The sequence below is a fragment of the Methanomassiliicoccales archaeon genome (genome assembly GCA_035527755.1).
Classification (GTDB): Archaea; Thermoplasmatota; Thermoplasmata; order Methanomassiliicoccales; family UBA472; genus UBA472.
In genome coordinates this window covers 56819-102122 of the sequence record DATKZX010000006.1, presented here as the reverse complement: position 1 = coordinate 102122, position 45304 = coordinate 56819, and the positions used below count along the sequence as shown (strand labels likewise).

Below are 45304 nucleotides of genomic sequence, written 5' to 3'. Positions count from 1 at the left end.
CGGGGTGGACGAGGCGGCGAAGGCTGGCGTCACCGCGGTCATTCAGCCTGGTGGTTCCATCCGCGACCAGGAGGTCATCGACGCCGCCAACGAGCACGGCATGGCCATGGTATTCACCGGCGTGAGGATATTCAGGCACTAATGAGCCTTATCGAAACCAAGAAAGGGCGGAAAACCTTTATTTGCGCCAAGGTGGTGCAAATACGCATGTCGTTCGTCAGACCCCGCCTTTGCGCGGGTCTATTGGTCGTCATGATGGTATTATCAGCTGCCTCAATGCCTTTGCTCGCATGCTCGGCGAACGAGGATGATGCCGCCGGCTCTGACATTATACCAATGGAAAGTACCATATCCGCGATCAAGATCGACAGCGACGCCGATCTGGAATCGCAGGCCACAGCGAACTTGTGGCCTGGGAACGGAACGGATCTGGACCCCTACCTTATCAACGGGCTTACGTTGGTGGCCAACGATTCAGGACCGGGCTTGCAGGTACAGAACACTACCTTGCATCTTAGGCTTCAGAACATCGTGATGGAGGACGATTGTTTGGACGAGTACCATCCTCTCATCTCATTATACAATGCGTCTGGAATCGAGCTATGGAACGTGGTCGCGGAACGCGATCAGACCACCGCACTTCAGGTCAGCATAGTCAGGAACTCATCGGTCTCCACCTGCATCCTCGGCCCCGTGGAATTCGAGGATTCCAGCAATATCACTCTTATCAACAACACCATCGACGAATCCGATGGTTTCTCTCTTTCCGCATGTGAACAGATAATGATATCTGGGAATCAACTGGATTCCCTGGGACAATTTTACATCAACGGTTGCACCTATGTTACCTTGACCAACAATATCTTCCAGACAGTTGTTCAAGGGGTCGTGCTGATCAATTCAAGCAACATCACATTCTGGTCCAACACCTTCCTGAACTGCTCGATATGTGTCCCCGCCTTGGCCATGGGTGAAGACCTCTTCTTCAGAACCTTGACGGCCCCGATCAACAATTCAGTGAACGGGTTCCCTCTGCTGTTCGTTCGGGACATCGACCTTGGTGGCGGTACCGTCCCGGCGGGGACTGGACAGATTCTTCTCTACAACGTCACCAACGCCACGATCATCGGACAATACCTGAATGGGACCAGTAACGCCATTACTGCAAAATCCTGTGGGGACATCACGATCTCCTCAAACACCATCAGATGGTCCCTTTACGCGCTGGTCATCGCCGACAGCCATCAGGTGTCAGTGATCGATAACGATCTGCTGCATTGCTTTGAAGGGATCCAATCCTTCAACTCCGAGGGGCTGCTGATATCCGGCAACGATATGAACGGAAGCTACTACTTCGATTCCTACGATTACATAGGCACCGGTGAGCACGGCATTCTCTTATACTTGAGCTGGGGAGAAGTACTGGACAATACGATCGCGAGCTACTACTATGGTCTGAGGCTAATCCTGGCCGACGGTTCAGAGGTCATCGATAACCGCCTTTCCCATACCTATTTCGGCCTGAGGGCGGAGACCGTGATCGATCTAACTGTGGACAACAACACTTTCTTCAACGGTCGCGATTGCATATACATATCCGATTCATCGGAAGTCCTGATGATCAACAATACCATGTCCAATGCGGAATATGGATGTGTATTCTATTACACAGATAACTGCGAAGTCCTCAGCAATTACTTCTACGAAAATATCAAACACGGTCTATACATCTACACCGGTTCAGATGACAACCTGATCGCTGGCAATCTATTCTCCGATAACAACGGCGCCGGGACGGTCTTCTCTTCTAGCACCGTTCAAGCCCAAGATATCGGTTTAAGGAACAGATGGAACAGCACGACAGGCGGAAACGAATGGAGCGACTGGCCCGGACCGGACGTCAACGATGACGGTTTCGTTGATTCCCCGTACCCTATCGGTGGCAGCGCCAATGCCAGGGACTATCTGCCTCTGGCGTCTGCGGCGGTACGTGATGACGACAGCCCGCCATACCTGACCATCACCTCCCCGGCCAACGGAACCTGGAGTGATTCGATGAACCTGATCGTCACCTGGGGATCCGGGGACAATGAAACTTCGGTGGTCAAGCATTATATCGACTTGGATGGCGACGGTTGGCAGGACGTCGGTCTGGCCACGGGATCCGAGGTGGGGACGGTCGACGGCACGCACATCTTCAGCGTCATGGCGGTCGACCTGGCGGGCAATTCCGCGATCAGGAACGTCACCTTCATGGTCGACACCACCGCCCCGGTGCTCACGGTAGAGCCATTGGCACTCTATTATACCGATCCGGAGGTCAGACTGAACTGGTCGGCGTCCGACGCGGGCATAGGTTTGCAGCGGGTAGAAATGCAGGCGAACTTCGAGGAATGGATCGACGTGACAGGAAACGTCACCTATCTCCTCACCAACCTGACGGACGGCCAACACAACATCACCATCACCGCCTACGATTCCCTGGGCTGGAACACTTCGGTATCTTTCGACGTATACGTTGACCTGGAGTTCGATCATCTGGATATACTGACGCCGGTCGCGGGCGCCACCAACGCCCAGAACATCACCCTCACATGGGCGGCGAACGATTGGATCAACCCCGTGGACAAGGTGGAGCTCAGCGTCGATGGACAGGATTGGTTCGAGGTCACTGGAAACAGCTATGAAATAATTGGGTTGGGGGAAGGCGATCATAACCTTACACTGAGGGCCTGGGATGAAGCGGGTCACAACGCCACCAGTTCGGTGAACATAACCATCGACCGCACCTCACCGATAGTTGAGATCCTAACGCCCCTCCAGGATCAGTTCTTCAACGTTTCCGATGTCGATCTCACATGGCAGGTGCAGGACGTCACCGATGTGGTCTGCTCCTGGAGGGTCGATGGAGGTTCATGGAACGTCACAACGTCCAATAGCACCGCGGTGAGCAACCTATCCGACGGTCAGCATACTCTCTATCTGTCCTGCCGTGACCAGGCCGGAAATTACGCGAACGTCTCCGTGACCATCAAGGTCGACGCCACGGCGCCGGTGGTGGTCATCACCTCACCGATGCCGGGGGAGATCCTCAATGGCACGGAATTGACGGTGACATGGACCGTGACGGACGTCAGCCAGGTAACACGATCCTGGAGATTGGACTTTTGGCCTTGGCACACGATCATCGGGGATACGGTGACATTGTCAGCATTGGGCGAGGGGAATCACACGCTCTATCTCTCCTGCCGCGATGAGGCCGGCCACTACACCAATATCAGCGTGATGTTCGAGATCGATACGACCTCTCCTACGGCCTCATGCGTCTTTGAAGGAGACGTTTGGTCGAACTCCTGGAACGTGACCATCACCCTGAGCGAAGAGATCGATCCGGTCAATTACACTCTGCTTATCAACGGAGAGGATATGGGAACGGGCAGCGTCCTTCAAAATTCTCTGAAGATCGCCATGGACGCTCCGTTGCAGGGCACCTCTCTGTCGGTAAGCCTTACATGCGAAGATCTGGCGGGCAATGAGGCCCTGTTCAACTGGACCTTCACCTTCTACCCGTTCGGTCTTACGGTGAACGGGACCGCGAGGGATGCGCAAGGTGAGCCGGTCCAAGGGGTCACGGTACTGCTGGATGGAGCGGAGGTCGGAACGACCGATGCCCAAGGCTACTTCTCCTTCTATGCCTGGCCAGGGTCTCACCAGGTCAAGCTGATGAAGGAAGGGTTCAAGAACCTGACCCGGTCGGTGGACCTTCAGATGGAGGGGGACGGCCTGATGGACGACCTGACCCTGGCATTGAACGAAGTGCCAGAGGAACCGGTGACGGACAATGGTCTGGGGATCGAAGTGCTCATCGCCATAGGGTTAGGGGCGGCAGGGATCATCGGTGCGGTGCTGTTCCTGAGGTCTCGCAAGAAATAGGTCGAGGGAACCCTTTTTTATTTCCGCTGATGGTCCAGATCGCAGCCCTGGCGATCTCCGTTCTCCCTGCCGTTCAGGGAGCAACCGTCGAGCGGGCAGCTCTCGGTCTCCACCTGTATGGTGGTGTGCTCTATCTTGAACCGCATATCCAGCACCTTCTCTATATCTCTCAGGACCGGAGAGCACGAACTGACGTTCCGGTCCTTTACGAGCACGTGTCCGCTGAGCGAGTGCACTCCCGAGGACAATGTCCACACGTGCAGGTCGTGCACTCCGATTACCCCGTCCACGCCCAGCATGGCCTCCTCCACCTCCTTGATCTCTATGTGGGAAGGCACCGCCTCCAGCAATATGGATACCGATTGGCTGACCAGACGGTAGGCCCCGACCATGATTATGATGGCGATACCGATACTGATCAGTGGATCGGCCGCCTGCCAGGAGAAGAAGTATATCAATAGGGCGGCCAGGATGACCCCGACGGAGGAGAGCAGGTCGCCCATCATGTGCAGGAACGCCCCCCTTACGTTCAGATTTTCCTGTGAACCGTGATGCAGTAGCTTGATACCGATCAGGTTAGCTCCCAATCCCACCGTCGCCACCAGCAGCATGATCCCGGCGTCTATCTCCACCGGGTCGGAGAACCGGCCAATGGCCTCGTAGATGACCAGCAGCGAGATGCCTACCAGGGCCATGCCATTGATCAATGCCACCAGTATCTCCACTCTGAGGAAGCCGAAGGTATGTCGTTCGGTCGCTCCTCGCATGGCGACCATGGACGCCCCCAGGCTCAATCCCAGGGCCAGAACATCGGTGAACATGTGCCCGGCATCCCCCAGTAGGGCCAAGCTTCCGCTCATGACTCCTCCGACCACTTCCACGAAGGCGATGACCGCGGTTATGGCCAGGGCGATGCCCAAGGCCTTGGTGGAGGCCTGCCGATGAACGTGGTGATCATCCTCCATGCCAATGGAGACTTGTTCGAAGGACATTAGCCTTTTCCCTGTGGGGCTGGCAAAGAGCATTAAATAACGCCTGCGGGAATTCGCTGCGCATGAGTCCCCAGGTCAGTTTCCATCCCAAGGGCCGGACAATCGAGGTCCCGTCCGGCACCAATCTACTGGAAGCGGCCATACTGGCTGGCGTAGAGATCAACAGCGCCTGCGCCGGGCGGGGCGTTTGCGGTCGGTGCCGGGTGGTGATCGAGGGAGCGTATGAATCTTCTCCCGCACCCAGCATAGACCAGGAGGAGTGGGACATCGGCTATCGCCTGGCCTGTCAGACCATAGTGACCGGGGACTGCAATGTCCTGGTGCCGGAGGAGAGCCAGCTGCGGGGCATGAAGATCCAGGTAGGCAGCACGGTCAACGATCTGAAGGCCATCACCCCTCTGGTCCGGGACAAGTACTTGCAGCTGAGGAAGCCGTCCTTGCAGGACAACGATGGGGACCTGGAACGGCTGGTCAAGCAGCTGGGATTAGAACCAGGTCAGATCGGATGTCCGTTACAATTGCTGAGGGGTATGCCTGGGCTACTGCGAGAGGGGGAAGGGGCAGTGACCGCCTTCTTCACCGATGACCGTTTGGTTGACGTAAGACCTTGGAACACCACCTCCCGTAATTTCGGGGTTGTGGTGGACATCGGGACCACCACGGTGGCGTTGCAATTGCTGGACCAGAGCAACGGAACGGTACTGGCTCAGGTCTCAGATTACAACAAGCAGCTCATGTACGGCGAGGATGTGCTGGCCCGCATCATGTACGTCGAGGAGCACGGGCTGGAGAGGCTCAGGCAATTGATAATCGATACCATAAACCACATGCTGGTCCGGGTATGCGATCAGGACGACATATGTGTGGGCAAGGGTGGAAAGGTCTGTGCCGAGGAGATCACCGCCGTAGGGATCTCAGGCAACACCGTCATGATGCACATGTTCTTGGGACTGGACCCCAAGAACATTCGCTACGATCCCTATATCTCGGTCACAAACCTGCCCCCGGCCACCACCGCCGGGGAACTGGGACTGAAGGTGAATCCGTTGGCCGCCGTGTACACGGTACCAGGCCGGGCCAGTTTCGTCGGAGGGGACGTGGTGGCGGACATCGTGGCCAGCGGCCTGACCTCCCAGGACGGCGTCAGCCTGCTCATCGATGTGGGCACCAACGGGGAGGTCGTCCTTGGCGGTAAGGAATGGTTACTGGCATGTTCGGCCTCCGCCGGGCCGGCCTTCGAAGGCGGGGAGGTATGCCACGGTATGCGGGCTGGGGACGGGGCGATAGAGCGCGTCTCCCTAAAGGACGGAGTGGAGTTCCACACCATCGGCGAGGTCAGGCCGAAGGGCCTGTGCGGCTCCGGGCTCATCGACCTCCTGGCCCAGCTCTTCGTTACCAGGGTGGTCGACAAGAAGGGAAGGCTACAGGAGGACGGGAGAGTTCGATCTGGAGAGTCCGGTCCGGAATATGTCTTGGTCTATTCCAGGGACGCGGAGAAGGACGGCTATGACGTCCGGGCCACCGATCTTTCATGCTGTCCTAAGGAGAAAGTTGAGCGGAGACGGGACATAACGATCACCGAGGAGGATATAGCCAACATCATCCGCACCAAGGCGGCCATCTACGCCGCGGCCGAAGTGCTGTTGGACACGGCCGGTCTGACGTTCAACGATCTGGAGATGGTGTACATCGCCGGCGGTTTCGGCTATCACATCGATATAGACAACGCCATCGCCATCGGGCTGCTGCCGGACCTGCCTCGGGACAGGTTCACATTCCTGGGGAACGCCTCACTGGACGGAGCACGCCTTTGCCTTCTCTCCAAGGAGAAGAGGAAGGAGGCGTTGCAGGTGCACCGCTCCATGACCTACATCGAGCTATCGACCGATCAACGCTTCTTCGACCGCTTCTCTTCGGCATCGTTCCTGCCCCACACCGATCTGGACCGATTCCCGTCGTTGCGTTTGGATTAGAGCGTTTCGTCGAAACCGTTGCCCCTTACACGCACCCGGGGAATATGCCTGCGTGCCACCTTCCCCATATCGAACATCATCTCCTGCGGCGGGCCAGGATTGAATATACCTGCGAAGGAGACATCGTTCTGGTTGGACAGGAACTGCGTGATGAGCAGTTCATCGACGTGCCCCTTCAGGTCCTTGGCGATCCTCTCCACCATGTTCATGTCGTAGATGTCGGGGATGATGCGCAGGGTCGCCCTGACCTTCTCTCCCTTGAGTATGTCCAACGTCTTCTTGACGTTCTCCAACTGCTCCTTCGATCTTTCAAGGTTGTAGGTGGTCAACCGGCTGAAGCTCTGTGGGTCGTCCAGGGGGGTCTTGATCTCCAATATGTATCGGGAGACCATTCCCTTGGTGGAGGCGACGAAATCGGGGTCATGTCCCGTTGTCTTGAGCAATATATCCTTGCCCCGTTTGTGCAATATGTAGATGAGGTCCAATGCCTCCTTCTGATGCACGGATGGTTCCGCTCCGCCTATGAAGACGCTCCGTATGCCATTGTCCGAAAGGGCATGCACCACCTGATCGATGGTGTGATCCTTGAACCTCGCCGTGGTGTGGGAACAGTACTTGCACTGCATGGGGCAACCATAGAACTCCACAGACGCATTGGGCTTGGTCAGGTTGAGGGTGATGAGCCGCATACCGATATATTATTGGGACGGGTCATAAATGTATTCGACATCGTTGAAATAAAATCATGCAGATTATGGTGCATGAGCACCCGGAAGGTCCAGGAGGTCTTCGGCAGGAGGGCGTCCTTCTATGTCGATAGCGGCGTCCACGCGGACAGGGAGGTGCTGGCCATGGTCTGTGAGCTGTGCGGCGAACTACGCGGGAGAAAGGTACTGGACGTGGCCACGGGTACCGGGCATACCGCCATGGCCCTTTCCCCCCAGGCCTCGATGGTAGTGGGTCTGGACATGACCCGGGAAATGCTGGAACTGGCTGGAAAGATTTCGGAGGAAAGTGGTCTGAAGAACATGCACTGGTTGCAGGGCGACGTCAACCTTCTCCCCTTCCCCGACCAATGTTTCGACGTGGTCAGTTGCCGTCGCGCTCCTCACCACTTCTCCGATCTCGGGAAAGCGATGACAGAAATGACCAGGGTGCTGAAGGAGGGCGGGACCATGGTCATTGACGACCGCAGCGTGCCAGACGACGAGGAGATAGACCGCACCATGAACCTTCTGGACCGTTTGCACGATCCATCGCACGTCCGAGAGTACGGGGTCGGGGAATGGAAGCTCGCCGTTCAGAAAGCTGGACTGAACCTCCGGCAGGTCCGGGAGTATAGGCGGCATCTGCCCCTGACATCGCTCACCGGAAACGCCGAACCGGATGACGCCAGGGAGATAGAGAGGACCGTTGCCGCGCTCTCCTCCGATCTGCGGCGCCGAATGAGGATCGAGGAGACCGGCGATCAGATATCCATAGACCACTATTTTTTAACCGTTCGGGCCACCAAATAGTTTATTAGCGCCCAGGAATACTTTGGGGCATGGTCTGGAACTGCGCTGCCACGGGCATCGGGTCATTTCCCCATAAGGACCCAAAGGAGGCTATAGACCTGATGCTCTCCTGCATGAAGGAGGTGCCTTACTGGCCTCAGCTTCCCTCGTTGGGTTTCGGGGAGAACATGTACGCCCAGTTCTCCACCCGGCTTCCAGGGGTGAAGGTCGACGGTCACAAGAAGCGACTGACCGTGGACCTGAACGATTACGATCCGGAAATGTTCTACACCGCGGTGGTCTCCGACGATGTGGAACATTTCTTCCACTCCAAACAGAACTTTCGTGGACTGTACGCCTTGCTGGAGGCGGCCAAGGGAAAAAAGTTTAGAGCGGTGAAGGGACAGATCACCGGTCCGGTGAGCGTCGGGCTTCAGATATTGGACCTCAACGGTAAACCGGTGATATACGACGAGGCGTACGGGGAGATAATCCGCCGCAACCTGAACATGCAGGCCAAATGGCAGGTCAAGAAGCTGAGGGAGATGTCCGACAGTCCCATGCTGTTCTTGGACGAACCATCCCTGACCCTCATCGGCACGCCGTTCGCCTCCATCTCCCAAAGGCAGGTAGTGGAGTGGATAAACGAGGTGCTGGACGGGGTCGATGCGGTGAAAGGACTGCACTGCTGCGGCAACACCGATTGGCCTTTGGTGCTGTCCACCAACATCGACGTGCTGAGCTTCGACGCCTACAATTACGCCCACACCGTGTCGCTCTTCCCCAAGGAGGTAACTGTCTTCCTGGAGCGAGGGGGGAGCATTGCCTGGGGACTGATCCCGAACATGGAGGACCAGATCGCCAAGGAAACGGTGGGCACGTTATTGAAACGCTTCGAGGACTACATGGACATGCTCTTCCGCAAGGGCATGGACCTGGACCTGATATTGGAGCGTTCGCTCATAACCCCGCAGTGCGGGTTGGGAGGTCTGGACCTGCCGAACGCGGAAAGGGTTCTGGAGCTTCTCAACGGCACCGTAGAGGCGATCCGCCAACGCTATCGCCTTGGGAACATGACATGAGCTTCCTGGTGGCCGTGGCCGGTAAGGGCGGCGTGGGAAAGAGCACGATATCTGCTCTTCTGGTCCGCTCCCTTTCGGCGCAGGGGACCGTCCTGGCAGTGGATGCCGATCCCAACAGCAACCTGGGGCAGAAATTGGGGGTCGACGTGCAGGGCACGGTCGGAGAGGTGCGGGAAGGATTGCTTTCCAAGCAGGGGACGCTGCCCAAGGACATGAGCAAGCAGGAGTACCTGAAGCTGAAATTACGGGAGATACTCTCCGAGGGCGATTCCCTAGACCTGCTGACCATGGGACGGCCGGAAGGTCCGGGCTGCTATTGCTACGTCAATAATCTGCTCAGGGTCTTCGTGGACCAGTTGATGGATTCTTATTCATACGTCATCTTGGACAACGAGGCGGGAATGGAGCATCTGTCCCGCCGTACCGCCCGAAATATGGACCTGCTGCTGTTGGTGTCCGACGCCAGTCAGGTAGGCATATCGACCGCCAAGAGGCTCTCCGATCTCGCCGGGGAACTGGAGCTGAAGGTGGGGAGGAAGATGCTGCTCATCAACTCCGTTCGGCCGGGTCAAGAGGAACGGGTGATAAGCATGGCCTCGGAGACCGGTCTCCCTTTCCTGATGCTGCACGAGGACGAAACCGTTCGTGAGGCGGCGTTCAACGGCATGCCTCTCAAAGGGGACGAGCCACTGGCCCGGGAGATCCGATCGCTCATTCCGGAGATCTTCCCTTCCTGTAGGCGAAAAGAAGCGTAGCGATGACCGCGATCAATATGGCGCTCATCACCAGGGTGGAATATTGGTCCGTGGGGGGCGTCACCATCACGACCGGGCTCAACGGTCCTTCGCCGGCGGTGCCGTTAGCGCTGATGGCGTAGTAATAGGTCGTTCCGCGCAGCACCTCGGTGTCATAGCCAGCGGTGACGTTGGCATCAACGTCATCATAGAACGCCAGATCGTCAGGGTTCGTGCCGCGGTAGACGTTGTAATGGATCACATCCACCTCACCGGGCGGCTGCCAGGACAGAACGATCCTGGCGCCATCGCGCTCGGCGGCGAAGTCCATCGGGGCTCCGGGGACCTCGTCGGCGATGACCGTCGGTCCTAAAGAGGCAAGACAGATGGTCAGGAGCATGACCACGGCGAAGGTCCGTAACATGAGGGGACATTGCTAGGTCAAATCAAAATGCTTTCTAAAAAAAAGGAAAAGGAAAGGGGTTTAGGTGAACACTACGTCCTGCGGTTCGGGGACGTTGTAGTCGTCCAGGGCCACTTCGTAGCACTCGAACTCCATAATTCCCGACCACCCGGTCCCAGAGGCGAAGGAGTGGGCGCTGCCGCTGCCTCCAGGCGTTCCCAGGAACCCGGAGTAGGTGACCTCGTCCCAGATCTCCTGCCCGGTGGCCTCGATGTACAGGGCCAGGTACGAGATGGTGACCGTCCAGGATATCGGCTGGTAGTTATCATAGTCGGAGTCGTGGTCCGCGTAGTAATGAACGGCGATCTCGTAATCCCCATACAGATCGTTGCTCATGACCGTGTGGCTGGCATCGTACATGGACATGTCGTCCGTGGCATAGTAGTGCTCTGGACCATACCCATTTGTATTATCGACGTCCAGGTAAGGGGCGTTGGCGTCCGGTGCCTTGTTCGAGTAATAGATGTGTCTTCCGTACGGCTCCAGGACGTGAAGGTCCACGTCACTGCTGCCCTGTCCCCAGCTAAGGGTCACGGTCAACGCTCCGCGGGCGGCGGTGCTTTCGATGGTCTCCCGATAGTACCCGGCCCAATTGGTGAAGGTGTTGCCATCGGTCGCCAGGATCACCACGTCGTTATCGCCCTGTTTCAACGGCACCTCTATCTGGAAGACACCGTCCGTCACCGCGGTCTCGAACTTCTGATCGCCGACGAACACCAGGGTGGTGTTGACCGCCCGCTGACCACCGCTTATGGTCCCGGTTATCCAACACTTGGTCTCGCTGGTGTCCCGTATGCCATCATCATCGGTGTCGATCGGCGTGTATCCGTAGGTATCGCTGTCCTCGTCGGTCAGTTCTATCTCCGGAAATACCGAATTGCCATTGAAGTCCACCTGGGCGCTCTCATACAATCCAGTGTAGGCGTTCAAAGGACTGAACACCTTGGCGCTGGCATGATAGAACACGTTGAACTGCAGCGGGTTGGCCGCGTTCAATCCGGACTTGAAGATATCGGTGAATCCGGCACCATAGGTGAACGGCATCTGCTGCTGAGCGCTGTTCACGTTGCTGCCCGGGTTGTTCGGATCGTACATGTAGAAGCGTCCACCCTCGTACTTGTAGGCCAGGATGGCATGTCCACCAGCACCCCAGTTTCCGCTGGCGTAGCGGGTCTTCAATCCGACCAGCTGCGGCTCTCCGGAAACGAGCATACCGTGAATGATGCTAAGCCCTGTCTCCTTGGCTGATGTGTTGGTCCTCTCCTCGGCGGTCAACGAGCCCCATATCCCCTGCACTCCCATCTGCACCCTGGTGGCCAGCTCGATGGCGGTGCTGTCATCCCTCCACTCGCCTTGGTCTCCCTGGCGGTATTGGTCGTAAAGGCCGTCCCCGGTATTGTGATAGGTGTAGTACCATTTGGCGTAGGAGACCATGCCTAGGCATAGTCCACCGTTCTCCAGGTAGGAGCCGTAGTTCGGAATGAACCATCCATCGTTATTCGGTCTGAAGCCAGTGTCCACGGCGAAGCTGGAGTTCATGTCCTCGAATATGCTCATGGCCAATTCGACGGCCACGAACTTGGAGAAGGTGGCGGAATTGAAGGTGATGGTATTGGCGATCATGTCCTGCCACAGGAACCCGGTCGGTTCCAGCTTCTGGTTCTCCGCGTCATATTGATAGAAACGCACCCCTTCTTCATCGGTGACCAACGAGTCATCGTATGGCAGGGTGACAGTGAGCACCTTATCGAACATCCTGAAGACATCCCAATCGCTCGTTCCGTCCGTTTCAATGGATATCATCCGGCTGACGATCTTTCCGGTGTCAGGCAGTCCCTGGGCGGCATTGACCACGGCGGATCTGATGTCAAAGTCCACCGGAGATTCCAGTGCTCCCTGGGGCACCTCTATCCGTAGTCCGTTCACGGCGCTAGCCAGGTTGTTCACGGAGATCGATCCGCCGAGCGACCCGATGGTGCCAGTGGCGGCGGTCACCAAGCTGCCGATGTCGATGATCTTCGGTATGACCTCATGGGCCGGAAGATCATCACCGTTGGCGTCAGTGGGCCAGAACAGCACGGCCATGGAGGCGACCAGAAGTATCGCCACGACGGCGACCGCGGCCACCACCAACTTCATGTTGCGTTTCTTCTTGGGCGGTTGGTACGGCGGGTAGGGCTGATACTGCTGGTTCGGCCCTTGCTGGTACTGGTTCGGTTGATCCTGCTGATATTGGTTCGGAGGGTTTTGCTGGGGCCATTGCTGTGGTCCCGGCTGCGGTCCCTGATATTGCGGAGGGCCGCCTTGATTTGGGTCATATGGTCCTTGTTGCATCGATTCACCGTAGGTCCGAAATGGGCCCACATGATGGACGAAAATTATAATGGTTTCTAAAAAAACACTGGGTTCAGCTCATGGACCTCAGGAACTTGGGCAGGCCGGAGGATTCCTTGGGTCCGACGACGATCTGCAGTCCGGTGCTCTCGTTCAATTTGACGCTCATCCGGGCCACCATGCCCGGGATCACCAGCACGCCTCTGTTCGATCTACCGTTAGCGCCGCTGGCCTCGAGCGCGTTCCTCACACCGTCGGCGGTCAGCTTTCCCGCGGAATAGGCCGTGAGCACGGAGAGACCCTCCGTGTCCACCACCTGCAGCCATACAGGCACCTTGCTCTTCTCGATGTCCGAGAGCACGGTGAAATAGGTGAGCGAGAAATTGGTGGTGAAGAGGATCGGAGCATCAGCCCCGGGGTTGTTCACCGGGTACAGATCAGGCTTGACCTGTATGGGCACCTGAGGGTCTGTGTAGATGTTCTGTCTCAGTACCAGGAGCGGCAGTGCCTGTGATGATGGCATCTCTTCGAACGAGAGCAGGCTGCCGTACTTCATGACCGCTGTCAGGGCCATCAGCATGCCGTTCTTCCCAACGGGCATGCCCATGTAGATAGGGTACCCCAGTCCACGGAAGGTCTTGCGGATGGCGCTGCGCCGGATGATCGTGCACCGCTCCAGCATGTCCTTCATGTTCCCGGGCATCGGGTCAAGCACCAGGTCCTCCACGCCTTCTTTGCGAGCTATTTCTACCATGTCGGCCAGCTTCCCCAGGTCATCAGAGCAGAGGACCAGCGGGCATCCCGAGCTTTTGGACGTCACCACCATCTCCTTGATGTTGTCAGGGTCGGCACCGTGCAACAGGGGCCTCCGTTCCCTCATCCGGTTGGCGGCGGCGGACATTATGACCGGGTCGCGGCAGCGCAGCACCAGTGGCCAGTCTACCAACTCGGAGACACGGTCGAGGGTCTGTACGTACCTCACTCCGTCTCCGGATCGGCATTCTACCTCCACGATGTCGAACTTGAGCACCTGACCCACCCTCTCGAAGTGCAAGGAGCGGGCGTGATCGACCTTCTTCTCCAGCTCTTCGATGCTCAGGTCATCGCTTACCCGCAGCGCGAAGGCGGTAGGGTGGAAGAAACGCTTGTCGTGACGGTACAGTTCCGTCTCGTCCCCCATCTCCACTATGTTCCTTCCCGTGCCGATGCGCACTAACCGTATGGGCGGAGCGGATGAGCTGGCCAAGGCGTTCCGACCGGCCTCGCTCATGTGGGGGCAGTCATCGAGCTTGGCCTTGTTGTTGGCCAGCTGCATGGCGAAGGCCAGGCAGGTGGGGTACTTGCATTCCCCGCAGTTCTTCTTGGGCAGGTGTTTGAAAATCTCGATCGCCGTGGCCATCAGTCCTCACCCCCCAGGTCCGAAACGGCCGTCCGAGCGAGCTCCATGGCCTCGGGGTGACCGAGCACCAGGACGTCCGCGCCCGACAGCAGGGCGGCCAAGGCAGTGGTCGCCTCCCACCAGATCCCTCTCTCCAGGGTATCGCCGGCATGGGGAACGTCGTCCGTGGCCTCACGAGCTTTCCAGGCGGAGGTGCAGTCACAGATCATGGGCACCCGCAGCATGCTGTCGCCCGAGAGCGCCGATATCCTGATGCGTTCGTTGACCGAGTAGGAATATTCCAGTCCCATGCCCAGGGCGGCCATGAGCGGGTCGATCATGATGTCGCCCTTACCCACCCCGAAATCGGTGAGCAGAATCACGATCTGTTTGGCAAGGTTGATGTCCAGGTTGGAGAACCCGATCACCGCGTGGCCGTTGGCCATGGCCGCGGCGGCCACGGACTTATAGGCGCTCTCCTCCGCGTGTCCCAGAAGCAGACGCTCGCCCCTGGCCCTCTCGCCCACTTTCTCCAGCACCTTGGAGTCCTTCTCCTCGTGCCCGCTGCCGTAGACGATCAGCGGCAGGTCCACCGCCTTCAGGACCGCCATGACTGTGTCCGCCGCGCTCTCCGGGGACGCGTCCCCTTCCTCAGGGTTGGTGGATGTCAGACGAAGACATATCAGGTCGGCGCCGCGGGCCGCCCACGCTCTCGCCCAGCGCACCGGGTCCTCAGCGTCGTCACCGAAAGCGTCCCGTACCGGCTGAGGCACATCCTCCAGGGAGTCGGCCACCAGTCCAGCCATGGCGATCATCCGACGCTCGCCGTCCTCGAAGGACAGGAAGGGCATGCCTCGATTGCCACCCAGCTTCACCGGGCGACGGGAACCTCCCTTATCCTGGGGGTTCCCCAGTTCCAGCTCTCCTATGGAACCTGTCCATTTCTCCTTGGGCAACGGTACGTTCGCCATTTACATACACCTCAAAGCAACGAGGGCATTCTCAAGGCGGGGTGGTCCACCTTGATCATCCAGTTCATCAGTCCTTCCGCGTCGGTGACGGTCGTCTCGTCCGCCACCCTGTCCAGAAAGTCTGGCATTCCCAATTCCGTGGCCCTATTAATAAGCTCTTCCCTCATGCTGTTCTTCAAAGAGGAAGGCATCCAGGATATGCGCAGGAACCCACCGTCCCCGGTTATGAACTTCTTACTGATCAGGTAACGACGACCGATACCGATGAACCCCGGGGTCTGCCGGCCCCCGCCGATGGAACCGGCCAAGGTGGAGAACTTCATGCCCAATGGGGTCATGTCTGGGAACTCCCGGCTCACCACTATCACCGACTGCATGTCCGGGCTCATGGCCGCGATGCACTCGAAACATCCGCAGGAGGTCATGGGGTCCTCCATCATGCTGTAGGCGCAGAAACGGGATATCTTTCCGCGGGTCAAGGCCGTCACCGCCTCGTTCACTCCCTTCCAAGATCCTTTCTCCAGGTCCTCTGGCTCCCCCTTTGCTATGGGCTGGTTGGGTCCGGACGGAACGATCTCCTTGCCGGTCTTAGCGTCCAGCCAGTTGATGGCCCCGCAGAGCCCCAGACGCTCCGGCGTTATCACGCACACATGGTCCGGGGCGAACGACTGGCACATGAGGCAGGAATAGAAGGTGTCCACGCTGTCGTCGGTCAGTCCGGCCATGCGCTCCTCCCTCTCCTGATATACCCTCAGGGCCTCGGGCAGACGGCGCTCGATCTCCTTCTCATCGGTGATTATGATGATCTGTACTCTGGAGACGATGTTACCGAACTCCTCCTTCAATTTGGTGACCAAGATGCGTCCCAGATGCTCCAGGCGGAAACCCGCCCTACGTGCTTTCTTGCTAATTCTTAGCCAATTCATGTTGCGCTGCCCGGTGTGCCATACTCCCTCGGCGAAGTTCAGGTAGAGGTGTATCCGCCTTTCCATGACCGATTCGAAATCCTCCTGCATGCGTTTGCCGAAGACGTTCACCAGTATGGCCATGGGCGTCTGTGAGCCTTCGGCCATCTGATCCACCTCCGGTCCCAGGACGAGAACCTCTCCGTCGCGGACCTCGTCCTCCGATCTCCTGCGTAGAAGCTCAAAGGACGGAGTCCGTCCCCCACCCGCTTCCAGATAGGTGTCCGGTCGACGGACGGTCTCCCCTTCGAACGCCGGTCCGAAAGGCACGGGGATGTCCACCATGGTCACCGCCACGCGAATGTCTCGTGATTCCAGACCCCCCTGGAGCATATGTTGGGGTTCCTTGTGGAACAGAAGGTCCGGCACGCCCTCCACCTCCTGGTCGGTGATGATGGGTACCCCGTGCGTCAGCGCCGCCAGCGCCATGGCCGCCCGGCAGGAGTCCAGAGGTCCAAAGTGCAGCACGAACGCCTTAGGTCTCTTGGCCAAGTAGGCGGACAACCGTTCCGCGTCCCCCTTCTGCACCCCCCCGAACGAAAGCGCGGCCCGGGTCAGGAAATCCAATGAATGCACCAGCTGGGTGAAGTTACCCAGCGGATAGAGCATCATCTCCAGCCCCATCTGCACCTCGTTCTCCTGCAGTACCTGCACCACCTCGTCCGCGGCCATGATGAGCAATCCCCGCGCCTGCAGCTCTCTGACGGTGGTCACCAGCTGCCTGCGGTCATGTGGGATGCCCATGAGCACGGCCGCTCCGGGGATGGTATCGTCCACGAAGGCCAGTCCCAGCTCTCTGAGGACCTTGTCCGGGATGAAGCCCACGGTGGAGGAGCCGATGTGTGGGTCCCCGTCCAGATAGCGCAACGCTTCCAAGGCCTCGACGGCGATCAGGACCGAGCGCCCGGCTGTCAGCGCCGCGGCCAGGCTCCTCTCCTTTGGCAGGTTGGAATACCTTCTCACCACGTCCAGCAGTTCCCTGGCATTGCCGACCTCCGTCCCGTCCCAACCCAGGATGCATGGCAGGGAGTAACCCGTCTCAGGATACTCGACCGGGACATCTCCCCTCCTCTGGATCGTCGAGAGAACGGCTATCATGGCCAGAGCCAACAGCAGCTCCGCTCCCTGGAAGCCCGAGGCGATGATCTGCACGTTACTGACCCCGACCGGGGACGGAGGGTCGTATCGATGGGGCAGCCCGCTCAACCATCGGCGGCGCTCCATCTCCCTGTTCAGGTCATCCTCGCTGCTCAGGAGCGATCCCTGGAAGAGATCTCGCATGGTGTTGGTGAGGAACTCCTTCGCCAGGGGATCGAGGGTGAGGTCTGTCAGCAGCACAGGGAACCCCATCAACGCTTGGCCGATGGCCAAGGGCAGATCCCCGGTGCTCATGGCCAGGGGTAGATGGGCCGTCGCCGAACCTAATTCCCTGGCTAATTCTCGGCGCATGTCCATGAAGGCGGCGATTACCTGGGCCGGACGACCTTCGAGCTGTACCGGGCCATCGTCCGTGGTGCGAAGGCACCACGTCCCTCCGTGCTCTTCCAGGAGCGATCCTCGGACCTCTCCCTCCCGCAACTGTTGTCGCAGTTCCGGCAAGGCATCTATCTCTTCAGGGCACGCCTTTAGCGCCCTCAAGCACCAATTGAGGATGGAGCAGGCTAAGGATTCGCGGGCACCCAGCAACAGATCGTAGGCCTCTCCTCGAGGAACGTCCGTCAACGGTGCCAGTAGCCCAGCCTGCTCCCAGGTCCTCTTCTCCCTCAAAGCCATCGGTTCGCAACCCGTCGCTTTGGCCAGGTCACGGTTAACCAGGTCCAATATCTTTCCCAGGTCGGCGGTCCAAAGGTCGTCCGGGCTCGTTCCCTCAACCACCCGACGCACCGATTCCCTTACCACGTTTCCACCTTCCACGTTTTCCAGCATGGTAAGCAAGCGCTTCCGCTCCGTTCGTGCGATCATAAGGATATCGCCAGCTGCCAACGGTCCGGATCTATCGTGGGTATGGGTCAAGGGAACCTCTCCGAGCTCGATAAGGTACCATCGAGTTCCCGCCAATATAAAGTTGTAGTGTCGGGAACTGGTGTGTGAAGGCGAAGCAAGGTTTCGATGCGCTTATTAAAGATGCTCGTCATATTCAATGATGGAGGAGACAGGCGTGACCTTCAAGAATCAGAACACTTACGAGATCATGGTCAAAGATGGGGAGGAAGCCTCATTTCACACCAGGTATGAAAGGGCGGTAGAGAGGTTCGCCCAGTCCTTAGACGTGGCTAGCAAGTACGAGAGCATGATCGACGGCAGGCCGGTCTCCACAGGTAAATATTTCACCGACACCAGCCCGATCGATACCGGGATGGTCATCGGAGAGTTCTCGTCAGGGGGAAAGAAAGAGGCGTCCATGGCCATCGATTCCGCCAATAGGGCGTATCAGGCCTGGTCCGTGATGGACCTGGACAAGAGGCTGGTGATATTTCACAAGGCCGCTGAGATCATGCGCAGGGAGCTTTTTGAGATCGCCGCGGCGGTGACGTTCGACAACGGAAAGAACCGTTATGAGGCGGTCGGCGAGGTGGACGAGGCCATCGATTTCATTTCCTATTACGCGGAGCAGATGAAGAGACGCAACGGATTCACCGAGAAGAGACCGGCGGCGTATCCAGATGAGAGGCCGATCAGTGTCATGCGTCCCTATGGGGTGTGGGCAGTGATCTGCCCCTTCAACTTTCCCATCGCCATTTCCACCGGCATGCTCACCGCGGCCATCATCACCGGGAACACCGCCGTGCTGAAGCCCTCGACGCCCGCGCCGTTGGCGGTGCACATGCTGTACGATATCTATGAGCGTGCAGGCGTGCCCCCCGGGGTCATCAATCTACTGTCTGGATCAGGTTCGACGGCCGGTGAGGCCCTGGTCTCCAATGAGAAGATCGAAGGCATCGCCTTCACAGGTTCCAAGGAGGTGGGCTTCAAGCTGCTGGCATCATCATTGCGCCGAAAACCTATACCGGTCATCACTGAGCTGGGAGGCAAGAACCCGGCCATCGTGACCGAGAAGGCGGACCTGGCGCGAGCGGTCGCCGGCGTGGCCTTATCGGCCTTCAGCTTCAGCGGTCAGAAGTGCAGCGCCTGCTCCAGGGCCTATGTCCATGAACTGGTCTACGACGATTTCATGGTCTCACTGTTGATGTTCATCTCTCGCATGAAGGTGGGGGACCCCCGGGAGAAAGGCACGTTCATGGGACCGGTAATCCACCAGAAGGCGGTGGACGACTACCTGTCCTACATCTCCCTGGCCCAAAGGGACGGGATCGTGCACACGGGTGGGGATAAGGCTCCGTCCCCGGAGCTGGCCAAAGGTCACTTCGTCATGCCAACGGTGGTCAGCAGCCTGCCCGAAGATAACTATCTGATCAAGAACGAGCTTTTCCTGCCGATCCTCTGCGTGCAGCGGTTCACCGACCTGAAGGATGCGGTGCGCCGAGCCAATGATGTGGATTACGGTCTGACATCAGGCATATACTCGCTCGATCCGGAAGAGGTCAATTACTTCTTTGAGAACATCGAGGCCGGATTGAGCTATGCCAATCGTGCCCGCGGCGCGACCACCGGTGCCATGGTGGGGGCGCAGCCCTTCGGCGGTTGGAAAGCATCAGGTTCTACCGGACTCGGTAGCGGTACGGGCATGTATCTGACCCGATACATGAGGCAGCAAAGCCGGACCACGGTACGCTGATCATTTACTGGCCGCTGCCAGTACCCTCTCCCCGCCGTTGCTGACGAAGAGCACGCTACCCTTGCTGTAGACCTGGAACGGATCGGACAGACATTCGGCCACCCGATCGCTGTCCCCCAGCGCCCACACTGTTTTCAAAAGCTGAGAGAACATGGAGCTTGGATTGCCGGCCTTCTGCATATAGAAGTCCGCCCCGTTCTGGACCGCCTCGATGGCCAAGCCTTCGGAACCGTTCCCGGTCAGCAGAATGAAAGGCATGTTCCGATGCAGCGATCTAAGCGCCCTAAGGAACTGTAGTCCGTCCATTCCTGGCAGTGAGTGATCGGAAACGATCACCTGATAGTCGCCCTCCGCGGCCATCTCCAATGCCTGTGTTGGCGACGTCACAAAGTCAGCCAGTATACATTTCTCTCTTTGAAAGAACTCCTTGCAAAGGTCCAAGAAACTGACTTCGTCGTCAAGTACCAGGACCTTGATAACTTTCCCCATCGATGTCAACGACATGGATGCCCCATCCACTTATGGACCGACAGAATGCTATATTAAACTGTGCTGCCCGTTCTCAATTAGTGAACATTAAAATTACAGGCGATAGAATTAATAGAGCCCTAATCAGTAATCGGTCTGGAAGAACATGTCGGGACTTGAGGACATCGTCGGAAAGGAGGTCATCAGCGCGGATGCCATCATAATCGGCACTGTAGAGGGAATCTCAGTGGATACGGACATCTGGAAGGTGCCCGCGATCAGGGTGAGCGTACGTAAGGGCAACGAGGCTTCCTTGAACATGAAGAAGAAAGCGATCGGATTGCAGAGAGTGCACGTGGCCACCCCGCAGGTATCCTCGGTCAGTGACACGGTCACATTGGCGGTCAAAATGGACCAGGTCAAGGAGGTGCTGCTGGAGGATAAAAAGGTCCCCATGAGCGCCGGGGACCTGCTCAACAAGAAGGTGGTGGCCCAGGACGGCAAGCAGGTCGGCTACCTTGACAACGTGTATTTCGACGCTGGAAAAGGCTGGGACATCACCAAGCTGGGTGTGAAGCTGGAAAAGTCGGCCAAGCAGGCCTTGGACCTCAAGAAAGGTATCGCTCCCTCTTCCCAGATCACCATAATGACCAAGGACGTCAAGACCGTCGGTGACATGGTCATGCTGAACTTGAACATGAGCGAGCTGAAGGATTATCTGACCAAGAAGCAGGTATCCAAGAAGTGAGATCCGATTAAGAGGGGTCAGTTCGACGCTCCTTCGAACTGGAAAGAAACCTCTCAAAAATTTGGGGGAAGGCGCATTTGATCAAGACCAAGGCATTGGGTCGGCGTTTCGGCGCCACGGTTGCAGTGGAGGACCTTTCCCTGGACATCAAGAAAGGGGAGGTCTTTGGGCTCCTAGGGCCAAACGGGGCAGGCAAGACCACCACCGTGCGGATGCTCTGTGGTTTGATCTCCCTAAGCAGCGGAGAGGCCTACATCGACGGTCTGGACGTCAAGGACCCCGAGCAGCGTTTGCGGATACGGGGCATGATCGGTCTGCTGCCTGAATCACCTGGTCTGTACGAGTCGTTGAGCGCCTATCGAAACCTGGACTTCTTCGCCAAGCTGTATGGTTGTGATCCCCAATGCCGGAAGGAAAGGATCAAGGATCTGCTTCAAGCCTTGGAACTTTGGGACCGTCGCGACCAACCAGTAGCCGGTTTCTCCAAGGGCATGAAGCAGAAGATAGCCATCGCCCGAGCGTTGGTACACGAACCCAAGCTGCTGTTCCTGGACGAGCCCACCTCCGGGTTGGACCCTTCAGCTTCGGTCACCGTACGAAACTACCTGTTGGACCTGAAGAAGGAGGGCAGGACCATATTTCTGAACACGCACAACTTGGACGAGGCCGAGAGACTGTGCGATCGCATCGCCGTCCTCAACACCCGACTCTTGGCCATGGGCCGCCCGAACGAACTGGCTCAGGACTATTTCGGCCGACATCTGTTGGTGGAGGTGAGGGGGCGGGAGACCCTGGACCTCTCACGTTTCAACGATATCCCTGGGTTGATCAAGGTGACCTTTGAAAACGAAGGTCTCTGTTTCACCCTGGACGACCCCCAGCTGAGAGCTCCAGAGGTGGTGCGCAGGCTGATCAAAGAGGGGGCCGAGGTACAGCAGGTATACGAAAGCAGGAGAAGCCTGGAGGATGTCTACCTCCGGATAATAGGGGGTGAGGAGAACGCGTCCCGATAAGATCTGGACCATCGCTCTTAAGGAATTCTCGGAGTTCCGGCGCAACCGGTACATCGTCTATTCGCTGATCCTCATGCCCTTGATCATGACCACCATCCTGCCGATGGTCTACCTGCTCCCAGTGGCCTCCTTCGCCAGCGACCCTCCCGACCAGCCTATGAACCTGGGTATAGAGACGGTAGAGATCGTGTACGGAGGCACGGTGCTGAACGGGTACTATAACCATACTTTCTTCATCGGGGTCACCCTGGGAAACATCGTGGCCCTCAGCTGCCGTTTCGTAGACTGTGAAATGAACTATTGTCTTGTGCGCAACAGCGATATCATGGACAGTTCCTTGAGCGAATGCGTAGTGGACCGGTGCAATCTGGAGAACGTCAGCCGGTTCAACGTGTCCCTCAAGGACAGCCGGGTGCTGGGGGAGCCCACCGAGGCCGAGAGCACTCTGCTGCTCCTGCTGGACGCCCAGATGCTGTTCTTCGCCCTCATCCCCACCATCATCCCGACCATCATCGCATCCTACACAATGGTGGGGGAGAAGCTCAACCGTTCCCTGGAACCTCTGCTTGCCACGCCCACCTCCGACCTGGAGATACTGACCGGGAAGGTCGTATCAATACTACTGCCCAGCATGCTGGTGACCTGGATATGCTTCGTTCCCTTCGTGGTCATAGTGAACCTCATAGCCGGTCCGGTGCTCGATTATCTGCCCCTTCCCGATCTTACCTGGATCGTGGTGGTGTTCTTGCTAGGCCCCCTCTTCTGCCTGGTCAGCATCCTGGGGAACGTCATCATCTCTTCCAGGGTCAACGACGTCCGTTCGGCTCAGCAACTGGGGAGCTTGGTGATATTGCCGATCGTGGGCTTCTTCGCCGTAGCCCTCCTGGGAGCGATCGCCCTGACACTGCCCTATCTGCTCACCGTCGCTCTTGTAATGATATGTGTCGACATCACCCTTTTTTACTTGGCGACGCGTATATTTGGTAGGGAAGAGATACTGGTAAGATGGAGATGAACGGACGGAACGGCCGCCGAGTGGACCAGCGCATCCAGGTCGGGAGTACACCTGCCGGGGTACCAGTTATCGTGGAGAGTGTGCCCTACGTTCATACGGTGGCGCTCTCGGTGACCGCCACGGTCGGTTCCAGGGATGAGAGGAAGGACGAGTCCGGAGTGTCGCATTTCTTGGAGCACATGCTCTTCAGGGGGACAAAGACCCGAGACTTCCGTGACGTGAACGATAAGATCGAGTCCTCTGGCGGGTACCTGAACGCCTATACGACCCACGAGGCCACTTGTTATTACGCGTTCACCATAGATGAGTCGCTGAAGGTGGCCGAAGAACTGCTGTCCGATCTTTTCCTGAACCCGCGCATGGACCCGGTCCTGGTGGAACTGGAACGAAACATCGTCAAGCAGGAGATAGGCATGCGCATGAACGACCCATCATCCCATTTACGGACCAGGATGGTGGAGGTCATGTACAAGGGGAATGCGCTTTCCCGATCGATACTGGGTACGCCGGAGAGCCTGAACAATTTCAACTCCGAGTTCCTGCTGGACTATCATGACACCCATTACTACGAGCCGCACCTGGTGGTCAGCGCAGTGGGTAACGTGGACTTCCAGAGGGTGCTCGAATGGGCCAGTAACTTCGATCGGACCGGGGGACAGGCCGCCAGGAAACGCCGCCGTAGACCAAAGCAGACCCAAGGGGTCAACTTCTTCGTCAAAGGTGCGGAGCGCGCCTACATAGGCATAGGGGTGCCAGCCTATCCCGCGTCGCATGATCTGGTCATGGCCCAGTCCGTTCTTTCCACGATCCTATGCGGAGGCACATCCTCTCGATTGAACCACAGGATACGGGAATTGGAAGGTCTGGTATATTCCATCAGCATGTATCCGTTCACGTTCAGGGACTGCGGTTCGATGATGACCTACTGCTCCACATCCATGGAGCAGGTGCCCAGACTCTTCGATTCCTACGGACAGGAACTGTCCAGGCTCAAACGCGAGGGGCTGGTCCAGGGTGAGCTGGAGAAGGCCAAGTACGTCCTGAAGGGGGCATTGCTGCGCAACGCCTGCCGCCCGGACCAGAACATGAGCTCACAACTGCATCACTACCTGGACACGGGTAAGGTGCAGAGCATCGAGGAGCAGCTGGAGGAGATAAATTCCGTCACCGCGGAGCAGGTCATGAAGGTGGCGCAGGACATCCTGTTAAGAGAGAAGGTGTGCACCACCATATGCGCCGGGGAGGGGATGAGGGCGGAGATGGTGGAGGCAGCTGGGTCCTTGGACTTTTAAGCCTCTATGACCAGCAGTACCTGCCCGCCTTCCACGGTCTCACCGGCCCGGACCTTGACGTCCTTGACCTTACCCGCGGTCTCGCACTGGACCTCGTTCTCCATCTTCATGGCCTCCAGCACTACCACGACCTGGTTGGCCTGAACCGTATCGCCGGCCTTCACCTTGACGGCCATGATCTTACCGGGCATCGGGGACAGCACCGCTCCGGAACTTCCCTCGCTCTTGGCACCTTCAACGACCTCCTCTATCGAGAAGTGTTCGATCTCCCGCACCTGCTGCAGCTTCAGCTCCATGGTGTGGTCCTCGGCCGTTATCTTGGCCCCGGACTCCAGATCGCCCTCGATGGTCAGTGGGACGAGCTCTCCGTTCACCAGGACCTTTTCCTCTTTGAAAATGCACTTGAAGACGTGGTCCTCCACGTCCACACGGTAGTCACCGCCGTTCTTCTCCACCGTCACCTCGTATTCGTGGCCGTTGACGGTCATGCGCAGCTTCACAGTGGCCACCCCCCTTTGCCGACGGCCTCTTTACGGGCCACCAGCTTCCAGGCGTCCATGCTCCCGCCCGAGGACATCTTGTTGGACGCGTGCCTCTCGGTGGACCGCATGTAGAGCACGGCGACCGCCGCCAGCTCCTTCAGGTTGACGCCCTTCTCCATCATCTGGCGGTACTTGAAGTAGTCCAACGCCACCGGGGGGAAGAGCGCGTAAGAGAGCACGTCCTCCTCGGAGCAGACCATCTTCTCGTTGCAGGCGTACTCCTCGACCTCCTTGCAAAGCTTATCGAACTCCGGCTCCAGAAGATCGGCCGGGCGAACGGTGATGGGCTTTTCGTCCCCGATGATCTTCCTCCTGATCTCCGGGGAGATATCGGCCGGGGTCTTGCCATAGAGCCCCCTGACCAGGTTCTTGGTCTCGTTGGTGACCATCTTGTAACGCTCGCCGGTTATGACGTTCAGTACGGCCTGGGTGCCCACTATCTGCGAGGTTGGGGTTACCAAAGGAACGTGTCCCAGTTCCGCCTTCACCCGCGGTACCTCCTCCAGCACCTCGGCCATCTTGTCCTCCTTCTTGGCCTCTCTCATCTGGGATGCCAGGTTGGACATCATTCCGCCGGGGATCTGATACACCAGGACGTTGGTGTCGATGCCAGTGAAATCGCTCTCGAACGCATGGTACTTGACCCGCACGGTCTTGAAGTACTCGGCTATCTCCTTCAGCTTCTTCAGGTCCAGGCCGGTATCGTATTCCGTCCCGTTGAGCATGGCAACCACGGCCTCCGTGGGCGTCTGCGAGGTGCCCAGGCTCAAGCTGGAGATCGCCGTATCAACTATCTCCGCCCCGGCCTCGATCGCCTTCATGTAGGTGCCCATGACCATTCCGGAGGTGGCGTGGCAGTGCATATGGACCGGCAGACCGATCTCCTCACGCAGCTGTTTGACCAGCTCATAGGCGTCCATCGGGGCCAACATGCCGGCCATATCCTTGATGCAGATGGTGTCGGCGCCCATGTCCTGAAGTTTCCGGGCGAATTTGATGTAACCTTCGATGGTATGGACCGGAGATATGGTGTAGGAGATGCTGGCCTCGACCACTCCTCCCACCTTCTTCACGCAGCGCATGGCCATCTGCATGTTGCGGTGATCGTTCAAGGCGTCGAAGATGCGGAAGACATCTATGCCCCGGCGCTTGGCGTTCTTGACGAACTTCTCCAGGATGTCGTCGGAGTAATGACGATAGCCCACTATGTTCTGCCCCCGCAGAAGCATCTGGAAGGGGGTGTTGGGCATGGCCTTCTTGAGCTTGGTGATGCGCTCCCATGGGTCCTCGCGCAGAAAGCGGAGGCAGGTATCGAACGTCGCCCCGCCCCACATCTCCACCGACCAGTAGCCTATCTCGTCCAGCATGGCGGCGGCAGGCAACATGTCCTCTGTCCTCATCCTGGTCGCCAGGAGGGATTGGTGGGCGTCGCGCAGCACGGTGTCGGTGATCTTTATCTTCATTTCATCCCTCACAGCGGCATATTGCCGTGCTTCTTGGCCGGGCGGTTCTCCCGCTTGCGGTCCAGCATGGTCAGGGCTTCGATCAACCGCATGCGGGTGTTGTTCGGCTCTATAATATCGTCCAGATACCCACGCTCCGCAGAGAAGAACGCCGAGGCGTACAGCTTGCGGTACTCTGAGATGAGCACGTCCCTCTTCTCCTGCGGGTCATCGGCCATGATCAGTTCCTGCTTGAAAACGATGTTGATGGCACCCTCAGGTCCAACGATGGCGATCTCGGCCGTCGGCCAGGCCAGGTTGATGTCCGTCCTCAGATGCTTGGAGCCCATGACGCAGTAGGCGCCGCCTATGGCCTTGCGGGTGATGACCGTCACCTTGGGGGTGCTCGCCTCCGCGTAAGCGTACAGAAGCTTGGTGGCGTCCCGAAGCAGAGAGGAGTTCTCCTGCTCCACGCTGGGCATGTAGCCCGGCACGTCCACCAAGGTTATCAAGGGAATGTTGAAAGCATCACAGAAGCGCACGAAGCGCGCCGCTTTGAGCGAGGAACCGGTATCCAACGTACCGGCCAATACCATGGGCTGGTTGGCCACGATGCCGACCGTGCTCCCGTCCATGCGGGCGAAGCCCACGATAATGTTACGTGCATACAGTTCATGCACCTCCAGGAACTCCCCCTTGTCCACGATCTTGCGGACGACCTCCTTCATATCGTATGGTTTCATGGGGTCCTCTGGAATAATGGTGTCCAGGGAGTCTTCACGGCGCTCGGGATCATCGCCCGTCGCTTTGTTCCGCGGCTGTTCCAGATTGTTGTATGGGAGATAGCCCAGCAGCCTGCGCACCTGCTTGATGCAGTCCATATCGTCCTCGGCCACGAAGTGGGCCGAACCAGTATGGGAAGCGTGGACGCTAGCTCCACCCAGTTCTTCCAAGGTCACTTCCTCTTTCTGCACCACCTTGATGACGTCCGGGCTGACCATGAACATGCACGCTTTTTCCTTCACCATGAACACGAAGTCGCAGAGATGCGGGGCGTAGACGCCGCTTCCAGCGCAAGGCCCCATGACCATGGCTATCTGCGGTATGACGCCCGAAGCGAGCGTATGTTTCAGCATGACATCTCCGTAGCCGGCAAGTGAATCCACGCCCTCCTGCAGACGAGCCCCGCCCGAGTCGAACAACGCGATGATGGGGCAGCCGGTCATCATCGCCAGATCGATGACCTTGCAGATCTTCTGGGCATGCATGCGACCGACCGATCCGGCGAAGACGGTGAAGTCCTGGGCATAGACGAACACCTGCTGACCTTCGATGGTCCCATGACCGGTGACAACGCCATCCCCAAGCATCTTCTGCTTCTCCATGCCGAAATGATAGGCCTGGTGGGAAACGAAGGGGTCCAGTTCAACGAATGATCCGGGGTCCAGCAGAGTGTCCACTCTCTCCCGGGCGGTCATCTTGCCCTGCATGCGGTGCATCTCGACCCGCTCCGCTCCGCCGCCGGCCCTCGACCGCTTCTTCATTTCCCGAAGTTCCTTGACCTTGTCCTCGCCCATGATGCTCCCCCTTTATTCGTGCTCCTAGCTAATGAACGTTACCCGTTTCAAATCGTACCTGTCCGCGGTCCAATGTGATCACGTCGTGTATGGAGGTCGCTCGATATATCATCCCGTCATCGGACCTCAGCACCAGGGACCCATCGGCATCCAGGTGCATCGCCTTACCTTTGACGTGTTGGTCCCCCAACCTCACCTCGACCTCCTTGCCCAGGGACTCGCTGTACCTTTCGTACAGGGAGAGGTCCCGGTCGCCCTTTCTGAACTTGGCGTACATGTCATCCAGTTTGAACAACAACACGTTCATGAAATGTTCCTGGTCCAGGTTATTGCCGCAAAGGTCGGCCACGCTGCCCGCCTCCGGCGATCTGAGATGCCCAGGTTCAGTGTTCAGGTTGATCCCTATGCCCAATATCAGAAATCGCGGCTCGCCGCCGCGGTAGCACGCTTCCACCAAGACCCCGGCGACCTTGCGGCCCTTGAGCTTCACGTCGTTCGGCCATTTGATGGTCGGGACGGAATGGCAGGCCTCCTCGATGGCCTGGGCCACTGGCAGGCAGGACATCACCGTTAGTAATGTAAGGTCGGAGGCCGGTAGCTCTGGCCGCAGGATCACCGAGAGATAGACCCCGCCCTCAGGTGATTCCCATTGGCGGCCCATCCTCCCTTTCCCTCCGCTCTGGCGGACGGCCGTGACCACGGTCCCCTCTGGCTCACCTTCCAGGGCCAGGGACCTGGCGACCTCGTTGGTGGAGGTCACCTCATCTTTCACCAGTACCTTGCGGCCTATCAGCATTTTTGAGGCCTCAAAAGACCACAACGCCCTTGGAACGGAGCTTGAACTCCCCGCCCAACGAGGTCAAGATCGCCTCGACCACCTTGTCCAGATCGCCGGCGTGGCTCAGATCGGCCACCAGGTCCAGGGCCATCTTCTGCCCGTATACCAGCACCCTTGACGAGACCGCCAGTAGATTGACGTCCTGAGCTGCCAACGCTTCCGTGGCCCGGTAAATGGCGCCGGGCTTGTCCGGGATCTCGAAGGACATCTCCACGATCAGACAGTCGTCAGGCAGGAATGACATCGATAGCACCCAGGAGTCCACGTCCCCCACCATCATGACCGGCGTACCCTCGGTCACGCCTTCCAGCTGGTCCAGGTAATCCTTTGGAATGGGGAAGCTCTCGTCCTTTATCGGTGAAGGGGAGCGAGAAACCTTGCGCAGCGCCTTGGCCGTTATCTTCGAGGACTGAGGGCCACTGACACCTTTGGTATAGCGGTCGCTGATGTGGGAGGTGGATATCTCAAGTCCCTCCACCTTCGAGAGGGCGGTGGGGCTGGTGCGCCTTATGGCCGCAAAGTCCTCCGTCAACTGAGTGGAGTCTCCGTAATAGGAAAGGTCCACCAGCATCTTCCAGACCATGGAGATGCCGCAGGTCATGCTGACCGAGACCGAGTTCAGGATGTCCACGTTTCGGTCGGACAGGAACTTGGCCGCCTGAGCGCAGGCGCCAGGCGAATCGATCATGTAGAAAGTGAGATTGCACAGCTCCCGGTAGTTCTCCGGTCCGAACGTGGATAGGACGATCTCATGTCCACGCGCCCCATTGTGTTCGTACCTGAAAAGGGTGGAATATACTTGACTTCCATCCTCCAAGCCCACACGGTGGCGTATTTTATCCCCTATTCTGACCTTACCGTCCTTGACCCTACTAAAATCCCAAAGCTTCATCTAAGGACCCAAGCGCCAAATATAGTACCCCCTGATAAAGATTATCATGCGAATCATAAAAGGATTCAGAATATTACTACGAAATGTTCAAGTTCATCTACGATTCGGTCCAATGATCGAGCGGAATTGCAACGATATATGCATCAGATCGTAGGAAGATCAGTCCTCTTCGCCACCCAGCTCATATTCCAGCAGTTCTTCCACACGGCAACGGCAACCGAGACAGTCCGAGAGCGGCTCGGTCCCTATCATTCTCGCCCCCTTTTCGGTCAAGCGTCTGACCCTACCTTCCCCCACCTCGATCAGACCTCTCGACCTCAGTTCTTCGATGGATGTCAGGAGCCCTTCGCGCATGACATGGTCCGGATCTTCCCGGGCCATCCGCACATGGTCCAGGGTCTTCAGGGGTGAGATGACCCCTATGACCGAACGGTGCACCATAAGGCGGCGCAGGGAGGGGATGAAAGGATTGAAGTAATCTATGGCCAGGCTCTCGAGGTCCAAGGACATCCCTTCCAGTTCCTGGGGCACGTGCCACAGCAGGTCCGGCGGTTCGCTGATGTCGTCCCAGATGTTGGGTGACAGGTCCGTGATCTGCTCCGGGCTCAGTTTCCAGCGGAGCACCAGGGGGTAGTTCCTCAGCAGGAAGTCGAGGCTATCCAATATGAGGTTCGGGTTCCGGTCCACGGTACGATGGAGGTCCATGGCGTCCACCACTCCATTCTCCCCCACCTCTAGGCGGGAGCTCCACATGAGGTCGAAAAGCACCATCTTCGGCAGATTGATGGTGTATGTAGAGGTCACCTGATAGGAACTGCTCAGTATGGGCTGGCTCTCTTCCTCCACCGCCCTCATCAGTCCGGCGGGGGACACCAGCCACACCCAATCGTCCCAAAGGTCCTCTGGGATCTCGTCAAAGCTCAGTTCCATATCACTTTGAAAAGACTTCCCGAATTTATACTAATCCCTGACTGGTACCGATTCGGATGTAGGGACCAATCTTAAAATAGGAGGTGTGTAGTACCGCTCTACCTAGTAGACCACTACCTAGGAGGTCCAAGGTCATGATGGGGAAACCGCACATGTACAAGGGCAACCGGATCAGCCCGTCGCAGCTGATAATGCTGATCAAGCTGGCGGACCGGCCCATGTACGGATACGAGTTGATCAAGGCGCTGCGTGAGGATTATCAAGGAGTATGGGACCCCCAGACCGGAGCGGTGTATCCAGCCCTGCGGCGCCTGCAGGAGCACGGGCTGCTGTCGGTGAGGAACGCGGAGGGCAAGGACCATTACTCCCTCACCCCGGAAGGCGAGGGATGGCTGGACGAGACGCTGGCCACCATGACCTCCGGGATACTGTTCATGGCCCGCACCATGACAGTGATGGGAAGGGCTTACTTGGAGCGGAAGGGGGCGGTGGAGAACTTCATCCCCCTGGACGAGAGGTCCCCTGAAGAACGGCTCAAGCATCTCCAGGAGGTCCGTGACGCCGTGCAGAACAACCTCCGGGTGCTCGATTTGTACATAGCCGAGCTGGAGAAGGAGCTGAAGCAATGATATTGAAGCATCTCAAAGCGAAGGAATGGGCTCTCATCGTCGCATGCACGGGCTTCATCGTCCTGCAGGTTTGGCTGGACCTGGAGATCCCTGATTACATGTACCATATCACCACCCTGCTGCAGACCGGCGGGACGGTGGGGCAGGTGATGGACGAGGGCTGGCCGATGCTCGGCCTGGCGCTGAGCAGCCTGGGGACGGCGCTTATTATCGGCTACATCGCCGCGTACGTGGCGACGTCGCTGGCCAAGCGCATCCGTTCCATGCAGTTCCATAAGGTGCAGTCGTTCTCTGCGAACGAGATCAACAAGTTCTCCACGGCCAGCTTGATCACCAGGGCGACGAACGATGTCACCCAGGTGCAGATGGCCGTGGCCATCGGGATGCAGGTCATCGTCAAAGCGCCGATAATGGCTGGCTGGGCGATAATTAAGATATCTGGCAAGAGCTGGCAGTGGACCACCGCCACCGCCGTGGCCATCATCGTTATGCTCACTCTCATCGGGATCCTGATGTACTTCGTCATCCCCCGCTTCAAGAAGATCCAATGGCTGACGGACGACGTCAACAGGCACATGCGGGAGAACCTGAAGGGGATTCGCGTCATCAGGGCATATAACGCTGAGAAATTTCAGGAGAATAAGTTCGAGAAGGCTAACGAAGAACTGACGGCGAACAACCTGTTCACCAGCCGCGCGATGGCGCTATTGATGCCAGTCATGTCTTCGGTGATCGGTATTCTGGCGCTATCCATCTACTGGATAGGGGCTTTCCTCATCGACGCCGCCTCCGGGCTTCCGGCGCAGATAGCCCTGTTCTCGGACATGATCGTGTACCTGGCGTACGCCATGCAGGTCGTGATGGGATTCATGATGCTGGTCATCGTGTTCTTCATCCTCCCCAGGGCCATGGTATCCGCCAAGAGGATAGAGGAGATCATAGAGACCGAGCCGTCGATAAAAGACGGGACCGTTGCCGACCAACCGGGCAACGGGGAGATTGTGTTCGACAAGGTCAGCTTCAAGTACCCTGGCGCCGCGGACTACGTGCTCAAGGACATCAGCTTCAAGGCTGACCAAGGTGAGATAGTCGCCTTCGTCGGTTCGACCGGCAGCGGGAAGAGCACCATCGTGAACTTGCTGCTGCGTTCCTACGACGTCACGGACGGGAAGGTCCTGGTGGACGGCGTGGACGTCCGCGATTACACCCAGGATGCGCTGCATAAGAAGATGGGATACGTGCCGCAGAAGGCCACGCTGTTCTCGGGGACGGTGTTCTCCAACGTCGCTTACGGCGACATGTCCGTGGAGCGCACGGAGGCAGACGTCCGTACCGCCGTCGCCATCGCCCAAGGTGAGGAGTTCGTGGAGGCCATGGACGGAAGATACAACGCCTCCATCGCACAGGGCGGAACGAACGTTTCCGGAGGGCAGAAACAGCGTTTGTCCATCGCTAGGGCTGTTTGCCGCCGCCCGGAGATCTACATATTCGACGACTCTTTCTCCGCCCTGGATTACCGTACGGACCGTAGTCTCAGGAGCGCCCTGAAGCGGGAGACGGCCGACGTCACCAGCATCATCGTGGCGCAGAGGGTCGGGACGATAATGGACGCCGACAAGATAGTGGTACTGGACAACGGTTCCGTGGCCGGAATAGGAAAGCACCGCGAGCTCCTGGACACCTGCCCGGTGTACAGGGAGATCGTGGAGTCTCAGCTCACCGAGGAGGACATGAGACGATGAGCGCCGACGATAGCAAGCCTAGAGGGCCTAGGGGTCCCGCCGGATTCGGTCCCGGGCACGGCCCGATGATGGCCGGCAAGCCGAAAAGCTTCAGGACGGCCTGGAAGAAGATGCTGGGCTATATGCGCCCATACATCCCGGCGCTGATCGTAGCGTCCATACTGGTGATCATAGGAACCATATTCACGGTCATAGGTCCCGACAAGCTGAGCGAGCTGACGGACCTCATCGCCGGCGGGATGATGTCCGGAACGATAGATCTGGGCGGCGTAGCGGAGATAGGTACCTTCTTGGTGATCATCTACCTGCTTTCGACCGTCCTTACGTACGGCCAGGGTTTCATAGTCGCCACCATCGTGCAGAAGCTTTCCAAGCGTCTGCGCACGGACATCTCGGAGAAGATAAACCGCATGCCTCTGAGGTATTTCGATAAAACGAGCTACGGGGACGTGCTGAGCCGGGTGACGAACGATGTGGACACCATCAGCATGTCCATGAACCAGAGCGTGGGCATGTTGATGAGCGCCGCCGCGCTTCTCATCGGATCGCTGGTCATGATGCTCATGAACGACGTGATCATGACGGCAGCGGCCGTGCTTTCGGCCCTCGCCGGCTTCATGCTCATGGCCTTCATCATGATCAAGTCGCAGAAGCACTTCCAGCGCCAGCAGAAGCATCTCGGGCGATTGAACGGCCACGTGGAGGAAATGTACACCGGACACGTGATCGTTAAAGCGTATAACGGCGAGAAGGCCGCCCAGAACGAGTTCGACTCGATCAACGACGAGCTGTTCGACAGCGCGTTCAAATCGTTGTTCCTGTCGGGAATGATGATGCCGCTGATGGGCTTCATCGGTAACTTCGGGTATGTCGCCGTATGCATCGTAGGCGCGGTGCAAGTGCTCAATGGCGCCATATCCATCGGGGTCATCGTGGCCTTCATGGTCTACGTTCGGTTATTCACCCAGCCGCTGACGCAGTTGGGACAGGCAATGACCAGCCTGCAGTCGGTGGCAGCCGCTTCCGAAAGGGTCTTCGAGTTCCTGGAGGAGCCGGAGATGGAGAACGAGGACGGCAAGAAGCTGGTCCATACGGACGTAAAGGGGGACGTGGAGTTCCGCAACGTATCGTTCGGCTATACGCCGGAACGCGAGGTCATCCACAACTTCTCCTTCCACGTCCGGCCCGGGCAGAAGGTGGCCATCGTCGGTCCTACCGGCGCCGGAAAGACTACCATCGTGAACTTGCTGATGCGCTTCTATGAGGTGAACTCCGGGGACATTCTGATCGACGGGATCTCTACCAAGGAGCTCACCAGGAACAACGTGCACGGCATGTTCTGCATGGTGCTGCAGGACACCTGGCTGTTCGAAGGTACGATACGGGAGAACATCGCCTATCGGAAAGAGGGAGTCACGGACGAGATGATCGAGGAAGCGTGCAAGGCCGCGGGCATACACCACTTCGTCGCCACGCTCCCGGACGGCTACAACACCAAGCTGGACGATGAGTCGAAGATATCCATGGGGCAGAAGCAGCAGGTGACCATCGCCCGGGCGGTGGTGCAGAACGCTCCACTGTTGATACTGGACGAGGCGACCAGCTCCGTGGACACCAGGACCGAGAAGATCATCCAGAAGGCGATGGATGACCTCACCGTGGGAAGGACCTCCTTCATCATCGCCCACCGTCTCTCCACCATCAAGGATGCCGACACCATCCTGGTGATGAGGGAAGGGAGCATCGTGGAGATGGGGACGCACGAGGAGCTTCTGGGCCAGGGCGGGTTCTACAGCGACCTGTACAACAGCCAGTTCGAGAACTGCGAATGAGCCTTATCCGGAGGCTCGAGCAAAACATCTTACCAACCTTTATTTTTCTTCATCTCTATCATCGGGGCAGTGGTCATCATGCTGGTTCCAGATCATTTAATGAAAGGGCCGTTCGCCCACACCTATTCCATAGTCGCCCGGGACGAAGGCACCGGTGAGATGGGCGCTGGGGTGCAGTCTCATTGGTTCTCCGTCGGTACCGCGGTCCCTTGGGCCCTGGCCGGCATCGGCGTGGTGGTCACGCAGTCCTTCACCAATCCGGCCTTCGGTCCTCAGGGGTTGGCACTTATCAGCGAAGGAAAGACGCCGAAGGAGGCCGTGGGACCGATGATCCAAGCGGACAATGGAAGAGACTTCCGGCAGCTGGCGATGATCGATTCCCAGGGACGCACCCACGCCCACACGGGAAAGAAATGCGTGGCCGAGGCCGGGCATATCTTCGGAAAGAACTACTCCGTCCAGGCCAACATGATGCTGAACGATAGCGTGTGGGGGGACATGGCCGATGCGTTCGTCTCCTCCGAAGGGCCGTTGGGTGAGAGGATCATGCTAGTCCTGGAAGCGGCGGAGGCTGCCGGCGGCGACATTCGGGGAAGGCAGAGCGCCGCTATCGTAGTGGTCCGGGAGAAAAGCACTGGGTCTGTCTGGAAGGACCGTCTTGTCGACCTCAGGGTGGACGATCACGCCGAACCGCTGAAGGAGATGAGGCGTTTATTGCGCGTGCATCAAGCCTACGAGAGCATGGACGCCGGGGACGCGGCCATGGAGAAGGAGAACATGGCGGATTCGCTCGAATGCTATTCGAAGGCGGAATCGCTCTTTCCGGAAAATGAGGAGATGGTCTTCTGGCACGCGGTGGCGTTGGCAAATAACGGCCGCTTCGAGGAATCGGTCCCGCTGTTCAAAAAGGTCTTCGCCAGGAACGGTAACTGGAAGATAATCGTGCCAAGGCTCGTTCCCTCCGAGCTGTTAAAATTGGACCAGCGGCAGGTCCGCCGGCTCATTGGAGAATGATGATGGGCGTCCCGCATTCCAAAGAGATATCATTCTTTTTCCAGCACGATATTATTGCTCATCAGGTTGATCTCCCTGACCCGGACATCCCTTAGTTCCAAACGCTCGCCCAGATCGTCCAGGATCACCAAGCGGTCCTCCTCCTTGACGATCCTGACCACGCCCTGCATGAGCTCCAGTACCCCATCGGCGGTGGACATGTAAACAGTGCTTCGGCACATGTTCAAGGAATGCGCATTGGCGTTTAAAAACGATTCCGGGTGGATATCGTTGAAAAGATCAGGCGAACTTCCACTGAGCGTACTTGCCTTTCTTTTTGGTCGGAGGGACGATCATGCCCTGAATGGAGAATATGTAACGCACTGGCACCCGTTTCCGAGGGCCGGTCCAGAAGGGGCACTTGGTGCACTTGTAGCCCAGTTCCACCTTCCTGTCATCCAACGTCAGGTTATGCAGCTCCTCAGTTGACGAGGAGCATACTGGACACCGTCCTCTCCGGCTGGCGTCCTTGGTCTCACGATATTGGATGGTGATCCTGGCCAGGTCTTTAAGGACGGCCATCCTTCTGATGCGCTCCTCCCCGACCTTGAAGTCAAGGTTCTTTTTCTTGAGGTCTTCCAGCACCAGCTCGGCGAAGCGACGTTGGGAGGGGATGCTCTGCTGCTCTCGAATGATCTTCCGTATGGAGTCCTCTAGGACCTTGGCGGAGGGAATGCGGTAGACCATCCGCAATGAATCGATAAGTGAATACTCAAATGTTTGCTATCTCGGGCTATTGATATTATTCTCTTAACCGTAGAGAAAAGTGTATCATCAACGGTCTCGATAATAGTATAGGGTCGAACATGAAGAAGAGCAGGGTCGTCATCATGGGAGCTGCTGGACGCGATTTCCACAACTTCAATACATATTTCCGGGACAACGAGAAATACCACGTGGTGGCGTTCACCGCCGCCCAGATCCCGAATATCGATGGACGTTGCTACCCCGCATCCTTGGCCGGCTCATTGTATCCCGATGGCATACCTATCACCGCCGAGGAGGACATGCCTTCGATCATCAAGAACGAGAAGGTCGACCAGGTGATCTTCGCCTACAGCGACATCTCCCATTCCGATCTGATGCACAAGGCCTCCTGGGTGCTCTCTTTGGGTGCAGACTTCCGTTTGATGGGCAATAGCCGTATAACGTTGCGCTCCAACAAACCGGTGATATCGGTCTGCGCCGTTAGGACCGGGGCCGGGAAATCACAGACCACTCGCCGCATATGCTCCATCCTGCGTGAAAAGGGATTGAAGGTGGTAGTGGTCAGGCACCCCATGCCCTATGGCGACCTGACGAAACAGGCGGTTCAGAGGTTCGGCGAATACGCCGATCTGGAAACGCAGGACTGCACCATCGAGGAAAGGGAGGAGTACGAGCCGCTGATAGACAACGGCATCGTGGTGTACGCCGGTGTTGATTATGAGCGTATTCTGAGAGAAGCGGAGAAGGAGGCGGACGTCATCGTCTGGGACGGGGGGAACAACGACCTGCCGTTCTACGAGAGCAACCTGCATATCGTTCTGACCGACCCGCATCGTCCCGGTCACGAGATATCGTATCACCCCGGGGAAGTTAACCTGCGTCTGGCGGACGTGGTCATCATCAACAAGGTGCAGACCGCCGACCGGCGCAACATTCTGCGGGTAAAGGAGAACATCGCCAAGTACAATCCCACGGCCATCGTCATCGAGGCCGCCTCGCCCATTAAGGTGGACGACCCCTCGATGGTCAAGGGGAAGAGGGCACTGGTGGTGGAGGACGGACCTACGCTCACGCATGGGGGAATGGCCTTTGGCGCCGGGACCATCGCCGCCGAGGACAACGGAGCTTTGGACATAATCGATCCCAGGCCTTACGCGGTCAGGTCTGTCAAGGAAATGTATGAGAAATACAGGCACCTGGGTCCGATACTGCCGGCCATGGGCTACACCGACGAGCAGATCGAGGACATGGAGGAGACCATCAACCGGGCCGATTGCGATGTCGTCGTCGCCGGAACGCCGGTCGACCTGCGCCGGATAATGAACGTCAACAAACCTATCGTACGCGTTCGCTACGAACTGGTCGAGATAGGAAAACCGGACCTGGTGGATATCATCGATCAGGAACTAGGTCCGATACTCAAGGTCTGCGACGGTGATTCATGCAAGGTCAAGTAAGCATTACTTTCGGTCCCTCAACCGATCCTCCTGAAAGAGAGGATCCAATTGTTCAGGGGCCAGTCCATCTACCTCCACCACCAGACCTTATCCTTCTTTTTTGGGTCCCCGATCAATTTGGACCATCTGCTGGGCAGCTCGATCCTTTCTATATCTTCGCCCCCGCAGATCGGGCAGCGGTCCGGTCGTAGCTCGGTCTCCATCTCGAAGTCCCGCCCGCAAGCGCAATGCCAGATAATCTTCCTAGCCATCTCGTTTCCCCGATGGGGATGATATGGACTGCCGTTGATAAATCGGTATCTGCCCGTCTCAAAACACATTAATCCTTGTTCACGGCATAGTCAATATCATGACCGTTCACCGGAAGGTGGCCAAGGTCCATCCTGGTATCAGGCGAACCGTTGCGCGAACCAATAGCATGGGGCGGACCCATCGTAATGAACACCAATGAGGAGATCGAACGAGCGTTCTCCGAATTGAGGGAGGGGACGTTCATCAAGAACAGGTGATCCGGTTAGATCGTCCTTAATAAAATGACCTAATGACATCTGGACCGTGTCGATCGGGCATGATAATAGATTTTCTAGATGCTAGATCTCTCCTCTATGCACGAATAAAATTATTATGTTGGTTCATCTATGGGCGAGATACGCGGGGGTAGCCAAGCTTGGCCAACGGCGCAGGACTTAAGATTCTGTCCTTAGTGGTTCGAGGGTTCGAATCCCTTCCCCCGCACCATCACGCGTAGCCAGGCATCCATTAATTATTGTCAATCAGAGGATTTTTGACATCTGGAATCGGGCCAGCATCCCGTTCTGAGGGTTTTTCATTCCACAGTTTTCGGGCGCTGACCGATGCCTGCTGCTGTTTTCTACGACAATAAGATTTCTCCGTCGTTGCAGAACTCGCATGACCCCTGGAATAGAATTAATGTTGTCACCGGTATTGAAAACATCTCAGAAAGTGGCATTTTCAAAATATTGCATTATTTATATATCACAAATCTACAACACACTGAATATTCATGATCATTAAAAATATCAATATGGAATCAAAAAGAATGCTTACATTCATCGTACTGGCCTCCCTTGTATTGACGATCATCGGCGTACCTTCGAACGTACAGGCCTTATCGAGGACGGGATGGCCGGACCCGGCAACGCTCCTGGAGACTGGCGCGGGGAATGCCTATTACCCTCAGGTCGCCATGGACGACGATGGCAACGCCGTGGTGGTATGGTACCAGTATGACGGCTCTTTCTATAGCGTCTACGCCAACCGGTACTCCGCCGGTGCCTGGGGAACGGCAACGCTCTTGGAGGACGACATTCGGGATGCCATATACCCTCAGGTCGCCATGGACGATGATGGGAACGCCGTGGCGGTATGGCAACAGCACGATGGCTCTTACCTTAGGGTCTACGCTAACCGGTACTCCGCCGGTGCCTGGGGGACGGCAACGCTCCTAGAGAACAGCACTGGGTATGCCTCATACCCTCAGGTCTCCTTGGACGATGATGGGAACGCCCTGGCGGTATGGCAACAGGTCGATGGCTCTTACACTAGTGTCTACGCTAACTGGTACTCCGCCGGTGCCTGGGGGACGGCAACGCTCCTGGAGAACGGCACTGGGAATGCCTATCTCCCTCAGGTCTCCTTGAACGATAAAGGGAACGCCGTGGCGGTATGGTACCAGTATGACGGCTCTGCCTCTAGCGTCTACGCCAACCGGTACTCCGCCGGTGCCTGGGGGACGGTAACGCTCCTAGGGAACAGCACTGGGTATGCCTATTGCCCTCAGGTCTCCTTGAACGATGATGACAACGCCGTGGCGGTATGGTACCAGCAAGACGGCTCTGCCTCTAACATCTACGGAAAAAATTATGCTCCATTGATCGTGACCATAGAGACCCCGCTTTCGGGCATTACGGTCTATTCACCGACCATCCAGGTGACCGGCACCACAAACCCGGGAACAAGCCTGGTCATCAATGGATTCGTTGTGTCCCTCGGTTCGGACGGGCACTTCTCAGTGGTCATCCCTCTCCTCGAGGGATCGAACACGATAACGGCAACGGCATCCGATATTGAGCAAGGCATCGCGTCTTCGAGCATCACCGTCACGTATGTCGATGAGAACTCGGAGCAGGATCAGAACATCTCCGATCTCAATGACGAGCTGAACGCCATCAACGAGCGCCTCGATGAAGTAAATGCCAAGCTGAACGGCACGATCGAGAACCTGACATTGGCGATCGACCAGGTGACGGCGGCGCAGGAGGCGCTCATCTCACTGAGGGACTCGCTGTACTCGACCGACTCGAACGCTTCGATCATGAGGTCCGATCTGGTGCTGTCGAACGCGGACAAGAGCGCGCTCTCAACCTTGTTGAACCAGACGATAGCCGACCTGGAAACAGCGAAGACGAATTTGACAGCAATGCAGGCGAGCCTGGATGAGGCGCAGGACGCTCGGGAGAGCGACGGAACGACCTACCTGCTGCTTTGCTTGACGGGCATCATCCTGGCCGTTGCAGCGATCGCCTTGATCTTCCTGAGGACGAGGGGGCCGAAAGGAGGACAGCCCTGATCGAAACCTTTTTATTTTTTTTATGGTCCAGATACATTCTTCGGTAACATCGGAGAGTTCCTGGATCGAAAAAGATCTCCTCTGTTCTTCAAACTGGAAGTTCGATCGATGGAATTAGAAGCGGGCTCAGTCGAGATCGCCCCCCCATGCGTCCAAACATCTTAGGGAAATTTCGATCATTGTTCAGAAGATGATCCGGAACCCGCTAGTAAACAATTTCGTGCTATTCTCTTCGAACCTTCACTTCCATTATTTTCCATCTTCGATTGAAATTCATAAAATACTTACTGGCTTAGCAATAACGCACGGGCCCACATCCGCCCTTCTGAAAAGAGAGGTATTGTCTCCATTTGCACCTTTAAATTAATGTAAAATAAGTAATATATCAAAGCCTAAAAAGAATATTTGTTCATAAATAAAAATAAAAGATTTATGCAAATACCCTCTTATTGACCATTGTTAAAGGATTACTGGCTACCTCAGTATTCGAGGGCCTTCCCCCGCATCAATTTTTTTAAGTTTATACTATCATCCCGTTTGTCACTGGAATATCGCAGAGTTGATCAGTTTATTCGATTATGTTATTTGTAACTACTTCGGCCTAATCATGATCACAGGGTCATAATAGGTCCAATGTGGCTCTGGTCCTCAAAGGTAACACTCTCTGATGACAGAGAATTCTATGATCCGATCTTCGGTGCCTTCAATGAAGCGATCTTCATCAGTTCAGGCCAATCAGCCAGCGTCTCAATGCAGCCATCGGTCTTATTGATCACGCCCATGACTTCGACCCCGAGCCTATCTGCGAACTCAAGCCCATCCTTTATCTCTCTCAGGCAGCCCACTCCAATAATGGCGCGGGGCATATATTTCTTGACCATGCGTCCGATGAATGTGGAGCCAGGAACGATGAAAACTTTGTAGCCCATCTCCTCAAGCTCATTTATGGAATGATCAAGGTCGCATTTCCCGCAATGCTTGCAGTTCAGTCCTTCTTCGGTCAGGTTAGCGGGGCATTTCAACGATCTAAGGCAATGGGGGAGGAAGATGGCGCGGTCCTTCGTTTCGACCTTAGCGAAATTACCTTCGCTCATTCTGTTATGTAATTGGATGAAAAATATCGTGAGATCGGCTTCCTTCAATCCATAGAGCGCGCAGATGTGTTTAATGACGTCCTCCATGAAAGTAAAGCCGGTCCTTATCAGCTTGGGAAAATAGAATTTCCCATGTTTAATTGATAGGAAGACAATACTTACCACAATAAACGCGACCAACAAGAACAGCAACAGTACAAGAATCAGTACTCCGCCCAATACCATCAAGGCCTGGGCTCCGAATTGTGATTCAAGTACCATAGGTGTAAAAAGTAAGAACGGGGTTATTTACTTATCCTTTTTCATCAGCTCGTTCATTGAATGGAATGGAAAGAAATCGAAACAGAATATTAATTATGTATTTTATTTAATATATGTACTGGTCATACTGAGGGATATGCTAATAAAATTTCAAGCATCATCCATGTTATTCGATCAATACTTGGTTTTTTTAAGAGATATCTGTAATCACTTCGACATATTTCGTAATAATCTGAGAATGTGGCGGGCCCTTATTTCGACGCCCACCGTTTTGAGGTGCTTCCTCATGCTCATTGACTCGAGGAGCGATGGTGTCCGCCCCTCCATCAGCTTATCCAAACCATTTCGCTCTTTTCTCATCCAGTCATACCTTTTAAGCACCTTTTCCGAATAGCGATCGAGATCGTCCCAATTATCAAGGAGCATCTCCCCACACTGCATGGCATATAGATTTCCATCCGAAGCTAGCGGGGAGACCGCTCCAATGCTCTCTCCTATGCCAACTATCTTCTGGTCTTGCACGAACGGCTGCGAAAAGAAAGGTGCTGTCAATCTTACGCTGCTATGACATTTGCACAGTACTTGTACAGATAGGTCCCGACCATCCTTGTTCTTCAACGGTCGAAATGATCTGACATCGGACTTGAGGCTTCCGATCCCAATATGAAACTCATCTTCGCCGAGCGGAAAGCACCATTCATAACCTACAGATGAAGTTCTGAACCAAAACCCAAGCGGTTCTTCGCTCCTTACCCTGTACTGGGTACATTCAGCGATATGATCGTCCTTGATAGGGGGAAGATAAGCTCTGCTCACTCCAGTGGCGTCAATGACCCTATCATACTTGGTCAAGTCGATCAGGCCTTGCTTAATTTCAGTGTCGCCTATCATTTCTTTGATCAGGGCAGGTTTGTTCATTGTCAACATGTTAGAACGGATGTCGATCCCATCGAACGATATCATCTCAGATCCTTGAAGTTCGAAACGGTCGGGATCGGTCACCTTCGCGATCAAATTAAAGGATTCCGCTCTTGGCGCAAAGCCCCAGGCACACGGTCTGCACCCGCACGGGTTATTTTTTTTAACATCAAAAAGATCGATGCCTTTGAAACCGTCGTTGATGAGACGTCTGAACAGATAGGCCCCGGACATACCCGCGCCTGCAATAGCAATCCTCATTTACAGGTCTCCTTCGTCGCTAGATCAAACAACAATATCCCATGTAGGATAAGGATATTCGGACGCTCAGGAGAGGGACGACAATGGATTAAACGATACGCGTCCGCATCCCCAATAGGGGTACCTCCATACGATCATTTATTACATTTATGAGATTGGATTTCCCTGGCCTACATACGGACCGATCAAGAACACCATATCAAACATCAAAATGAAAGGGGGGAAGTACTTGGGTCCGTTCGGGGGCGTGCCATCTGCCGGCTCGACTCTACCTCCATATTCGGCATTCTGTAGATCACGTATGATAACGGATGGATAATATGGGGTATACTGGCGTTCCTTGGCCTAGTAACGGCGATGGAAATGCTCCCGTTCTGGGTGTATAAAATGATCAAGGTCGTCAAGGCAAACGATCGAATCATTTCGAGTCAGACGATCAATATACGCTTTTTAGATCGGTCTCATTAACTTTAACATCTAAACATCCCTATTATTCACAGGTAACTATGAGCGATATGAAAAAGAAAAAAAAGGGAGCGGATGACCCCCCCGTGAACAACAATCGGTCAGACCACAGGGGTTCAAAACCCTCGTCCGCCGTTGTAGCCCCGGTCAAAAATTCTAACCTGAATAGACCATCGAAGGGCAAGAAGTAAAATATACCCATCCGATGAGATTTCCCAAGCGAGGATAATTTTATCGGATGATCATTTTTTATGCCCGATCACAGAAATCATATTCCTTACTTTTATTCATGGTCTGGAAATTCGAAGGCAGGTCAAACGGAAGCATCATTGGATTAAAAGGGTCATTTTAATTAATTATTTACTACCCTCACACCAATATTTGTCTACACTGGCTGTGGAAAAACTTAGTTGTTTTATGTAATCTATTTAGATAAATAGAATCGCTCTGACTTCACATTAACTTTCTTTGTATAAGAATAAATATCGATACCATCTAAACGATATTATAATCAAACTAGTTTTAAAAAGGTGAAAACATGAAGACCAAGAAGGGATTTTCGACAAATCTGGAGCAAGAAACAAGGAAGAACTCCGATTTCCGCCATGTGCTTTACACAGGAAAGTTCAGCCAGCTTGTTCTGATGAACCTTAAGCCCGGCGAGGATATTGGTGAAGAGGTCCATGATACCATTGATCAATTCTTTAGATTCGAGGAAGGGGAGGGTACGGTCGTCATTGATGGCGTGGAGCACCGAGTCAATGACGGCAGCGGGGTCATAGTACCTTCGGGGGCAAGGCATAACGTGATCAATACCTCATCTACAAAGGACCTCAAGCTGTATACCATCTATTCGCCACCCGAGCATATTGACAAGGTAGTCCGCCATACCAAGGCCGATGCGCTCAGAGAGCCCGAGGAGTACGACGGAAAACCCACCGAATGAAGGGATATTTGAAAACTCTAGGCGGTCATCGGGTCGATGGCTCCCACCGACCCCTGCGTCTAGCCATTTGCCCGGCGTTCGAACTCTAATCTGCCATTGAATATTGGGGATAGAACATCGAAGTAATTTCTCGTCACTATTCCATTTTCCTACCGTCGTTTGGGTTAAAACACCAGAGACAAGCACCGTACTGAGCATCTAGAAAACGATGGCCAAAACACAACTGTCCTGAATAAAACCATGATTACATTACCCAGGGGTAAAAGGGACCTCGGATCAAATTCGTCCGAGGACTTTACAAACGTTGCCCCATCCAACGATCGGTTTGAACGCGAGATATAGAGTTGGGGTACGATCGTCAGAAAAGAATGCTATAGTGATCGGTGCGCTCAGATCGTTTGGCATCCTATCAATAATTTAAAATGTTTCATTGGCGGTCATCGGTCCACTGGTTCAAAATGAATGCTGATGGTGCGTTATTCCTGTTAATGATCTTTCTGTTCGTTATGAATTTTGTACTGATCGTTTCATTTC

General features: G+C 56.3%; 37 protein-coding genes and 1 tRNA gene. 18 read left to right on the top strand and 20 right to left on the bottom strand.

The window, feature by feature from the left end; translation table 11 throughout:
• Positions 1–207 precede the first annotated feature (207 nt).
• Positions 208–3933 carry a NosD domain-containing protein gene (locus tag VMW85_02575; protein ID HUT26917.1) on the top strand — a complete coding sequence of 1242 codons (3726 nt, stop codon included), beginning with the start codon at positions 208–210 and terminating at the stop codon, positions 3931–3933.
• 17 nt (positions 3934–3950) lie between these two features.
• Here VMW85_02575 and VMW85_02570 read toward each other — a convergent pair whose 3' ends face one another.
• Positions 3951–4925, bottom strand: coding sequence for a cation diffusion facilitator family transporter (locus VMW85_02570; GenBank protein HUT26916.1), 975 nt, complete (start codon positions 4923–4925; stop codon positions 3951–3953).
• A gap of 62 nt (positions 4926–4987) precedes the next feature.
• Between VMW85_02570 and VMW85_02565 the strand changes: the two genes are divergently transcribed.
• Entirely contained in the window at positions 4988–6898 is a 1911-nt protein-coding gene (locus VMW85_02565) for an ASKHA domain-containing protein (protein ID HUT26915.1), read from the top strand.
• Here VMW85_02565 and VMW85_02560 read toward each other — a convergent pair.
• Entirely contained in the window at positions 6895–7587 is a 693-nt protein-coding gene (locus VMW85_02560) for a radical SAM protein (protein HUT26914.1), read from the bottom strand. The two genes, VMW85_02565 and VMW85_02560, sit on opposite strands and share 4 nt — an antisense overlap.
• A gap of 72 nt (positions 7588–7659) precedes the next feature.
• Here VMW85_02560 and VMW85_02555 point away from each other — a divergent pair, with 72 nt between their 5' ends.
• Genes VMW85_02555 through VMW85_02545 form a run of 3 tightly spaced genes read left to right on the top strand, consistent with a single transcriptional unit; the run spans position 7660 to position 10231 of the window.
• Positions 7660–8415 carry a methyltransferase domain-containing protein gene (locus VMW85_02555; protein HUT26913.1) on the top strand — a complete coding sequence of 252 codons (756 nt, stop codon included), beginning with the start codon at positions 7660–7662 and terminating at the stop codon, positions 8413–8415.
• 29 nt (positions 8416–8444) lie between these two features.
• Positions 8445–9476 (top strand): hypothetical protein, encoded by a 1032-nt coding sequence (locus VMW85_02550; protein HUT26912.1) that lies wholly within the window; start codon positions 8445–8447, stop codon positions 9474–9476.
• Positions 9473–10231 carry an AAA family ATPase gene (locus VMW85_02545; protein HUT26911.1) on the top strand — a complete coding sequence of 253 codons (759 nt, stop codon included), beginning with the start codon at positions 9473–9475 and terminating at the stop codon, positions 10229–10231. The genes VMW85_02550 and VMW85_02545 overlap by 4 nt, the downstream gene beginning before the upstream one ends.
• Here the strand turns inward: VMW85_02545 and VMW85_02540 are convergent.
• The 5 genes from VMW85_02540 to acsB all read right to left on the bottom strand — a co-directional run bounded on the left by VMW85_02540 (position 10188) and on the right by acsB (position 18334).
• A complete protein-coding gene (locus VMW85_02540; protein ID HUT26910.1) occupies positions 10188–10634 on the bottom strand; it encodes a fibronectin type III domain-containing protein in 447 nt (148 codons plus the stop codon). The two genes, VMW85_02545 and VMW85_02540, sit on opposite strands and share 44 nt — an antisense overlap.
• A gap of 60 nt (positions 10635–10694) precedes the next feature.
• Complete coding sequence (locus VMW85_02535; protein ID HUT26909.1) at positions 10695–13007, bottom strand: hypothetical protein; 2313 nt, start codon at positions 13005–13007, stop codon at positions 10695–10697.
• Between the two features lie 73 nt (positions 13008–13080).
• Complete coding sequence (gene acsC, locus VMW85_02530) at positions 13081–14406, bottom strand: acetyl-CoA decarbonylase/synthase complex subunit gamma (GenBank protein HUT26908.1); 1326 nt, start codon at positions 14404–14406, stop codon at positions 13081–13083.
• Positions 14406–15356 (bottom strand): acetyl-CoA decarbonylase/synthase complex subunit delta, encoded by a 951-nt coding sequence (locus tag VMW85_02525; protein HUT26907.1) that lies wholly within the window; start codon positions 15354–15356, stop codon positions 14406–14408. Before VMW85_02525 ends, acsC begins: the two co-directional genes overlap by 1 nt.
• An 11-nt stretch (positions 15357–15367) precedes the next feature.
• Positions 15368–18334 (bottom strand): acetyl-CoA decarbonylase/synthase complex subunit alpha/beta, encoded by a 2967-nt coding sequence (gene acsB / locus VMW85_02520; protein ID HUT26906.1) that lies wholly within the window; start codon positions 18332–18334, stop codon positions 15368–15370.
• A gap of 145 nt (positions 18335–18479) precedes the next feature.
• Here acsB and VMW85_02515 point away from each other — a divergent pair, with 145 nt between their 5' ends.
• Positions 18480–20057 (top strand): aldehyde dehydrogenase family protein, encoded by a 1578-nt coding sequence (locus VMW85_02515; protein ID HUT26905.1) that lies wholly within the window; start codon positions 18480–18482, stop codon positions 20055–20057.
• On the opposite strand, the gene VMW85_02510 is transcribed toward VMW85_02515, so the two are convergent.
• Positions 20058–20561 (bottom strand): response regulator, encoded by a 504-nt coding sequence (locus VMW85_02510; protein HUT26904.1) that lies wholly within the window; start codon positions 20559–20561, stop codon positions 20058–20060.
• Positions 20562–20691: 130 nt separating this feature from the next.
• Here VMW85_02510 and VMW85_02505 point away from each other — a divergent pair, with 130 nt between their 5' ends.
• From VMW85_02505 to VMW85_02490, 4 genes are all read left to right on the top strand, one after another.
• A complete protein-coding gene (locus tag VMW85_02505) occupies positions 20692–21273 on the top strand; it encodes a PRC-barrel domain-containing protein (protein ID HUT26903.1) in 582 nt (193 codons plus the stop codon).
• 77 nt (positions 21274–21350) lie between these two features.
• Positions 21351–22286 (top strand): ABC transporter ATP-binding protein, encoded by a 936-nt coding sequence (locus tag VMW85_02500; protein ID HUT26902.1) that lies wholly within the window; start codon positions 21351–21353, stop codon positions 22284–22286.
• Complete coding sequence (locus VMW85_02495; GenBank protein ID HUT26901.1) at positions 22264–23301, top strand: ABC transporter permease subunit; 1038 nt, start codon at positions 22264–22266, stop codon at positions 23299–23301. The genes VMW85_02500 and VMW85_02495 overlap by 23 nt, the downstream gene beginning before the upstream one ends.
• Positions 23292–24593 carry a pitrilysin family protein gene (locus tag VMW85_02490; GenBank protein ID HUT26900.1) on the top strand — a complete coding sequence of 434 codons (1302 nt, stop codon included), beginning with the start codon at positions 23292–23294 and terminating at the stop codon, positions 24591–24593. The genes VMW85_02495 and VMW85_02490 overlap by 10 nt, the downstream gene beginning before the upstream one ends.
• Here VMW85_02490 and VMW85_02485 read toward each other — a convergent pair.
• From VMW85_02485 to VMW85_02460, 6 genes are all read right to left on the bottom strand, one after another.
• Positions 24590–25093, bottom strand: coding sequence for a biotin/lipoyl-containing protein (locus VMW85_02485; GenBank protein HUT26899.1), 504 nt, complete (start codon positions 25091–25093; stop codon positions 24590–24592). The genes VMW85_02490 and VMW85_02485 overlap by 4 nt on opposite strands.
• A complete protein-coding gene (locus VMW85_02480) occupies positions 25090–26598 on the bottom strand; it encodes a pyruvate carboxylase subunit B (protein ID HUT26898.1) in 1509 nt (502 codons plus the stop codon). Before VMW85_02480 ends, VMW85_02485 begins: the two co-directional genes overlap by 4 nt.
• 8 nt (positions 26599–26606) lie before the next feature.
• On the bottom strand, positions 26607–28154 hold the full coding sequence (locus tag VMW85_02475) for an acyl-CoA carboxylase subunit beta (protein ID HUT26897.1): 1548 nt from the start codon (positions 28152–28154) through the stop codon (positions 26607–26609).
• A 28-nt stretch (positions 28155–28182) separates the two neighbouring features.
• Positions 28183–28950: a biotin--[acetyl-CoA-carboxylase] ligase gene (locus VMW85_02470; protein HUT26896.1), complete on the bottom strand. Its 768-nt coding sequence runs from the start codon at positions 28948–28950 to the stop codon at positions 28183–28185.
• A 10-nt stretch (positions 28951–28960) separates the two neighbouring features.
• Positions 28961–29884: a hypothetical protein gene (locus VMW85_02465; GenBank protein HUT26895.1), complete on the bottom strand. Its 924-nt coding sequence runs from the start codon at positions 29882–29884 to the stop codon at positions 28961–28963.
• A gap of 159 nt (positions 29885–30043) precedes the next feature.
• Positions 30044–30814 (bottom strand): hypothetical protein, encoded by a 771-nt coding sequence (locus VMW85_02460; GenBank protein HUT26894.1) that lies wholly within the window; start codon positions 30812–30814, stop codon positions 30044–30046.
• Positions 30815–30948: 134 nt separating this feature from the next.
• Here VMW85_02460 and VMW85_02455 point away from each other — a divergent pair, with 134 nt between their 5' ends.
• The 4 genes from VMW85_02455 (at position 30949) to VMW85_02440 (ending at position 36031) form a co-directional block, all read left to right on the top strand.
• Positions 30949–31443 (top strand): PadR family transcriptional regulator, encoded by a 495-nt coding sequence (locus tag VMW85_02455; protein HUT26893.1) that lies wholly within the window; start codon positions 30949–30951, stop codon positions 31441–31443.
• Positions 31440–33185: an ABC transporter ATP-binding protein gene (locus VMW85_02450; protein HUT26892.1), complete on the top strand. Its 1746-nt coding sequence runs from the start codon at positions 31440–31442 to the stop codon at positions 33183–33185. Before VMW85_02455 ends, VMW85_02450 begins: the two co-directional genes overlap by 4 nt.
• On the top strand, positions 33182–35017 hold the full coding sequence (locus tag VMW85_02445) for an ABC transporter ATP-binding protein (protein ID HUT26891.1): 1836 nt from the start codon (positions 33182–33184) through the stop codon (positions 35015–35017). Before VMW85_02450 ends, VMW85_02445 begins: the two co-directional genes overlap by 4 nt.
• Before the next feature lie 78 nt (positions 35018–35095).
• Entirely contained in the window at positions 35096–36031 is a 936-nt protein-coding gene (locus VMW85_02440) for a DUF1028 domain-containing protein (protein HUT26890.1), read from the top strand.
• 29 nt (positions 36032–36060) lie between these two features.
• Here VMW85_02440 and VMW85_02435 read toward each other — a convergent pair whose 3' ends face one another.
• Positions 36061–36252, bottom strand: a complete 192-nt coding sequence (locus VMW85_02435) for a CooT family nickel-binding protein (GenBank protein ID HUT26889.1) — start codon at positions 36250–36252, stop codon at positions 36061–36063.
• 58 nt (positions 36253–36310) lie between these two features.
• Entirely contained in the window at positions 36311–36763 is a 453-nt protein-coding gene (locus VMW85_02430; GenBank protein ID HUT26888.1) for a hypothetical protein, read from the bottom strand.
• Between the two features lie 113 nt (positions 36764–36876).
• Between VMW85_02430 and VMW85_02425 the strand changes: the two genes are divergently transcribed.
• Positions 36877–38235, top strand: coding sequence for a cyclic 2,3-diphosphoglycerate synthase (locus VMW85_02425; GenBank protein HUT26887.1), 1359 nt, complete (start codon positions 36877–36879; stop codon positions 38233–38235).
• Between the two features lie 68 nt (positions 38236–38303).
• Here the strand turns inward: VMW85_02425 and VMW85_02420 are convergent, their stop codons facing one another.
• Positions 38304–38486: a hypothetical protein gene (locus VMW85_02420; GenBank protein ID HUT26886.1), complete on the bottom strand. Its 183-nt coding sequence runs from the start codon at positions 38484–38486 to the stop codon at positions 38304–38306.
• A gap of 68 nt (positions 38487–38554) precedes the next feature.
• Entirely contained in the window at positions 38555–38731 is a 177-nt protein-coding gene (locus VMW85_02415) for a hypothetical protein (protein HUT26885.1), read from the bottom strand.
• A 155-nt stretch (positions 38732–38886) separates the two neighbouring features.
• Here VMW85_02415 and VMW85_02410 point away from each other — a divergent pair.
• Positions 38887–38973: transfer RNA gene (locus VMW85_02410), tRNA-Leu, on the top strand.
• 286 nt (positions 38974–39259) lie between these two features.
• Positions 39260–40825: a hypothetical protein gene (locus VMW85_02405; protein HUT26884.1), complete on the top strand. Its 1566-nt coding sequence runs from the start codon at positions 39260–39262 to the stop codon at positions 40823–40825.
• A gap of 680 nt (positions 40826–41505) precedes the next feature.
• On the opposite strand, the gene VMW85_02400 is transcribed toward VMW85_02405, so the two are convergent.
• Complete coding sequence (locus VMW85_02400; GenBank protein ID HUT26883.1) at positions 41506–42180, bottom strand: DUF116 domain-containing protein; 675 nt, start codon at positions 42178–42180, stop codon at positions 41506–41508.
• Positions 42181–42387: 207 nt separating this feature from the next.
• The gene (locus VMW85_02395; protein ID HUT26882.1) at positions 42388–43359 is read right to left on the bottom strand and encodes a hypothetical protein; all 972 of its coding nucleotides are present in this window, start codon (positions 43357–43359) and stop codon (positions 42388–42390) included.
• Between the two features lie 1003 nt (positions 43360–44362).
• On the opposite strand from VMW85_02395, the gene VMW85_02390 reads away from it, so the two are divergent.
• Positions 44363–44770 (top strand): cupin domain-containing protein, encoded by a 408-nt coding sequence (locus tag VMW85_02390; GenBank protein HUT26881.1) that lies wholly within the window; start codon positions 44363–44365, stop codon positions 44768–44770.
• Positions 44771–45304: the final 534 nt, after the last annotated feature.

Bases quoted from the DNA above. Each gene is read 5' to 3' on its own strand.
- VMW85_02465 (HUT26895.1), bottom strand. From the start codon at position 29,884: ATGAAGCTTTGGGATTTTAGTAGGGTCAAGGACGGTAAGGTCAGAATA.
- VMW85_02535 (HUT26909.1), bottom strand. From the start codon at position 13,007: ATGCAACAAGGACCATATGACCCAAATCAAGGCGGCCCTCCGCAATAT.
- VMW85_02525 (HUT26907.1), bottom strand. From the start codon at position 15,356: ATGGCGAACGTACCGTTGCCCAAGGAGAAATGGACAGGTTCCATAGGA.
- VMW85_02470 (HUT26896.1), bottom strand. From the start codon at position 28,950: ATGCTGATAGGCCGCAAGGTACTGGTGAAAGATGAGGTGACCTCCACC.
- VMW85_02490 (HUT26900.1), top strand. From the start codon at position 23,292: ATGGAGATGAACGGACGGAACGGCCGCCGAGTGGACCAGCGCATCCAG.
- VMW85_02570 (HUT26916.1), bottom strand. From the start codon at position 4,925: ATGTCCTTCGAACAAGTCTCCATTGGCATGGAGGATGATCACCACGTT.
- VMW85_02545 (HUT26911.1), top strand. From the start codon at position 9,473: ATGAGCTTCCTGGTGGCCGTGGCCGGTAAGGGCGGCGTGGGAAAGAGC.
- VMW85_02450 (HUT26892.1), top strand. From the start codon at position 31,440: ATGATATTGAAGCATCTCAAAGCGAAGGAATGGGCTCTCATCGTCGCA.
- VMW85_02510 (HUT26904.1), bottom strand. From the start codon at position 20,561: ATGTCGTTGACATCGATGGGGAAAGTTATCAAGGTCCTGGTACTTGAC.
- VMW85_02400 (HUT26883.1), bottom strand. From the start codon at position 42,180: ATGGTACTTGAATCACAATTCGGAGCCCAGGCCTTGATGGTATTGGGC.
- VMW85_02425 (HUT26887.1), top strand. From the start codon at position 36,877: ATGAAGAAGAGCAGGGTCGTCATCATGGGAGCTGCTGGACGCGATTTC.
- VMW85_02395 (HUT26882.1), bottom strand. From the start codon at position 43,359: ATGAGGATTGCTATTGCAGGCGCGGGTATGTCCGGGGCCTATCTGTTC.
- VMW85_02420 (HUT26886.1), bottom strand. From the start codon at position 38,486: ATGGCTAGGAAGATTATCTGGCATTGCGCTTGCGGGCGGGACTTCGAG.
- VMW85_02560 (HUT26914.1), bottom strand. From the start codon at position 7,587: ATGCGGCTCATCACCCTCAACCTGACCAAGCCCAATGCGTCTGTGGAG.
- VMW85_02415 (HUT26885.1), bottom strand. From the start codon at position 38,731: ATGAACGTCCCCTCCCTCAATTCGGAGAACGCTCGTTCGATCTCCTCA.
- VMW85_02575 (HUT26917.1), top strand. From the start codon at position 208: ATGTCGTTCGTCAGACCCCGCCTTTGCGCGGGTCTATTGGTCGTCATG.
- acsC (HUT26908.1), bottom strand. From the start codon at position 14,406: ATGGCCACGGCGATCGAGATTTTCAAACACCTGCCCAAGAAGAACTGC.
- VMW85_02390 (HUT26881.1), top strand. From the start codon at position 44,363: ATGAAGACCAAGAAGGGATTTTCGACAAATCTGGAGCAAGAAACAAGG.
- VMW85_02445 (HUT26891.1), top strand. From the start codon at position 33,182: ATGAGCGCCGACGATAGCAAGCCTAGAGGGCCTAGGGGTCCCGCCGGA.
- VMW85_02475 (HUT26897.1), bottom strand. From the start codon at position 28,154: ATGGGCGAGGACAAGGTCAAGGAACTTCGGGAAATGAAGAAGCGGTCG.
- VMW85_02565 (HUT26915.1), top strand. From the start codon at position 4,988: ATGAGTCCCCAGGTCAGTTTCCATCCCAAGGGCCGGACAATCGAGGTC.
- VMW85_02550 (HUT26912.1), top strand. From the start codon at position 8,445: ATGGTCTGGAACTGCGCTGCCACGGGCATCGGGTCATTTCCCCATAAG.
- VMW85_02540 (HUT26910.1), bottom strand. From the start codon at position 10,634: ATGTTACGGACCTTCGCCGTGGTCATGCTCCTGACCATCTGTCTTGCC.
- VMW85_02455 (HUT26893.1), top strand. From the start codon at position 30,949: ATGATGGGGAAACCGCACATGTACAAGGGCAACCGGATCAGCCCGTCG.
- VMW85_02435 (HUT26889.1), bottom strand. From the start codon at position 36,252: ATGTGCCGAAGCACTGTTTACATGTCCACCGCCGATGGGGTACTGGAG.
- VMW85_02460 (HUT26894.1), bottom strand. From the start codon at position 30,814: ATGGAACTGAGCTTTGACGAGATCCCAGAGGACCTTTGGGACGATTGG.
- VMW85_02555 (HUT26913.1), top strand. From the start codon at position 7,660: ATGAGCACCCGGAAGGTCCAGGAGGTCTTCGGCAGGAGGGCGTCCTTC.
- VMW85_02480 (HUT26898.1), bottom strand. From the start codon at position 26,598: ATGAAGATAAAGATCACCGACACCGTGCTGCGCGACGCCCACCAATCC.
- VMW85_02440 (HUT26890.1), top strand. From the start codon at position 35,096: ATGCTGGTTCCAGATCATTTAATGAAAGGGCCGTTCGCCCACACCTAT.
- VMW85_02405 (HUT26884.1), top strand. From the start codon at position 39,260: ATGATCATTAAAAATATCAATATGGAATCAAAAAGAATGCTTACATTC.
- VMW85_02505 (HUT26903.1), top strand. From the start codon at position 20,692: ATGTCGGGACTTGAGGACATCGTCGGAAAGGAGGTCATCAGCGCGGAT.